Below are 56691 nucleotides of genomic sequence, written 5' to 3' on the forward strand. Positions count from 1 at the left end.
CGAGGTCCTGCAGTTGGCGGCGTCCGCGGAACAGTATTCCTCGCATGTCCTGGCCGCCTCGGTGATGGAGGCCGCCCGGAACCGGGCCCTGCCCTTCGCGGCCGCCACCGAAGCCACCGAATTCGCCACCCACGGGGTCCGCGCCAGGTTCGACGGCCAGGACGTGGTGGTGGGCAAGCCCGCGTTCGTCGCAGAGTGGGCGTCCGGCGTGGTGGAGGCGGGGCTGGCCAGCGGCGAGCTCGCCATCTACGTCGGTGCCGGCGGAAAATTCGTGGGCGCCCTGGTGATGAGCGATCCCATTCGCAAAGAGACCCGCCGCACCCTCGCCGACCTCAAGGCCCTGGGCGTACGCCGAACAGTCATGCTGACCGGTGACGCGCTCGCCACGGCCCGGCACATCGCGGACGAGGCAGGGCTCACCGACGTCCGCGCCGAGTGCCTGCCGCGGGACAAGGTCGAGGCCATCAGGTCGCTGCCGGACCGTCCGGTCATGATGGTCGGCGACGGCGTCAACGATGCCCCCGTCCTGGCGGTCGCCGACGTCGGAATCGCCATGGGCGCCCGCGGCTCGACGGCGGCCGGCGAGTCGGCCGACGTCGTGATCATCCTCGATGATCTCTCCAAGGTGGGGACCGCTGTCCGGATCGGGCAACGCACCGTGCAGGTGGCCTTGCAGAGCATCTGGATCGGCATCGGCCTGAGCGTGGCCCTCATGCTGGCCGCGGCCGCGGGCTACGTGCCGGCCATCGCCGGCGCCCTGTCCCAGGAACTGGTGGACCTCGCCACGATCCTCAATGCCCTGCGTTCACTCGGCCCCGGCCGCCACGGCGCCGCCAGCCCGGTGCGGTCCCGGGAAAGCGCGCGGCAGGCCCCGCTACCGGGATGACTATTTCCTGGCTGACTCTGTCTCCGCTGCCGCGACGGCTGACTCAGTCTCCGCTTCCGCGATCCGCGGCACGGTCTTGAGGTAGCTGTCCGGGTTCAGGGAGATCGAGTCGATCCCTTCGCGCACCAGGAACGCGGCGAACTCCGGGTGGTTGCTCGGTCCCTGCCCGCAAATGCCGATCTTGATCCCGGCGGCGTGGGCCTTGCGGATGGCCTCGCTGATCATCGCCATCACGGCCTCGTCCCGCTCATCGAAGAGCGCCGCGAGCTGGCCGGAGTCACGGTCCACGCCCAGGACCAGCTGGGTGAGGTCGTTGGAGCCGATCGAGAACCCGTCGAACCGCGTCGCGAACTTCTCGGCCAGGACCACGTTGGATGGGATTTCGCACATCATGTAGACCTGCAGCCCGTTGCTGCCGCGGACCAAACCGTGCTCGGCCATCACGGCCAGGACTTTGTCCGCCTCCTGCGGCGTGCGGCAAAACGGCACCATGACAATCACGTTGGTGAACCCGAGCTTCTCGCGGACCCGTTTGAGCGCGGCGCATTCGAGCGCGAACCCCTCACGGTAACGGGGGTCGTAGTAGCGCGAGGCGCCGCGGAACCCGAGCATGGGATTCTCTTCCGGTTCCTCGAAGGCGGCCCCGCCGAGCAGGTGGGCGTATTCGTTGGTCTTGAAGTCGCTGAGCCGGACAATCACGGGGCGCGGATAATACGGCGCGGCGATCTTGGCGATCCCCAGCGACAAGGCGTCCACGAAGTACTCGGCCGGGTCCGCATAGGCCTGCGCCAGCTCCCGGATCTGGTGCGCCTCGGCGGGATCCGTGACCCGTTCCGGGTGGACAAGCGCCATGGGATGGACGCGGATCAGGCTGCTGATGATGAATTCCATCCGGGCAAGCCCGACGCCGTCCGCCGGCAGCCGCCACCACTGGAAGGCCGCGGCCGGGCTGGCGATGTTGACCATGACGGCCGTGCGCGTCGCAGGCAGCGCACCGAGGTCCACATCTTCGGTTTCGAACGCCAGGGTGCCGTCGTAGACCCGGCCCAGATCACCTTCGGCGCAGGAGATCGTCACGGACCGGCCCTCGGCCAGGACTGCCGTGGCGTTGCCGGTTCCGACGACGGCGGGGACACCCAGCTCTCGGCTGACAATCGCCGCGTGGCTCGTGGGGCCGCCGTGGTCCGTGACGATCCCGGCTGCCCGTTTCATGATGGGCACCCAGTCCGGGTCGGTCATTTCGGTCACGAGGATGGCGCCGTCGCGGAACGCCGCGATGTCCGCCGCGGTCCGGATGACGCAGGCCGTGCCGTGCGCAATCGAGTCGCCGATGGCCGATCCGGTGGCGAGCACGGGCCCCTGTTCCCGCAGGTGGTGGATGGTGAACTGCGGCCCGGTCCGGCGTGACTGGACCGTCTCGGGCCGGGCCTGGACCATGAAGAGTTCCCCGGTCTCGCCGTCCCGGGCCCATTCCATGTCCATGGGCCGGCCGTAGTGGTTTTCGACCGTGACGGCCCAGCGGGCGAGGGCGAGGATCTCGGCGTCGCCCAGCACGAAGGCCCGGCGCTCGGCCTCCGAGGTGTCCACCATCCGGGTGCGGGCGCTACCGCCGCGGCTGTAGACCATCTTCCGGGCCTTGGAGCCGAGGGATTTCTCGATGATCGGGGTGATGCCCTCCGCGGCCGCGGACTCTGTCAGGAGCGGCTTGAAGACCAGGTACTTGTCCGGATTGATGGTGCCCTGGACGACGGTTTCGCCGAGGCCCCAGGCCGCGCTGATGACGGCGGCGCGGGGAAAGCCCGAGTCGGTATCGATGGAGAACATCACCCCGGACGCCCCGACGTCGGAGCGCACCATCCGCTGGACGCCGATCGAGAGGGCGACGTCCATGTGGTCGAAGCCCTTGACCTCGCGGTAGCTGATGGCCCGGTCCGTGAAGAGTGAGGCGTAACAGCGGCGGCAGGCGTCCAGCAGTTCCCGCTCACCCGCAATGTTCAGGAAGGTCTCCTGCTGCCCGGCGAAGCTCGCGTCCGGGAGATCCTCCGCCGTCGCGCTGCTGCGCACCGCCACGGCGAGCCCGTCCAGGCCGGCCCGGTCCCCCAGCGTCCGGTAGTGGGCGCGGATGGCTTCGGCGATGTCGCCGGGGAACTCGCTGGCCAGGAACAGGTCCCGGATGGCCTCGCCGGTGGCGCGCAGCGTGGCGTCCCCGGCCCGGTAGGCGGCAATACGCGATCGCATGGCGGCGTCGATCCCGTTAGCCACGACGAACGAGCGGTACGCGGCGGCTGTGGTGGCGAACCCGTCAGGAACCCGTATCCCCTCGCTCTGGAGGGTCCGGATGAGCTCGCCGAGCGAGGCGTTCTTCCCGCCGACCCGCGGGACGTCGGCCATGCCGATCTCGTCAAACCACATCACGGGCGATTCAGCCATGTCAGTACTCCTGCGGATTGTCGGTGGACCCATACTGCGCGGGACCGGTGTCCCGGGGTCAGGGGCTTTGGACCCGCGCGCCGCCGCCGGCTACTGTGCCGCCTGGGGGAAAGCCTCCTGTTCCCGCGCCGGGCCGGGCGCCGCCGGCGGAACCAGCCCGGCGGCGGCGGACGATCTTGTACAACCAGTCGGCGAGCAGGACGGCAGGGACGGCGGCCAGCGCCACCGCCAGGCCTCCCGGCGTCGGCGGAGCGTGGCCCAGCAGCGCCGCCAACGGCCCGAGGAACAGGAACACGCACAGCAGCCCCAGCTCGGCCAGCACGGCCCACAGCAGCAGCCTGTTGGTGAACCAGCCCAGCCGCCAGGGCGGGACGGTGGCGCTGCGGCAGGCGAAGGCGTTCGCCAGCTGGGCCAGGACAACCGTGGTGAAGGCCGCGCCCGACGCCGCCAGGAGCACGTCGCTAGCCGGCAGCTCGGCGCCGGGCCGCCACCCCGCACCGAGCAGAACCACCGTATACGCCGTCATCTCCATCAGCGCCTCGACCGGTCCCAGCAGCCCAAACACCCGAAACATGAGGGCGCGGTCCATCAGGTGCCGGCGCTCGGGCGGCCGCTTCAGCGTCCCCTTGCTTGGCGCCTCGCTGCCCAGGGCCAGGGCGGGCAGCAGGTCGGTGCCGATGTCCAGGGCGAGGATCTGCAGCACGCCCAGCGCCAGTGGAAAGTGGCCGCCGGACAAGGCCCAGATGACGAAGGGCGTGAGCTCGGCGACGTTGTCCGTCAGGTGGTACGTCAGGAAGCGCCGGATGTTCGCGTAGGTGGCACGGCCCTGCTCCACCGCGGCCATGATCGTGGCGAAGTCGTCGTCCAGCAGCACGAGGTCGGCGGCCTCACGGGCGACGTCGGTGCCGCTGCGTCCCATCGCGACCCCGATGTCGGCCTGCTGCAGCGCCGGGCCGTCGTTGACGCCGTCGCCGGTCATGGCCAGGACATGCCCGCGGCCCTGCAGGAGCCGGGCCACGCGGAGCTTCTGTTCCGGCGTCACCCGGCTGACCACCACTCCGTCGCAGTCCAGCAGTGCGGCCAGGCCGGCGTCATCGCCGGGCAGGTCCCCTCCCTGCAGCACGGTTTCCGTGGGGCCGAGCAGCCCCGTCTCCCGGGCGATGGCGGCGGCGGTGAAGGCGTGGTCGCCTGTCACCATCGCCACTTTGATTCCTGCGTCGCGGGCCGCTTGGAGTGCCACTTTCACCTCGGTCCGGGGAGGATCGTGCAGGCCCATCAGGCCCATCAGCGTCAGCCCGGCCTCGACGTCCTCCAGCTTGAACGCGGCGCCGGGCGGCCCGGGCAGGCTGCGCTGGGCGACGGCGAGTACCCGCAGGCCACGGGCGGCCATCTCGTCAACCATGTCCATTGCGCGGTTCGGGCCGGGATCAGAAGCCCCGCCTCCGGCGGCCAGACACAGCGGAATCACGGACTCCGGGGCCCCCTTCACGAAGAGGGCGGTGCCGACGATTGCCGACTCCCGCAGCCGGCGGGAGTCGAACGCGAACCGGTGCGACGGCGTCGGCCATTCCGGCTGCTCACCCGGAAGGGCGAGGCGGACGGCGAGCGCGTCGATGGCCGCCTCCATCGGGTCCCCCTCGGCTATCCAGCGGTCTTCGTGGAGGACGGCGCGCCCCACCGAGGCGGCGCGGGCAGCGACACTGAGCCGCCGGGCTTCTTGAAGGCCGCCGCCCGTCATCTCGGCTTCGGGGCCGTAGCCCTGGCCATTGATGGTCAGCAGCCCGGCCGGGGTCCAGACCTCGACGACGTTCATCCGGTTCTGCGTCAGGGTTCCGGTCTTGTCGGTGCAGATGAAGGTCGTGGAGCCGAGGGTCTCCACGGCTTGGAGGTTGCGCACGAGGGCGTTGCGCCTGGACATGCGCTGCGCGCCGACGGCCAGGGAGAGCGTGACGGTCGGCAGCAGGCCCTCGGGGACCAGCGCGACGGCCACCCCGATGGCGAACAGGAAGGCGTCGCGCCAGGAAATGCCAATCACGAGCGAGAGGACGAAGAACAGGGCGCCGATGCCCAGGGCCATGGTGGCGGTGATGCGGACGATTCTTTGCAGTTCCAGCGACAGCGGGCTGGTGGGGGCTTCGACTTTACCTGTCAGGGATGCGATCTCCGCGAGCCGGGTCTGGCCGCCCGTCACCGAGACCACGCCTTCGGCGTGCCCGTTGACCAGGAAGGTCCCGCCGAAGGCGGTGTCGCCGGGGGTTTTGGCGACTGCCTCGCTTTCGCCCGTGAGCATGGACTCGTCCACCTCGCAGCCGGTGGCCAGGGCCAGCCGGAGGTCCGCCGGAACGCGGTCGCCGGCCACCAGCACCACGACGTCGTCCGGCACCAGTTCGGTGGAGTGGACCTTGATGACGCGGCCGTCCCGGCGGACTGACACCATGGCCGGGAGCAGTTCGCGGAGCTTGGCGGCGGCATGCTGGGCCCGCTCCTGCTGGATGTAGGCGAACACCCCGTTGACCAGGATCACCGCCACGATGGCGATGCCCAGTTCCGGCATGCCGGCAATGATCGCGAAGATGGCCGCCACCCAGAGCATGATCGCGAAGAAATGGGTCAGCTCAGCCAAGAGCCTTCGCCAGCCGGGGACCGGACGGGGCTCGGGCAGTTTGTTGGCACCGAATTGCTTCAACCGCCGGGCAGCTTCGTCGGCGCTGAGTCCGGCGACGGCTGACAGCGAGTCCTGCCCCGGCCCGGGATTCACCCCCGCGCTCCGCCCCTCACGGGCACTGCAGACCGCCGGCCGCCGCCGTCGAAATCGCCGGACAGCTGCGGGATCGCCGGAACTTTCCGGCGGTGTGGCGCGGATCCGGCGAACTCGGGGGTAGGGGGCGGCGTCACGTGCGTTAGTCTTCGGCGGCGCTGATCCCGAACTCGCTCTTGAGCCGCACGCGGGCGCCGCGCTCAACCAGTGTGGGTATGTAGGTCCGGATCCGGCCTGCGTTCAGGGCATCGAATTCCTCGCCGACGATCCCGGCGATGTGCCTCCGCGGTACGTGCGGAAACCTGGCAGCCAGACGCTCGACAACCTGATCAATGCTGGGTTCTTTCGCATCGTCCGTCACTTCTTCAGTGTGGAGCGGCCTGGTCCCGGCGTCAATGAATCTTCAACTGGCAGGCGGCAGCAGGTGGCCCAGGCTCCGCAGGTAGGTGCCAAAGCCGTGGGGCGCCCGGGCATGGGTCCGGCCGGAGGTCATGACCCTGATGCTGTCCGTCGCGGTGACCGTAAAGGCGCGGCTGCGGAGGCTGTGCACCAGGGTCCGGTCTTCTTCGGACGTGACCCGGGCGAACCCTCCGGCGGCAAGATAGGCGGAAGCCCGGACCCCGAAATTCGCGCCATAGATATGGGGGTGGTCCTCGCGGAAGGGGTGGCGTTCGTGCCAGCGCCGGAGCAGCTCAGGGTCCATCCCGGCGGGGTCGGGTTCCACGGAACCCAGCACGGCGTCGGCCCCGGCCTCGGCGAACTCCAGCTGGCGCACCAGCCAGTTCTCCGGCACCCGGGAATCGGCGTCGGTGTTGGCCAGCCAGGTCCGGCCGGCCCAGGGCGGCGGCGTCCAGCGCTGGCCGGGCGGCCGCCGCCGGGTCACGCCGATGCCGGAGGCCCGGACGCCAGCGGCCCGGCTGGCGCCGGCGCTGCGGTAGCTGACCTCCAATGCGCTGAAACGCGGGTCCGAGGCTGCGAAGCCGGCCATGACGGCGGCGGAACCGTCCGTGCAGCTGTCCAGCACCACCGTCACCCGGGTCTCGACGTCGGACCGGACCCTGCGCAGTGCGTCCGCGGACCGCTGAACGGCCTCCAACGCCAGTTCCAGGTGGTCTTCTTCGTTGTTTGCGGGCATGACGACGGCGACCCGGTCGATGCGGTGCCCGCGCGGCAACGGCAGCGCCGTCATCGGGGTCACCGCATCCGTTCCGGGCCGCCCAGGCCCGGCGCGGCACCCGGTACAGCGTCCGGGGCAAGGAACACCTCGAGCACAAAGTCGCGCTCCTGGTAGGTCCCGCCGCCGGCCCAGCCCAGGTGCCGCCGGGCCGCGGCATGGACCGCGTCGCCGTCGAGTTCCCAGCCGGAAATGGGGTGCCGCCAGTGGCACAGCGCGAGGGTCCCGCCAGGCATGAGCGAGCCTTGAACCCGGTCGAACAGTCCGGCGAGCTCTGCCGGCGAGAGGTAGTAGCCCACCTCTGAAACCACGATCAGGTCGAACGATCCGTCCGGCCACTCGTTCGGGACGGTCAGGTGGCGCGTCGTCGCCGCGGGCAGGTGCGCGAGCCGCCTGGCGGCACGGTCCAGGGCGGTGCCGCTGGCATCGACGGCGAGGAAGCTTCCGCACCGCGGCGCGAGTTCCACGCTCAGGGTCCCGATGGAGCAGCCGATCTCCAACCCGGACGTGTAGCTGCTGCCGGGCAGCGCGGCGAGCGTGAGGGTGCGTTTGCGCTGCTCGTACCAGCTCGAGGTGTACTGCCAGGGGTCCTCCTCCCGGGCGTGGACGGCATCGAACACGCGCTCCGCGTCGCCCGCGGCGAAGGGCCGCCGGGACCCGCCATCCGCCCCGCCATCGCCCGGGCCATCCGCCGGGCCGTCGGCCGGGCCGTCGGCCGGGGCGGCCGCGGGGTGCCAGGCAAACGTCTCCCAGGTCCGCTCAAAGTGTGTCAGGAAGGCCGGAGGCAGGAGCACCTCGTCGCCCGGCAGCCCGGAGAGCGGGCGCACCTGGGACACATGTGCCGCCATCGCGGCGGCCTTGGCCTCAAGCTCTGCCGGGCGCAGCGGCAGCCGGAACCAGCCGCGCCATGCCCCGCCGTCCGGGTCGCCGGGTCCGGTCAGGCCGGCCGCCCCGGCCGGGCCGCCGCCGGCGTCCGGCGCGCCTGGTGCCGCCCATAACCAGTACCAGATGGGGTATTCGAGGAGGGCGTGGCCCGCCGCGGCGCTGAGCCCGGCGGCAACGGATCCGAGGACGTCGTGGTCGGTGTGTCCATCGGAGCGGTAGGGCGCCACGAGAACCACCTCGTCGGCGGCGCGACCGCACACGGCCGCTGCCTCCCGGACCGCGTCCCGGACGGCGGCCCGGATCTCTTCCCGGTGCCCGGCGAGGTGACCGTCGGGCAGGCCCAGGCACTGCCACGCCACGTTCCCGGCCCCGTTCCCGGCTCCGGAAAGGCGTTTCAGGGCGTCGCCGAACTCCTGCAGCCGGACCGCGGCGAGCTGTTCCGGCGTCGTCGTTGGCGAGCCGGGGTGGGATCCTTCCCCCGCCGTGCACAGCAGCACGCGGACCGTGGCGCCGACGGCGTGCAGCCGGGCCAGCAGCCCGCCAGCCCCGAGCGATTCGTCGTCCGGGTGCGCGGCCAGGACAATGAAGGCCCGGCCGGCGAGCGCCGCGTCATCCAGCGGCAGGTCCGGCAGCCTGGCGGCGGGGCTGCCGGCCCAGGCGGCCTCGGACGTCCCGGCGTCGTTGTGTGTGAAAGTCACCATGGGTTGCTTTCGGCCAGTGCCAGGGCGCCCAACTGCGCGTCGTCGCGCATCGCGTGGTGCTGGCGGATGTACAGGGCGAGATCGGCCATCCGTTTTCCGTAGCGCTCGTCAAAGGCGAGGGGGGCCGGACCGAGATTTTGGCTCACGAGCGTCTGGACGCGTTCGACGGCGGCGGCCACGCTGCCGCGCACACGCAGGGCTTCCTGCCACGCACCGCGGTCCGAGAGTTCGCCGGCGTCGATCCTTGCGGCCGTGCCGGCCAGGTAGGCGGTGAGGGCGGCCAGCGTGCGGTCAATCTCGCCGAGGTGGGCCAGCGCAATCTGGTCCGGTTCCCGTCCGCCGTCAGCGGCGTGCCGCAGGGAGTCGGCGAAGCTGCGTGCCACGGCGACGGCGCCGCCGAGCCAGCAGGCGGCCACGCCCATGCCGCCCCACGCGAAACCCGGGCGCTGGTAATACCAGCCGGCGCCGCCGAGGGGCACGGCGGGAACGGCCTCGAAGTGGACTGTGCCGCTGGGAATCTCGCGCAGTCCCCGGCTGGTCCACTCCGGATTCGCGAAGCCCACGCCGTTCGCGTGGAGGTCGACGGCGAAGGCGGCCCGGCCTCCGGCCTCCAGATGGGCCGTCAGTACGGCATGGTCCAGTTGGGCGGCGAGCGAGCACCAGGGCTTGGATCCCTGCAGGATCCAGCCGTCTGCGGATTCCTTGGCTTCAAGCCGCAGGCCGGGCGCCTCGGCGGCGAACACACCCCAGGCCCCCTCGAAGTTGGCATCGTCGGGGTCCGGGCAGTCCCGGCCGTGCCGTGCCGCCTCGTCGCCGGCCTGGGCCAGGATCGCCACGGCATCCAGGTGTGGTTCCAGCACCCGTCCGGCGGCGACATCGACGGCGGTTACGGAGGCCAGAATCTCCCACAGGAACGCGGTCCGGCCGTCCCCGGGTTTGGGCGCCGCCGCCGCGGCCGCCTTGGCCAGCTCCAGCAGCCCCGGCACATCGCGGACGGCGTCCTGCGCCTCGGACAGCAGGGGGCTGATCGTCTCCAGGTCTGCGGCCGCGGAGCTGATCCGGACGGGTAGGGGGTGGTCGGAGATGGGGATCCCGTTCATTTCGGCTGCCTGTGTTCCTTCGGGCTGGGCGGATTCGGGCTGGGCGGATTCGGGCTGGGCCCGGCCACGTGGCTGAAGTCCTGCGCGTCCGCGGCCGCGCCGCCATCACTGGCGCCGTCGACAAGTAATCTAAGCATACTTAGCACTTGGGGGTGGCCGGGGCTTCACGGGGTCGGCTGCCACCGGCGCGTTCGCCCCGGCGGACAGTCTCTTGCGCCTAGCGGACGATCGCGAGGGCGAAGCCGTCCCAGCCTTTCGAACCCACGGTCTGGATCACGGTGCCGTCCAGCCGCGGGTCATCGCCCATCATCTGGAGGGTGCTGATGATTCCGGGGGCGTTGACCGGGTCCATCGACGCGTCCAGCACCGCACCCTCCCACACGACGTTGTCCACCACGATGGTGGTGCCGGGCCGGCCAAGCCGGATGGCCCAGTCCAGGTAGTGCGGGTTGTTTTCCTTGTCGGCATCGATAAACACGAAATCGAAGGGCGGCCCGGCCTCGTTTTCCAGCTCGGGCAGGGTGTCCAGCGCCGCGCCGACCCGGATGTCCACCTTGTGGCCCAGCCCGGCATCGTCAACGTTGGTCCGCGCGACGCGGGCGTGCAGGGGGAGGTATTCACAGGTGACCAGCCGGCCGTCGTCGGGCAGTCCCTGGGCCATCCAGATGGTGCTGAAGCCGGCCAGCGTGCCGATCTCCAGGACGTGGCGGGCACCGGAGAGCTGGACCAGCAGTTTCAGGAGTTTGCCGGCGTTGGGGGCCACTTCGATGGCCGGCATGCCTGCCTCAAGCGCGCTGGTCACGGCGCGCTTGAGTGAACGGTCCGGGCGGACCACCGCGTCGGAGAGGAAGTTCTCGACGGCGACCCAGCCGGGGGCGGACTGATGCTCGATCATGCCCCCAGTGTTCCAGCCGCCCGCGCCCGGCGGTACCCCTGCGGGCGCGCCTTTCCCGCCCGGGTTTCGGCGTGCGGCCCGACTCAGTACACCTAGTTTCCCGGCCGGGCAGGAATCTGCGGGCCGGTCCCGCCGGCGCCCTGCCCGTCGATGGCGTTTTCCAGCCGTTCCACCTTGCCGGTCAGCTCGCCGCTGTAGCCCGGCCGGATGTCCGCCTTGAGGACCAGCGAGACGCGCGAACCGTAGGCGCCCACCGCGTCCGTGGCCCGCTTGACGACGTCCATGACCTGGTCCCACTCGCCCTCGATCTCGGTGAACATGGAACTCGTCCGGTTGGGCAGGCCCGACTCCCGGACGATCCGCACCGCGGCCGCGACGGCGTCGTGGACCGACGCGTCGCCGGGCGCTTGCCCGTTGGCGGGGTCACCGGAGGGTGCTACGGAGAATGCGACCAGCATGTGGTGGTTCCCTTCACTCAGTCAGGACACCGGGGGCGAAAACTTCCGGGCTGTCCGGCACCAGTCTTTCACGCGATTCAAGCCCGGCAGCGGCCGGGCACACCTCCGCCACCGTCACATAAGTCACTACCCGCCGGTAACAGGTTCGCGCACCCTTCGCGTTGCTACCCTAGGCAAATGAACCGGGCAGTAGACCGCAGGCCGCTCCGCGCAGATGCCGCGCGCAACGTGGACAAAATCATCGCCGCGGCCCGCCAGTGCTTCCGCGAGCACGGCCCCGAGGTGCCGCTGCAGACCATTGCCGTCACCGCCGGCGTGGGTCCCGCCACCCTTTTCCGGAATTTCGCCGACAAGGAAGAGCTGGTGCTCGCTGCCCTGAACCAGCAGCTCCGGCTGCAGGTGGATCCGGCCATCGATGAGGCCCTGGCCGATCCTGACGCCGCCGCAGGGCTCTTTCGGGTCATCGATGCCACGATGCATGTCGCCAGCGAAGAGGCCAACCTGCTGGGAGCCGTCGCGGGCCGGCGCGGGCTGCTGACCGGGATTACGGGTGGCCTGATTGAATCCATCGCCGTGCTGCTGGGCCGGGGCCAGGGGCAGGGCACCCTGCGCAGCGATATTTCCATGACGGACATGATCCGCCTGCTGGCCATGCTGATCGGCGTCGTGGACACCATGGAGCCGGGCTCCGACGCGTGGCGCCGGCCCGTGGCGCTGGTTGAGGACGCCATCCGGACGGAGCGGCCGGACCGGGCGTTGCCGCCGCAGGCCCCGCTGACGGGCACCGCGTTCGACGCCGTTCTCGGCTAGCACCCATAAGCGCCGGATCCTGCAGGTGCCCCGACAGTCCGGTGCCCGGCGCTAGTCTTCGGCCGGCTTTTCCTTGGCTTCGAGAAGGTGTTGCTGAAGCTTCTCTTCGGCTTCCCGACGGCGGCGGGACATTTCGCGCATTTCCCGGGTGGACTCAGCCCCGCCGGAAACATACGGCTCGTGCTGCTTGGTGCGCTGATCCTTGCGCGGCTCCGCGGCCTGCTGCTCCACGGCCTGCTCGTCGGCAGCCTCCCGGCCGGCAGCCGGCAGCTCGCCGTCGTGTTCAGTCATGTTCGAATGCTCCCATGCGATCCCGGCACCAAGTAGGGACTAAAGACCGTTCCGGCGGCACCCACAGCCCATCCGCGCTCCAGCGCGGTCAGGCGTTCCACTGGCGGGTCAGTCCCAGCCGAGCAGCCGGAGCCCGGCGGCCGCGGCCGCGCCGGCGATCACCACCACCAGGAACGGCGCACGCAACCACAAGGCGATGCCCGCCGCCGCCAATGCGCCCAGCCGGGCGTCCAGGACGAGCGACTGGCCGGAGGCGACAGCATTGACCACCGTCAGGGACGCCAGCAGCCCGATTGTCATGGTCCCGGCAATCCTGGACATCCGCGGGTTGCGGAGCAGGCTGGCCGGCACCAGGTAACCGAGCAGCTTCCAGGCGTAGGCGAGCAGGCAGGAGAGCAGCAGCCACATCCAAAGAGTCATGCGTCGTCTCCGGAGCGGTCACCGCGGGATTCGCGGGCCGGGTCGTGGCGGTGGTGCACGTGGTCCTCCGCGTACGGATCGACGTCCGGTTCCAGGCCCTCATCGCTGCGGCCGTGGCTGAACCAGCCGATCCCTGCCGCGACCACGGCGGCGACGAGGATCGGCACTCCCGGGGGCACGAACGGCACGGCCAGCACGGTGGCCAGCGCGCAGACCACCGCGATGGCCACAGGTTCCCTGCCTTTCAGCCGCGGCCAGAGCAGGCCCAGGAAGGCCGCCACGGCGGCGCCGTCCAGTCCCCACTGTTTGGGATCCCCGAGCGCCCCGCCGGCCAGTGCGCCGAGGGCGGTGAACAGGTTCCAGAGGACAAAGACGCCGATTCCGGCGGTCCAGAAGCCGCGTTTCTGCTCGTCGGGGTCCGTCTGCCCTGTGCTGGTGGCGGTGGACTCGTCGATGGTCAGCTGGGCCGCGGCAAACTTCCGCCACCCGCGCGGCTGCAGGAGGGCATTGATCTGCATGCCGTAGATGCCGTTGCGCATGCCCAGCAGCGTCGCGGCGCCCATCGCTGCGACGCCGGACCCGCCTCCGGCCACCACACCGATGAAGGCGAACTGCGAGCCGCCGCTGAACAGCAGCAGGCTCAGTGCCATGGTCTGCCAGAAATCCAGGCCCGAGGTTACGGACAGCGCGCCGAAGGAGACGCCGTAGAGACCGGTGGCGATGCTGATCGACAAACCGATCCGCACCGCCGGTGACTGCAGGATTTTCACGGGCGCCGGTTCCGCCGCGTCAAAGTCCAGGCCCATGCGATGAGGGGCGCCTGGAGCGGGAGCCGCAGGGTGTGCATGCGTCGCCGGCGCGGCGAGCCCTCCGGCCCGTAGGCTTTGCGCAGGGCATCCACGTGGCCGGCGAGGAAGGCGGCGAACATCGCCGTGACGCAGCCCGCGGCGGCCCTCCGGGTGGCCGGGACCAGGAGCCCGACGGCGGCGGCGGCTTCCAGCAGCCCGCTCACTGCCACCCATTCCTCACGGGACAGGACGGCCAGGGGCCCGTTCGGCTGCTCGCCGGAGTCGTCCCGGCACAGGAAGTCGGGTACCACCGGGTGGAAAAATTCAGGCTCGCGGAAGTGCTTGGCGGCACTGGTGAGCAGCAGCGCGCTCATCGCTGCCGCGGACGGCGTCTGGAGGTCCGGGACGGGCCGGCGAAATGGCATGCAACAACTCAACCACAGCGGCCACGCCGGCCGTAATCCGCCCGGGACGCGGGGATGTAAAGATGTCAGCCCGGGATCCGTGGTGCGGCCAGGCGGCTACCGTGGGGGCCGGCTGTCCGCCATGAGCTGGGAGAGGACCTGGGCGGGCCAGTTGGTGGTGATCTCCTGGATCCCGAGTTTCCGGCACCGTTCGACGTCGTCCTCGGTGTCGACCGTCCACACCCGGCACCGCAGCCCCGAGGCGAGCCAGCGCTGAACGGCCGGGGCGTGCGTGCGGACGTACCCGATGCCGGGGCCGGCAATGCCGGCCTCGGCCGCCGCCAGGATCCGTTCCCCCTCAGCCTGGGCGGCCTTCATCACGTTGGCCAGCGCCCCGCCGGTCAGGGCACCGAGGCCCAGTTCCTCCCGGATGTCCGCCACATTGACGTCATCCACGAGCTGGCAGACAGCCGCGGCCGGTACGGACTCCAGGAGGTGTTTTACGGAGTCGGGGCTAAAGCTCATGAAGGAAACCGTGATGTTCTCCAGCATCGACGTCCGCGGATCCCAGCCCTGGGCCCTCAGGACCTCGAGGGCCCGGTCCTCGAGTCTGAGCTGGTACGGGCTCGGGTGTTTGAACTCGATCGCCAGCCCGATCCCGCGGCCGGCCGCACGCAGGATGTCGAGCAGGTCCGGCAGGGTCAGGAACTGCCCGGACTTGGCGCCGTAGGCCTCCGGGATCCGGGCTCCCTTCCAGGAGGAGAAGTCCAGTTCCTGGAGTTCTTGCAGGGTCCGGTCGGCCACCTGGCCGGTGCCGTCCGAGGTGCGGTCCAGGGTGGCATCGTGCAGGAGCACCACGTGCTGGTCCCGGGTCAGGTGGACATCGCATTCGACGCCGTCGGCGCCGTCGGCGATTGCCTGCAGGTACGCGGCCCGGGTGTGCTCGGCGAATGTTCCGCTGGCGCCGCGGTGGGCATAGACCAAAGGCCGGGCGGCGGCAGGCTCATCAGTGGTCATGGTGCCACGTTAGCGGACCGTCCGTTTCCGTGGCGGGCTAGGCTGGGCTCATGCAGGTGAATACTGAGTCAACCTCCCTGACCGGCGCCGCGGGACGTCCGGGCGGCGCCCGGCCGGACGGTCCCCCCGGGCAGCGTTCCGCTGCCTCCAGCGACGTCGAGAAGGCCGCGGCGCTGCGCCGGATGAAGCTCCTCGCCCTCTCGCTGCTGGCCGTCATGGCGGTGATCTTCATCGTCGCGTTCGCCCTGCAGAAGCAGTATCCGGGGCTCGAATACGTCCGCGCCGCGGCCGAGGGCGGCATGGTCGGGGCCCTCGCGGACTGGTTCGCCGTCACGGCCCTGTTCAAGTACCCCATGGGCATCAAGATCCCGCACACCGCGATCATCCCCCGCCGCAAGGACCAGATCGGCGCCTCGCTGGGCGAATTCGTGGAAACCAATTTCCTCTCCGAACAGGTGGTCCAGGAGAAGCTGGCGTCCGCAGACATTGCGCGCAAGGCCGGCGCCTGGCTGTCCAGCCCCGGCGGCCCGGACCGGGTCGCCAAGGAGGGTGCCGCCGTCATCCGCGGCGCGTTCAAGGTCCTCAACGACGACGACGTCCAGGCCGTGATCGAGTCCATGGTCCGCAAGCACCTGCTCACCCCGCCGTGGGGGCCGCCGGTGGGCCGCCTCGCCGAGCGGATTTTCGACGACGGGCACCACCATGCGCTGGTGGACCTAATGGTGGACCGCACCGTGGACTGGGTGCGGGACAACCAGGAGACGGTCAACAGGCTGGTCACCGACCGGTCCCCGACGTGGGTGCCCTCGTTCGTGGACGGGCTGGTGGGCGACAAGGTGTACGTGGAGATCCTCAAGTTCACCCGCGCCGTGCAGTCCGACCCGCAGCACCAGGTCCGCCTCTCGATCGACAAGTACCTCAAGGAACTCGCGCAGGACCTGCAGCATGATCCTGTCATGATCGCCCGCGCCGAGGGCATCAAGGCCCAAGTGCTCGGCGACCCGGAGGTCCGCGAGCTCGCCTCCCGCACCTGGGACACCATCAAGACGGCCCTGCTCACCGCCGTCGATGACCCGCACAGCGAACTGACCGTCAAGTTCAAGGCGGCCGTGCATGACTTCGGCACCCGGCTGCTGGTCGATCCCGAGCTCGCCGGCAAGGTGAACGCCTGGATCGGCGACGCGGCCGGCTACCTCGTGAAGACCTACCGCTCGGACATCGCGGGGGTCATCACGGACACCGTGGCCCGCTGGGATGCCGAAGAGACGTCGCAGAAGATCGAACTGCAGGTCGGCAGGGACCTGCAGTTCATCCGGATCAACGGCACGGTGGTGGGCGCACTGGCCGGGCTGGCCATCTTTACGCTGGCCACCCTGCTGTTCGGCTAGCTGGGCCCCGCTCCGCGGCACCGGCTAGGCGGCCGCGACCTTGGCCTTGGTCCTGCCGTGCATGGCGAAGATGGTGAAGACAAGCGCCGCGAACGCTGTGGCGACGAGCAGCAGCAGCCCGATCGCGTAGCTGTGCGCCGCGGCGTCATAGGTGGCGCCCATGATCAGCGGCGGGAAGTAGCCGCCCAGGCCGCCGGCCGCGCTGACCACCCCGCTGATGCTGCCGACCTTGCCCTCCGGCGCGAGGACCCCCACCCAGGCGAACACCCCGCCCGTGCCCAGGCCCAGCGCCGCCGCCATGGCGACGAACGTCAGGCCGGCGGGGACGTCGCCGTCGGGTTGCAGGTTCACCACCCAGGCAAGGACGGCGACGCCGGCGAGGGCAGCGATCACCACTGGCTTGGGACCGATCTTGTCGGCGAGTACGCCGCCCACCGGCCGCGCCAGCACGGCTGCGAGCGCAAACCCCGCGGTACGGGCGCCGGCCGCGCTGGGATCGAAGCTGTAGACATCCCGGAGGTACGTGGGCAGATACGTGGCGAAGGAAACGAAGCCACCGAAGAGGACTGCGTAGAGGAAGCACAGCTTCCACGTGACCGGGGTCTTCGCGGCGTCGATCAGCTTGGGCATCACGGGCGCGTTGCTGCGGGTCCAGCCCGGCGCCTCCTTCAATCGGAACCAGATGATGGCGGCCATGACCGCCAGAATCGCGGCGATCAGCAGGTGGGTGGGAACGTAGCCGATGGCGGCGACAAGCCGGGGGTTCAGGAAAGCGGCCAGGGCCGTTCCGCCCATGCCCGCGCCGAAGACGCCGGTGGCGAAACCCCGCCGGGCGGGCTCGTACCAAGCGCTGACAAAGGGGATCCCGACGGCGAAGACGGTTCCGGCGACCCCCAGCAGCACGCCGGCAGCCAGCACCAGGGCGAAGGAGTCGAGGCTGCCGCCGACGGCCACCAGCAGGATCGGGACGATGGAGGCCAGCAGGACAAAAGTGAACATGGCGCGGCCGCCGTACTTGTCCGTCAAGGCGCCGACGACGATCCGCCCCAGCGAGCCGACGAAGACGGGCATGGCCACGAGCACACCGGTGGTGGCCGGATTGAGGTGCAGATGCTGGGTGTAGAACGCGCTCAGCGTGGCGATGGAGTTCCAGGCCCAGAAGCACACCACGGAGGTCGAGGTGGCGAGCGTCAGATTGAGCGCCCGGCCCGCAGGTGCGGCGACGGGCGGGGACACTGCTCCGGCCACGGCGGTCTCCTTCCTGGTTCATCAAAGCAGTTCAGCAAAGCGGTTCAGCAAAGCGGTTCAGCAAAGCAGCTTCAGCGATGGCACCGGGTCACCGGTTCCTGGTGTCCCGGTCCCGGGTTCCGACGGCGGACCAGCCCCGCCGGGTGCCGGCCGTGGAGCTCCGGGCGCCGGCGGCGCCGGCTGTGCCTTTGGCCCCGGCGCCGCCGGTGTCCCGGTCCCGGGAGCGGTAGACGATGTAGGGGCGGAAGAGGTAGTGGAACGGGGCCGTGAAGGCGTGGACCAGGCGCGTGAACGGCCAGATCACGAACAGCGCCATGCCTACCAGGGTGTGCAGGTGGAAGGAGAACGGCGCCGCGGCCATTGCCGCGATGTCGGGCTGGAAGATGAACAGCGAGCGGAACCACGGGGCCACGGTCTCGCGGTAATTGTGCCCGTGCTCGCCCTCGAAGACACTCGCCAAGGTGGTCCACAGCCCGAACACAATGGCCGCGGTGAGCACCACATACATGGTCTTGTCATTGCCGGTGGTGGCCATGAAGACCGGCCCGGTGGTCCGGCGGCGGTAGATCAGCAGGAGGATCCCGCCCAGGGTTCCCACCCCGGCGATCCCGCCGACCAGCAGGGCGTTGAAATGGTAGAACTCCTGGCTCATCCCGGCCGCCTGGGTCCACGCCATAGGAATGACCAGGCCGAAGAAGTGACCGGCGATCACGGCGAGCAGGCCAAAGTGGAACAACGGGGACGCAATCCGCAGCAGCCTGGACTCATAGAGCTGGGAAGACCTCGTGGTCCAGCCGAACTGGTCGTACTTGTAGCGCCAGAGCAGTCCGCCGACCAAAACCACCACCATGACGTACGGCAGTACGCCCCACAGCACGATGTCCAGTGCGGAGAGTCCGACGGCGGATCCGGGTTCCGCTTCGAATGCCAGCATGCTCAGGCCCCCTTCACGGGCAGCGGGCGCGGATCGTACGGGTCCAGGCCCACGGCCTCGGTGGGCGGGCCGTAGCCGGCCATCCGCATGACGGCCTGCTCGTCCGCCGGGGATTTCCCGGGCAGCGTGGCGCAGACGGCCTGCAGGATCCGGGCGTGCGGCAGCTGGTCCCGGAGCAGCCCGAAACGGAGCATCTCCAGGCTCGCCCGGAAGCGCGTCAGCAGCCCGCGGCCGGCCGCGAGGTCCACCAGCGCGGCGTATTCGAGGACCATCGGGAGGTAGTCGGGCAGTTCGCCGTGGGTGTCCACCAGGGTGTCGCTTTGCCGGTAGGTCTTCTTGAAGTTGCCCAGAACCTCGCCGCGGCGCCGGGTGTCCCCGTCAGTCCAGTAGGACAGGTGCAGGGCGTGGCGCTTTCCGAGGTCGAACTCGCGCACGTACTGGGACTGGAGCTGGATCGGCGGCGTGGACTCCAGCTGGTCCAGGACCGCAACGAAGTCCGCCGTGGCGCCGGGGAACTCGGCCAGCGCGGCCCGCATCAGCGGGACCCGGCCGGTCAGTTCCTCGTCAGGGTAGGACAGGCACCAGGCCGCGGCGAGGTAGAGGACCTGCTGGCGGCGGGTCATGGCTGCTCCCCCGCCGGAGGGGATTCCGCGGGGCCCGCCGGTTTCGGCGGCGGCGGTTCCGCCGGAGGCGGTTTTTCCGGAAGCAACGCCTTTTCCGGAAAAAGCCCGGAGGGCGCTCCGGTGCCGTCCCAGTTCAGCAGGTTCACCCTGCCGCGCAGGGTGGTTTCGCCGGGCGCGGAGCCGGAGGTCTGCCGGTCCCGGAGGGCGTTGAAGGTTTCCACCGCCACGGGGACGGGCCGGCCGCTGGCTTCGCCGAAGTGGGCGGTATCCTGCATGCCCGGGCCGCCCTCGAAGTCGAGCGAACAGCCCATTTCCTCGAGGTCGTGGGCCTGCTCCACGTGGGCCTTCGGGATGACGTAGCGCTCCTCGTATTTCGCGATCGCCATCAGCCGGTACATCTCGTACATGCTCTGGCTGTCCATCCCCACGGCCTCCGGGATGGCGTCGTCCGGGTCGTCGCCGAGGCTGATGCCGCGCATGAAGGAGCGCATGGCGGCGAGCTTCTTCAGCACCGCGGTCACCCGGTCCGCGTCGCCGGCGGTGAAGAGTTCAGCGAGGTATTCCACCGGGATGCGCAGCGCGTCGATGGCGCCGAAAAGGTTGCCGGTGTCCTCGCCGTCGTGGCCCTGGTCGCGCAGCAGGTCCACCACGGGTGAGAGCGGCGGCACGTACCAGACCATCGGCATGGTCCGGTATTCCGGGTGCAGCGGCAGCGCCACCTTGTAGACCTTGGCCAGGGCGTAGACCGGCGAGCGCCCGGCGGCGTCGATCCAGTCTTCGGGGATGCCCTGGGCCCGGGCCTCGGCCTGGACGGCGGGGTCGTTCGGGTCCAGCAGCACGTCCATCTGGGCGTCGTAGAGTTCCCGGGGGTCCGTGACGGAGGCCGCCATGGTGACGGCGTCGGCGTCGTACAGGAACAGCCCCAGGTACCGCAACCGGCCCACGCAGGTCTCGGAGCAGACTGTCGGGAGCCCCACCTCCACCCGCGGGTAGCAGAAGGTGCACTTCTCGGCCTTGCCGGTCTTGTGGTTGAAGTAGATCTTCTTGTAGGGGCAACCGGTGACGCACTGGCGCCAGCCGCGGCATTTGTCCTGGTCCACCAGCACAATCCCGTCCTCCACCCGCTTGTAGATCGCGCCGGAGGGGCAGGAGGCCATGCAGGAAGGGTTCAGGCAGTGCTCGCAGATCCGCGGCAGGTAGAACATGAAGGTTTGTTCGTACGCGAACTTGATCTTGTCCTCGGATTCCCGCCGGACCTTCTCCACGATCGGGTCCAGGTGGCCGTTCTCGGCGGAGCCGCCGAGGTCATCGTCCCAGTTCGCGGACCAGGTGATCTTGGTGTCCTCCCCGGTGATCAGGGACTTGGGCCGGGCCACCGGGAAGTCGTCGCCCAGGGGCGCGTCAACGAGGGTCTTGTAGTCGTAGGTCCATGGCTCGTAGTAGTCCTTGAGCTCGGGCTGGACCGGGCTGGCGAAGATCCCGAAGAGCTTCTTGACCCGGCCGCCCGCCTTGAGCACCAGCTTCCCGCGCTTGTTCAGCGCCCAGCCTCCGTGCCACTTCTCCTGGTCCTCGTAGCGGCGCGGATAGCCCTGCCCGGGCCGGGTTTCGACGTTGTTGAACCAGACGTATTCGGTGCCGGCACGGTTGGTCCACGCCTGCTTGCAGGTTACGGAACAGGTGTGGCAGCCGATGCATTTGTCCAGGTTCATGACCATGCCCATTTGGGCCATGACACGCATCAGTACTGCACCTCCTGGGAACGACGCCGGACGGTGGCCACCATGTCGCGCTGGTTTCCGGTGGGGCCAAGGTAGTTGAACGCGTAGGCGAGCTGGGCGTAGCCGCCGATCAGGTGCGAAGGCTTGACCAGCAGCCGGGTCACGGAGTTGTGGATGCCGCCGCGCCTCCCGGTGGCCTCGGACTTCGGCACGTCGATGGTGCGTTCCTGCGCGTGGTGGACGTAGACCACACCGGCCGGCATCCGGTGGCTGACGATCGCCCGGGCCACCAGGACGCCGTTGATGTTCAGGCACTCCACCCAGTCGTTGTCCTTGACCTCGATGGCCGCCGCGTCGGCGGGGCTCATCCAGACCGTGGGCCCGCCGCGGGAGAGCGAGAGCATCAGCAGGTTGTCCTGGTATTCGGAGTGGATGGACCACTTGGAATGTGGCGTCAGGTAGCGGACCACCACCTCCATGGACCCGTCCTGGCCGAGCCTGGGTTCGCCGAAGAGCCGGTGCATGTCCAGCGGCGGCCGGTAGATCGGCAGCGCCTCGCCGATGTCCCGGATCCAGTCGTGGTCCAGGAAGAAGTGCATCCGGCCGGTCAGGGTGTGGAAGGGCTTGAGCCGCTCGACGTTGATGGTGAAGGGTGCGTAGCGCCGGCCGCCGGTCTCTGAGCCGGACCATTCCGGCGAGGTGATCACCGGAACCGGGCCGGCCTGGGTCTGGGCGAAAGTGATGTATTTTTCTTCGGAGCCCTCGGCCAGGTCCGCCAGTTTCCTCCCGGTGCGGATTTCCAGGTCCTTGAAGCCCTGCACGGCCAGCGCCCCGTTGGTGGTGCCGGAGAACGCCAGGATGGCCTCGGCCATCTTCGCGTCCGTATCGATCGCGGGACGGCCGTCCGCGGCGCCGCCAAGCATCACCCCGTTGGAACGGCTGAGCCGGTCCAACGGGCCGGCAAGTTTGTACGTGACGTTCTTGACCGTGAAGCCCAGTTTGTCCGCCAGCGGCCCGACGGCGGCGAGCTTGTCCGCGATGGCGGTGTAGTCCCGCTCGACGATGGAAAAAATGGGCATGTTCTGACCCGGGACCGCCGGGACGGACATGTCCCGCCAGTCCCGCACAATCCCGCCGGGCTGGGCCAACTGGCCGGGCGTGTCGTGCTGCAGCGGCACGCTCACCAGGTCCCGGCGGACGCCGAGGTGGGTTTTGGCCTGCCGGGAGAACTCCTGGGCCAGCAGGTGGAAGGTGTCGAAGTCCGTCCTGGTCTCCCACGGCGGGTCAATCGCGGGGGTGAAGGCGTGCACGAACGGATGCATGTCGGTGGAGGACAGGTCGTGTTTTTCGTACCAGGTGGCGGCCGGGAACACGACGTCGGACAGCAGGGTGGTGGAGGTCATCCGGAAGTCCGCGGAAACCAGCAGGTCGAGCTTTCCTTCGGGCGCCTGCTCATGCCATTTCACATCCTTGGGCTTGAGCCCCTCGGCATGGTCCTGGCCCAGGACATTGTTGTGCGTTCCCAGCAGGTTCCGCAGGAAGTACTCGTTGCCCTTGGCCGAGGAGCCGAACAGGTTGGAGCGCCACAGCACGAGGGTCCGCGGCCAGTTTTCCGGGGCGTCCACGTCCTCGATCGCCGGGTTCAGGGTGCGGCTCTTCAGGGCATCGGCGATGTAGCCGGCGGCGTCCGTCGCGGTGCCGGCGGCGACGGCGGCTTCCGCCTCGTCCGCGAGGTCCAGCGGGTTGCGGTCGAACTGCGGGTAGAACGGCATCCAGCCCAGCCGCGCGGACTGGGCCAGCGCGTCGGCAGTGTGCATGCCGTCCAGGCTTCCGGTGGAGAGCGGGGACTTCAGCGCGTCCGCGGAGTATCCGTCCTGACGCCACTGGTCCGTGTGCATGTACCAGTAGCCGGTGCCGATCATCGTCCGCGGCGGCCGGGACCAGTCAAGGGCGTTGGCCAGCGACAGCCAGCCAGTGACCGGCCGGGTCTTTTCCTGGCCGACGTAGTGCGCCCAGCCTCCGCCGTTGCGGCCCATGCAGCCGGTCAGCATCACCAGGGCCAGCACCGCCCGGTAGGTGGTGTCGCCGTGGAACCACTGGCAGATCCCGGCGCCCATGATGATCATGGACCGGCCCTTGGACTGTTCGGCGTTGCGGGCGAATTCGCGGGCCACCCGGATGCAGGCCTGCGCCGGGACGGAGGTGATCTCCTCCTGCCAGGCCGGCGTGTAGGGTGTCGCTGCGTCCTGGTAGCCGGCGGCCCAGTCCCCCGGAAGCCCGTCGCGGCCGACCCCGTACTGGGCCAGCATGAGGTCGAAGACGGTGGTGACCAGCTGGCCTTCCACCGCCAGGACGGGCACGCCGCGGCGGAGCACGCTGCCGTCCCCGCCGGCGTCCTCGAAGCACGGCAGCAGGATCTCGGCGCTTTCCGTTGACACTTCACGGAGGGACAGCGCCGGTTCGATCGCTCCGAGATCCAGATTCCACTTGCCCTCGCCGCTCTCTGAGTAGCGGAAGCCCATCGAGCCGTTGGGGACCGCCGGCAGCCCGGTCTTCTTGTCGAACAGGACGGTGCGGAACGCCGCGTCCTCGGTCAGCGACTCGGCGGGAAGGTCCTTGGCGGTGAGGAACTTGGCCGGGGTGAGGGAGCCGTCGTCGCGCCGTTCGAGACGGACCAGGAACGGCAGGTCGGTGTACCGGCGGACGTAGTCAGCGAAGAACGGCACCTCACGGTCGACGAAGAATTCCTTGAGCATGACGTGCCCCATCGCCATGGCCAGCGCGGCGTCGGTTCCGGCCTGTGCGGGGAGCCATTCGTCGGCGAACTTCGTGTTGTCCGCATAGTCCGGGCTGACCGTGACCACTTTGGTGCCGCGGTACCGCACCTCGGCCATCCAGTGTGCGTCCGGGGTGCGGGTGACGGGGACGTTGGAGCCCCACATCATCAGATACCGGGCGTCCCACCAGTCCCCCGATTCCGGGACGTCGGTCTGGTCCCCGAAAACCTGCGGGCTGGCCACGGGGAGGTCGGCGTACCAGTCGTAGAAGGACGTCATCACCCCGCCGATCAGCTGGATGAAGCGGGTCCCCACGGCGTGCGAGACCATGGACATCGCCGGGATGGGCGAGAAGCCGGCGCAGCGGTCCGGGCCGTAGGCCTTGATGGTGTTCACCTGCGCGGCGGCGGCGATTTCGATCGCCTCCTGCCAGGAGACCCGCACCAGGCCTCCCTTGCCGCGGGCGCGCTGGTAGCGGCGGCGCCGCTCGGGGTCGCCCACGACGTCGGCAAAGGCCAGCACCGGGTCACCCAGCCGGGCCTTGGCCTCGCGGTACATCTCGACGAGGACGCCCCGCGCATACGGAAAACGCACCCGGGTGGGTGAATAGGTGTACCAGGAGAAGGCCGCGCCGCGCGGGCAGCCCCGCGGCTCGTATTCCGGGCTGTCCGGGCCCACGGAGGGGTAGTCGGTCTGCTGGGATTCCCAGGTGATGATGCCGTCCTTGACGTACACCTTCCAGGAGCAGGAGCCGGTGCAGTTCACCCCGTGCGTGGACCGGACCACCTTGTCGTGGCTCCAGCGGTCCCGGTAAAAGATGTCGCCCTTGCGGCCACCCTCGCGGAACACCGCCCTGCCGTCGTCGGTCTGGTCCCATTTCGTAAAGAATCGGCCCAGCTTCAACATTGCATCCGAGGCGGGCCCGTCCAGCCCCGCCGCGTCTCCGGCAGTCATTCCTTCAAGCTAGGGTGCCCCTTCTGGCCGGAACAGGGCCTTAGGACACTGTGGCGGGCCCGGGTCCGGGCGGCCCGGGAGCTGCCCGGCCGGCCCCGCAGTTCAGGGCCAGCCGGCCGGCCCCGCGGGTCGGGGCTCGCGGTTCAGGCGAAGCTCTCCAGCTCGACGCCGGCAGCCTCCAGCGCCGCACGGATCGCGGTCGCCGCGGCAACGGAGCCGGCGGTGTCGCCGTGGAGGCACAGCGACTGCGGCTCGATCCGGAGCACGGTGCCGTCGACGGCCTCGATTTCGCCCTTTGTGGCGAGCCTGACCGCCCGCTCGGCAACCTGTCCGGCGTCGAGCATCACCGCCCCCACCTCGGTGCGCGGCACGAGGGTGCCGTCGGGGAAGTAGGCGCGGTCGGCGAAGGCCTCGGAGAAGACGGGGTGCCCGGCTTCCTTGGCGATTTCCAGCAGGGCTGAGCCGGGGAAGCCGAGGACGGGCAGTCCGGGATCGTAGGCCTGGATGGCGGCGATCACGGCGGAGGCCTGCTCGCCGTCGTGCACGGTGCGGTCGTAGAGCGCCCCGTGCAGCTTGACGTAGTCCACCGAGGCGCCCACGGCATGGGCGACGCCGTCGAGCGCCCCGAGCTGGTAAAGGACCGCGCCGAAGAGATCGTCAAAGGTCATGTCCAGCGAGCGCAGGCCAAAGCCGGCCAGGTCCGGGTAGCCGATGTGGGCACCGACGTTGACGTCGAGCTCGTACGCCGCCCGGCAGGTGTCCAGCATGGTCACAGGGTCCCCGGCGTGCATCCCGCAGGCCACGCTGGCGCTCGTGACCAGCGGAAACATCGCGGCGTCGGCGCCCTTGGCCCAGGTCCCGAAGGACTCCCCCAGGTCAGTGTTCAGATCCAAAACGTGCCGCCGTCCTTCGTTGAAGTCTTCGGGGTGCCGCCGCCCGGGGCGCCGCCGTCCGGCTGCGCGTCCAGGGAAGTTTCGTAGAGCGCTGCCGGGCCGGTGGTTTCCGCAAGGGCTTGCAGTTCTCCCGGAATCGTGTCCGGGATGGGCCCGAATGCTTCCCTGGCGTTCGCCACGACCGCATGGCCCATCACCCGGTTGCCCACTCCGCCTACGACGGCGCCGATACCGAAGGGCAGGGCACGGCCCAGCCAGGCTGTGCCCTGGGTCTTGAGCAGGGAGCGCAGGAACATCGTCTGGATCTTGGCCCGCACTGTACCGAAGCCGGCGAGGGGGACGCGGCGGGTGAAGGCCGCGGTCCAGGCCTGGGTGGGCCCCTTGCCCCGGCCCGCCGCTTGTCCGCTCAGCGAGCTCAGTAGCTGGGTGCCTTCCTCGCCCAGCATGACCGCCATGACCAGGGTGCTGGCTCTGTCCGGGTCCACCATCCGGATGCCGTGCAGTTCAGCAAGGGCCGTGGAATACAGTGCGGTGGCTTCGAGGAACCCGACTGCTGCGGCGGCCGAGAGACCCAGTGCGGCCGCAGTTCCGACGCCCGGAATCACGGCAGCCCCGCCGACCAGCGCACCGCCGCCGGTGACGGCCAGCAGGTAGTCGCGCTCCAGGATGGCGGCGAGCTGCGCCGCGGTGGCCTGCGGGTGCCTGCGCTGAAGCCTGCGGATATTGGCCAGCACCAGCGGCCGCTGGACTTCAACCGCCCGCAGGAGCACCTTGTGCAGGCCGGGCCGGGGCTGGCCTGCCGCGTCGAACATCGCGCTGTGGGCTGTTTCCTGGGCAATCTTCATTGCCGGGTTGCTGCGCTTGGCCATGATCGCCTCTCGTCGGAACCATAAAACTAAGTGCACTTAACACTACACACGGGCAGGCAGGCGGGGTCGCCGCTGCGCCCCGGAGGGGTCCAGCCCGGCCGCGCGGCTGGCTACTAGACTGGGCCCATGCCCGCCCTGCGAGCCCTCCGCCCCTTCGCGCACCGGGAGTACCGCGTGCTGATCACGGCGCTGGCCATCTCCATCTTCGGTTCCGGGATGTGGGCCGTCGCGATGGTCTACGAGGTGATCCATCTGGGCGGCGGACCGCTGGAGCTTTCGGTCGTGGCCGCGGCGGGCAGCGTCGGGCTGGTGACGTTTCTGCTCGCCGGCGGCATCGCCGCGGACCGCGTGCCCCAGCGGCTCCTGATCATCGCGGTCGAGGGCGCCAACCTCGCCGTCGTTGCCACTGTCAGCGGGCTGGCCCTGGCCGGCTTGCTCGAGCTGTGGCATCTCGCGCTGGGGGCCTTCGTGCTCGGCGTCGGGGCTGCGTTCTTCTTCCCCGCCTACTCCGCCATCCTGCCGCGGATCCTGCCGCCCGAGGACCTGCTGGCGGCCAACGGCCTGGAAGGCACCATGCGGCCGCTGTTGCAGCAGGCCGCCGGACCGGCCGTTGCGGGCATCCTGGTGGCGGCCCTGTCCCCCGCCTACGCCGTCACCGGAGTGGCGGCCTGCCATCTGGTGGCCTTCTGCATCCTGAACCTCCTCCACCGCCAGCCCGCGGCGGGAGTCCCGGACAGCGGTGGGGCTACCGAATCTGGCCAGCCGCGGGCCAAGACGTCCCTGCGCCACGACCTCCGCGAGGGCGTCAGCTACACCGTCCGGACGCCCTGGCTGCTGTGGACCCTGCTCTGGGCCTGCATTTCGGTGCTGTTCCTGATCGGCCCCATCGAGGTCCTGATCCCCTTCGTGGTCCGGGACCAGCTCGGCGGGGACGCGCGCATGTTCGGCTTCCTGCTCGCCATCATGGGCTTGGGCGGCGCCGCAGCCTCGCTGGCCACGGCTTCTTTTCCCCTCCCGCGCCGCTACCTCACCGTGATGATGGTGTCCTGGGGAGCGGGAAGCCTGCCAATCGCCGCCGTCGGAATCATGGACAGTTTCTGGGCCGTGGCCGCCGCCCTCTTCATCTTCGGCGCCACCGGCGGCGTGGGCATGGTGATCTGGGGAACCTTGCTCCAGCGCCGGGTGCCGCCGCATCTGCTGGGCCGCGTCTCGAGCCTGGACTTCTTTGTATCCCTGGCCCTCATGCCGGTCTCCATGGCACTCGCCGGGCCGGCCGCCGAGGTGCTGCCGGTGTGGCTGATCTTCCTCGTCGCCGGGACCGTGTGCCCGGCGATGGCCGTCGTCGCGATGGTCGTGGCGCGGATGCCGGCCGATGAACTGGCCCACCCCCTCGCCGGCGGTGAGGAACCCGCCGGCGGTGAGGAGCCCGCCGGCGGTGAGGAACCCGCCGGCGCCCCGGCCTCTGCCGAATCCTCCGGACCAGGGCAGCCCGGCCCAGACCAACGCGGGGTCACCTAGCGCCCATGTCCGGGGGAATCATGGGCGCTAAGTGACCCCGCGTTGCTTCGGCGGCGGTTTAGACTGCGGCGCGCACCACCGGGATCGACGACGTCGGAAGGCCGCTGGGGAAGATGGTCGGTTCCGGGGCGGTGACGGGCGCCAGCGGGACCCGGACCGGGCCGCCGTCGACCGTGAGCAGTTCCCCGCGCACGTCGACCTCCAGCGGCGCGCCGTCGCGGACGGTCAGGCTGATCGAATCCTGCTCGAGCCCGACATGCAGGAGCCTGCCCTGGATCTTCAGGTGGAACTCGAGGCCGTCCCATTCGGCAGGCAGCCGGGGATCGAAGTACGGCACAGCGCCCTGGTCCCGCAGCCCGGCGAAGCCGCTGACCAGCGAGCTCCACACGCCGCCGGTGGAGGCGATGTGGACGCCGTCGATCGTGTTGCCGTGGGTGTCGTCGAGGTCGATGAACAGGGCGTGGGTGAAGTGGTCCAGCGCTGCCTTGCTGTAGCCGACCTCGGCCGCCATGATGCCCTGGACGCAGGCGGACAGCGTGGAGTCGCCCGTGGTGATGGGGTCGTAGAAATCGAAGGCGCGGCGCTTTTCCTCGGCGGTGAAGTCCTGCCACTGCAGGAACATGGCCAGCACGGTGTCGGCCTGCTTAAGGACCTGGTGCCGGTAGATCACCAAGGGGTGGAAGTGCAGCAGGAGCGGGTACTTGGACCGGGGCGTGGTCCAGTCCCACGGTTCCAGGGTCATGAAGTCGTTGTCCTGGGAATGGACCTGGAGGTCCTCGTCGTAGGGCAGCTGCATGCGGTTGGCTGCCTGCTCCCAGAGCTGGCGTTCGGCGTCGTCGATCTCCGGGTGGTCCAGTGCCGCCGCGGCGCGCAGGTTGAAGCGGGCCATGACGTTCGTGTACAGGTTGTCGTTGACGACGGCGGTGTACTCGTCGGGGCCCGTGACGCCGTGGATGTGGAACAGTCCGTCCTTGCCGAAGAAGCCGAGTGAGACCCACATCCGTGCAGTCTCGATCAGCAGATCGGAGCCCAGGGTGGCCTGGAACCCGGTGTCCCCGCTGGCCCAGATGTACCGGTTGGTCGCGAAGGCGATCGCGGCGGCGATGTGGAACTGTGCGGTGCCGGCCGCGTAGTAGGCGCTGGCCTCGAGTCCGTTGATGGTGCGCCAGGGGAAGAGGGCGCCGTCGACGCTGAGTTCCTTGGCGCGGATCTTCGCCTCGGGCAGGAGGTCGTGGCGGAATTCCAGGACCTGGCGGGCGTTGCCCGGGTTCGTGTAGGTCAAGTAGGGCAGCAGGTACACCTCCTGGTCCCAGAAGTAGTGGCCGTCGTAGCCGGAGCCGGACACGCCCTTGGCCGGGATGCCGGCCACATCGGCGCAGGCCGTGGCCTGCGCGAGCTGGAAGAGGTTCCAGCGCACGCCCTGCTGGAGCTCGGTCTGGCCCGCAAGGACGATGTCGCTTGTGCTCCAGTAGGCGCGGTAGTGGTCCTCGCTCTCGGTGAAGATCTCGCTGACCGGCTTGAGGCTGGCTTCGGCGTTGTCGGCGAGGTCCTCGGCGGCCTGACCCACGGCGTAGCTGACGCTTTTCTCCAGCACGAACGGTGCGTCCGCGCTGACGGCGAGCACGTAGCGCACGCTGCTGTCGTCCTGGTCCACCTGGGTGTCGAACGGCTGCACGCCGGCCGAGGTCCAGTGATCCACGGCCATCCCGAGCCGCTGCTTGGATTCCGAGGCTTCCCAGGACAGGCGCAGGGAGCCGTCCCCGCCGTCGAGCCGCAGGGGCAGCAGCACACGGCCGGCGTGGCGGCCGGCGCGGCGCGGATCATGGGCGGAGTGGTCCTCCACCGGCTGGTCCTGGCGGTTGATGACCGAGGACGTGACGTCCGCGGAGATATCCCGGTCGGCCGCCACTTCGAGGCTGATGCCCAGCGCCCCGCGGGTTGCGTAACCGACGGCGCGCCGTTCGGTGGTGGTCACGGTCGCGCCGGAACGGCACTGCCAGGTGATCCGGCACTCGTAGATACCCGTGGCGAAATCCACCGAGCGGCGGTAGTCCAGCACGGTGGACTCCTCCAGGCTCAGCGGCTCGCCGTCGATGATGACGGTGAAGTTGTTGGCGTCCGGGACGTAGAGGATCCGCTGGCCGGTGCGGGCGAAGCCGTACGCGTTTTCCGCGTGCTTGATGTCCCAGGTCTCGTGGAAGCCGTTGATGAAGCTGCCCGGAAGTTCGGCGTCCGCGGCACCCCAGTGCGCGCCGCGGATGCCCAGGTGCCCGTTGCCGAGGCTGAACAGCGTCTCCAGGGTGCCGGCATTGCCGGGGAGGTGAACGGTCTCGACCAGCTGCCAGGGATCGTTGGGGAACCGGGCGCGGTCCGAGGTGATGAGAGCCATGGTTTAGGGGGTTCCTTCGGCGGGAGTGGGCAGTGGGCTGGGCGGTGGGGTGGGCGGTGGGGTGAGCGGGCCGGGCTAGAGCAGTTCGGCGAGGTCGTTGACCACGACCGTGGCGCCGGCGTCGAGCAGGGTCTGCCGGCCGGCGCCGCGGTCGACGCCGATCACCGAGCGGAAGTCTCCCGCGCTGCCGGCCTGGACGCCGGAGACGGCGTCCTCCACCACGACGCACTCCTGGCTTGGCAGGCCCAGAAGCCGCGCGGCGTATTCGTAGGTGGCCGGGCTGGGCTTGCCGGGCAGTCCCTCGGCGACGGCGACGACGCCGTCGACCACCACCGGGAAGTAGTCGGACAGGCCGGCAGCCTTCAGCACGGCAGGGGCGTTGCGGGAAGAGGAGACGACGGCGAGCTTGAGTCCGCGGGCCAGCGCGGCCTCAACCAGCCGGACGGAGCCCTCGTACGGCTGGACTCCGCCGGCCTCGACGATGTCGTTGAAGACCTTGTTCTTGCGGTTTCCGAGTCCGTGGACGGTGTCATGCGCGGGCTCGTCGTTCAGCGGGCCCTCGGGCAGCACAATCCCGCGGGAGGCCAGGAAGTCCCGGACGCCGTCAAACCGCGGCTTGCCGTCGATGTGGTCGAAATAGTCGCTCTCACGGTAGGGCTCAGCACCGGGGACCGAGGCCAGGAAGCCGTCAAAGAGCTGCTTCCAGGCGTGCTCGTGCACCACGGCGGTGGGGGTCAGGACGCCGTCGAGGTCAAAAAGGATGGCGGTTGCACCGGAGAGCGCACCGGCGAGGCCGGAGGTGTCGGGAACTACAGTCATGAGTCGAGGTCCTTTCAGACGACGGGCAGGCAAGACGGTTTGGTCAAAGCGATGGTCTAAGGCAGGCAGTTCAGGGCTGCTCTGTTGGGGGCCGTTCCGGCGTCGGACGCCGTCCGGATCAGCGTCGGCGCGTGCTGGTGCGCTCTACCAATTTGGTGTCCAGCAGATGGTTCGACGGCGGACTGGCAGGCGGCGTGGCAAGTCCTGAGCGATGAAGTCTTTCAATCAGCAGGTTGGCCGCGAACGCGCCCTGGCCGGCCAGTGGCTGGGCAATTATGGTCAGGCCCAGGAACCAACTCATCTGATGATCGTCTATTCCTATGATGGACACGTTTTCCGGCGCTGACAAACCGAGCTCCCGCATGGCCATGAGCGCACCGCAGGCTGTCTCGTCGCAACCGGCGAAGACCGCGGACGGCATCCCGGGGTTTTCCACAGGCTGCACCATGGCCAGCCGGCCGCCTTCGATGCTGGAGCCGGCGTCGAGCACGAGGTCCGGAGGAGACGGTGCAGATGGGGAGTCCGGGGAGCGCGGGGACGTGCTGGATACTCACGCGCGGGGTATTGGCCTGCGGCACGGGCTCAGCCCTTTCTTCCCCCCGAAGTAGTGGGCCCGGTGTTCATGGCCGAGGTCGATTGTAAGCGCTTACATATTTGGCATGCAAGTGGATGATCCGGAGTTTGGCAGCGGAGCGGGAACGGGCTGGCAGGCCTGCTTGGCCGTGGGTTGGCGGGGCCGGGCGGGCGTCCTGGTCAGCGCCCGGTCAGCGCAGGACGTAGTGCCCTGGTCAGCGCAGGACGTAGTGCCGCAGGAACGCGCTGACGTCCACAAGTTCGGCCTTCGAGATCGTGTGGCCCATGCCCGGATAGGTCCTGGCCGTGAGCTGGGTATTCCGGTTCAGCCAAGCCTCGGTGTGCTCGGTAGCGGCGTCGTTGATGACGACGTCGCCCTTGTCCCGGCCCCAAAAGAACGGCGGCCGGGCGGTGAACGATTCACTCATCGCCAGCAGTTCGTTGTCCAGGACAAAACCCGAGAGCCCCACAGCTGCGCGGAATTGTTCCGGCCGGAGCCGCAGGAGCGTGCTGGCCATCGCCATCCCCTGCGAAAATCCGAACAGGCTGATGCTGCTGTGCCGGGCTTTGACCGACTCGATCCAGGCGAAGACCGCGTTCGTGGATGCGATGACGTCGGCAAAGTCATGGGTGAGGAAATAGTCCAGCAGGAACCAGCCGTAATGGTCTCCAATGTCCTTGGGTCCACGCAGGGCGGCGCAGCTGAACTCGGGCGGCAGGGAAGCGAACAGCTTGGACATGCGGAATTCGTCCGTGCCGTAGCCGTGCAGCATCACCAGCAGCGGGGTGCCGCCGCGTTCGTGTTCGGGTTTTGACCAGATCACCGTCTCCATTGGCTCAGCCTATCCAGCACCGCCACGGGCTCCGCCCCGCACGGGGCCGCACTCCGCGGCTTCCGCGGCGGAAACGGACCTCCGCCCCTCGGATCCGTGGCGCATCCGTCCGGAAAAGGCGAGGCTGGCCGAAACCGGCGCCGAAATTTTCCCCGCGGGGCGGAGGGCGCTTCATTGAAACAGTAGGAGCGGGGTTGTAGCGTGACGCTGGACAGCATGCTTACCATCATCAGTCCGCCCCCGGGCATCAAGGAGCACGTTATGAGAATCGGTTCCGCAATCTTCCTCATCGCCATCGGCGCCATCCTCGCTTGGGCCGTCGCCCCGGGGCTGATCCCCAATGTGAACCAGGCCATGATCGGCTACATCCTGATGGCGGTCGGCGTGATTGGACTCATCGCTTCTCTCGTCCTCGCCGGCCCCGGACGCGGCCGCACGCGCCGGGTCAGCGAGAGCCGCACGGTAGTGGACCCCAACACCGGCGAGACCATCACCCGCAATGAGAGCCGCGACGCAGGCATCTGAGATTTCCCCGCACCCACTGAGCGGCGCGGAAGCTAACGACCCGGAAGCCGGGCCGGACCTCGAGGTCGGGCCCGGCTTCCGCCATCCGGGCCCACTCCGCGGCCCGAACACTGGACATGCCCCCCGGCGCCCGGCCCACAACCACCACAAGCGCAGCCCCCGCGGCGGCCCATGGACACATTCCCCAAATGCCCACTCCCCGGCCCCAACACTGGACATGTCCCCTGGCACCCGGCCCGCAACCACCCCAAGCGCAGCACATGCCCAGTCCCCGCGGCGGCCCATGGACATATCCCCCAAATGCCCACTCCCTGGTCCGACCACTGGACATGTCCCCCCGGAACCCGGCCCGCAACCACCCCAAGCGCAGCACATGCCCAACCCCCGCGGCAGCCCATGGACATATCCCCCAAATGCCCACTCCCCGGTCCCACCACTGGACATGTCCCCCGGCGCCCGGCCCACTACCACCACAACCGCAGCACATGCCCAGTCCCCGCGGCGGCCCATGGACATATTCCCCAAGTGCCCACTCCGCGGCCCGAACACCGGACATGTCCCCAGACGCCCGGCCCGACCACTGGACATGTCCCGCGGCGAAGCCCACCCTTCTGCGTTCATGTGGTTTTTCATTGACAAACCAACAAGAACAAAGATAAAGTCAAATAATTCCACTTCATGTGACGGGAGTCACCGAAGCGGCCAGGGCGCAATTCCAGCTCAACGCACGGCAAGAACAAGAACCAAGTCAGACGCAGTACGCAATGGAGGGTAAGTGTTCGCCGAAGAACGCCAGCAGCTGATCGTGGGGCTTATCTACGCCAGCGGCCGGGCCAGTGTCACGGACCTGGCCGAGCGCTTCAGCATCACCACCGAAACCATCCGCCGGGACCTCGCCGCCCTGGAAGCCTCCGGCAGCGTGCGCCGGGTGCACGGCGGCGCGGTCTCCCCGGACCGCTTCAGCACCACGGAAGAAAGCATCCTGGAACGGACCGTCCAGCGGCAGCCCGAGAAGACCCGGATCGCCGAGGCCGCCCTGGCCCTCATTCCCCAGGGCCTCACCGGCAGCATCCTGATCGACGCCGGCTCCACCACGGAGGCCCTCGCCGAACTCCTGTCCGCCCGGGCCGCCGGAGCCGCCGCGCAGGGCACCGTTGCGGCGTCCGGGTCCGACGCCGAACTCGTCGTCATCACCCACTCCCTGCCCATCGCGTCCCGGCTGTCCGGCGGACCCGGGATCGCCCTGCACCTGCTCGGCGGCAAGGTCCGCGGCCTGACCCAGGCCGCGGTCGGCCAGTCCACGGTGGAAGCCGCCCGCCGGATCCGCCCGGACATCGCCTTCATCGGCACCAACGGCATCCATGCAGCCTTCGGGCTGAGCACACCCGATCCTGAAGAAGCCGCTGTCAAGGCTGCCTTCGTCCAATCAGCGCGCCGCATTGTGGTGCTGGCTGACTCCTCCAAGCTGGACGCGGAAACGCTGGTCCAGTTCGCCTCGTTGAAAGATCTGGACACCGTGATCACAGACTCGCAACCCAGCCGGGAACTCGCCGACGCCCTTGCGGAAGCCGGAGTGGAGGTGGTGGTCGCGTGATTGTCACCCTCACCGCCAACCCCAGCCTGGACCGCACCGTGGCGCTGCCCGGCCCCCTCCTCCGCGGGGAAGTTCAGCGGGCCATCTCCGTCCGCCAGGAATCCGGCGGCAAGGGAGTCAACGTCTCCCGCGCCCTCGTCGCGTCGGGGCTGAAGACAGTCGCCGTTCTCCCCGGCGCCGAGGCCGACCCCGTCCTCACCGGCCTGCGGGAGACCGACGTTCCGTTCGCGGCCCTGCCGATTGGCGAGCCGCTGCGCAGCAACGTGGCCCTCACCGAGCCCGGCGGCGTCACCACCAAGATCAATGAACCCGGACCGGCCCTCAGCGAGGAGCAGCAGGAGGCCCTGATCAGCCTGTTGCTGGACCACGCCCGCGGTGCCGCCTGGGTAGTCCTGGCCGGCTCGCTCCCACCCGGGGTCCCGGCCGACTTCTACGCGACCGTCACCCGGCGGCTGCGGTCCATGTTCGACGGCGAGGCCGCACCACGGGTCGCCGTCGATTCATCCGGCGAACCCCTCGCCGCAGCGGTCTCCGGCGACACCTCGGGAAAGCCGGACCTCTTGAAACCCAACGCCGAGGAACTGGTGGAACTGGCTGCCGCAGCCGGTTTCGCCACGAACAAGTCCGCCGAGGAGCTCGAAGCGGACCCTGAGGCTGCAGCAGCTGCCGCCTCCGCCGTCGTGCGCTCCGGAGTGGGTGCCGTACTGGCCACCCTCGGCTCCAAGGGTGCCGTTCTTGTGACGGCCGACGGCGCGTGGCTGGCCACGCACCCGCCGGTCACCGCGGTCAGCACTGTCGGCGCCGGCGATTCCTCGCTGGCCGGATACCTGCTCGCATCCAGCCAGGGCGCCGCCCCGGTCGATTGCCTCCGTCAGGCGGTGGCCCATGGTGCCGCCGCCGCTTCCCTGCCTGGCTCCACTGTCCCGGCAGTCAACCAAACCACCCCTGATGCCGTAACCATCACGGCCCTCCGGAAGGATTGACAGTGACACAGCTCATTACCACCGAACTGGTCGAGCTCGACCAGAATCTGGGCAGCTCGCCCGAGGACGTGATCCGGCATCTGGCAGGCAGGGTTGCAGCCACCGGACGCGCCACCGAGGCCGAAGGGCTTTTCGCCGATGCCTTCGCCCGGGAATCCAAGACCGCCACGGGCGTCCCGGGCGGCATCGCGATCCCGCACTGCCGCTCGACGGCGGTCACCGAACCCACGCTGGCGATGGCGCGGCTGTCCCAGCCGGTCGACTTCGGCGCCAAGGACGGGCCCGCTGACATCATCTTCTTCATCGCCGCTCCCGAGGGCGCGGACCAGGACCACTTGAAGCTGCTTTCGAAGCTGGCGCGGTCGCTGATCAAGAAGGACTTCACGGCCAGCCTGCGCGCCGCGACCTCCGAGGCGGAAATTGTCGACCTCGTCGACGCCGCCCTGGCGGACAAGCCGGCCGCCCACACCGCTGCAGAAGCGACCGGCGCCGCATCCGCGGCCGGCACCTCAACTGCGGCGGCCGCAACCGGTGAAGGTGCCGGCGCGGCGAAGGCCAAGGGGCCCAAGCGCCTCGTCGCCGTCACCGCGTGCCCCACCGGCATCGCCCACACCTACATGGCCGCCGACTCGCTCGTCGCCGCGGCCAAAGAGGTCGGCGTGGACCTGCAGGTCGAAACCCAGGGATCCTCCGGCGCCAAAGCCCTCGACCCCGCCGTGATCGCCGCCGCCGATGCCGTGATCTTCGCAGTGGACGTGGACGTGCGCGGCAAGGAGCGCTTCGCCGGCATGCCGGTGATCAACGCGCCGGTCAAGCGAGGCATCGACGAACCGGACAAGATGGTCGCCGAGGCACTCGCCGCAGCGGACAACCCGCACGCCCACCGCGTGCCCCACTTCGGCGCCGAGGAGCAGGCTGAGATGGCCGCCGAGGAAAAGAGTGAGCACATTGGCACGAAGCTGAAGAAGGCCCTCCTGACCGGTGTCAGCTACATGATCCCGTTCGTGGCTGGCGGCGGTCTGCTGATCGCCCTCGGCTTCCTGCTGGGTGGCTACAACATCACCGCCTTCGCGGACAAGATCCTGGCGGAGAACAGCCTCACGAACTTGCCTACCGTGTACCCGGAGCTGGCCTGGGGCCCGCTGGGCGCCTACCTGGGGGCCGTGCTCTTCAAGATCGGCGCCCTGTCCCTGGGCTTCCTCGTACCCGCGCTGGCCGGCTACATCGCCTACGCCATTGCTGACCGGCCCGGCATCGCCCCGGGCTTCGTTTCCGGCGCCGTTGCCGTCTTCATGGGTGCCGGGTTCCTCGGCGGCATCGTGGGCGGCCTGATCGCCGGCTACGTGGCCCATTCGATCGGCAAGCTTAAAGTGGCCCGCTGGCTGCGCGGCCTGATGCCGGTGGTCGTTATCCCGCTCGTGGCGTCGCTCGCGGCGTCGGGCCTGTTGTTCGTGTTCCTGGGCGCTTACATCGCCCGGGTCACTGTCGGGCTCAACGAGTTCCTGTCCGGCCTCACCGGTGCCAGCGCCATCGCCCTGGGCGTCATCCTGGGCCTGATGATGTGCTTCGACCTCGGCGGTCCCGTCAACAAGGTTGCCTATTCCTTCGCAGTCGCCGGCCTGGGCGCAGCCTCCATCACCAACCAGGCCCCGTGGCAGATCATGGCGGCCGTCATGGCCGCCGGCATGGTCCCGCCGCTGGCCATGGCGTTGGCCGCGACCGTGCTGAACAAGAGGCTCTTCAGCCTTGCGGAACAGGAAAACGGCAAGGCTGCCTGGCTGCTGGGGGCCTCCTTCATCACCGAAGGCGCCATCCCGTTCGCCGCCGCGGACCCGCTCCGCGTCATCCCCGCCAGCATGCTCGGCGGCGCCGTGACCGGTGCCATCTCGATGGCGGCCGGCGTGGGCTCGAAGGCCCCGCACGGCGGAATCTTCGTCTTCTTCGCGATCGATTCGTTCCTGTGGTTCTGCATCGCCATTGCGGCCGGTACCGTTGTCGGCGCCTTCGCCGTGATCGGGCTCAAGCGCTGGGCAGTCAAGAAGCCGGTTGATACGGTGGAAACGGTTCCCGTAGCCGCCTGAACCGGGACGATTTTCCAAGCAGATACTCACAGCTGACAAACACCCAAGCTGACTTCAAGGAGCAGAAATGACCGAACGTAACGCCACCATTGCCAGCCGGGTCGGGCTGCACGCCCGTCCGGCCGCCATCTTCGCCGAGGCTGCAGGCGAGTTCGACAACCTCGAGATCACGATTGCCCGGCTGGGCGAGCCCGAGGACGAGGCGATGGACGCCGCCAGCATCCTGTCGCTGATGAGCCTCGGCGCATCGCACGGCGAAGTTGTGGTGTTGCGTGCCGAAGGTGAGGGCGCCGACGCCGCACTTGACCGCCTCGTGCAGATCCTTGAGACGGATCACGACGCCGAATAGCCTCACCTTCCGGCCCCGCGCCGGAACACCGGCAGCTTCAGTTGGCCCGGCCGCCCCCGATCAGGGGCCGGCCGGGCCTTCGCGTTGCCTGCCGCTTCGTTCAGAAGCAACGCGGGGTCATTTACGGCCCATTCCGGTGGGGTACTTGGGCGCTAAGTGACCCCGCGTTGCTCTGGCGACGGACCGTCAGGGCAACTTTCATAAGCGGCCTTAGCAAATGCTTGTCATGGCCCCGCGGCGCGGATAGTTTGGAATCCCCCGCGGCACCGACCGCGGGACGCCGCTCAGGTGGTTCCCGGCCGAAGGAGATGATCGCGCAGCCATGCCAACGACGAAAGGCAAGCCACAAGGCTCAGAGAGCCCCAGCATCAAGGACCCCGAGCTCTATGAGAAGTTGCTCGAGGACGGCGCCTCCAAGCAAAAAGCCGCCAGGATCTCCAACGCCGCCGCCAAGCGGGGCCGTTCCTCGGTCGGCCGCAAGGGCGGCAAGGCCGGAGACTACGAGGACTGGACAGTGCCGCAGCTGAAGGCACGCGCCAAGGAGATCGGCCTCAAAGGCTACTCGGCCAAGAAGAAGAACGAGCTCATCTCCGCCCTGCGGAACTCCTGATTAACGTGCACGACGGCGCCAGCCGGCATCCGGGCTCAGGCACGCTTTCGCGCCGTCTTCGACGCCGTCACTTTAGGCGCCGCTTCAGTCTTGGAAGCCGCCGCAGTCTTGGAGCCGTTCCTGGCTGCCGCCGTCTTGGTGGCCGTGGATTTAGTGCCTGTGGAATTGGCTGCCGCCGTCTTGGCGGAGGTCCTCGGGGCGGCCTTCGCAGCAGAACCGGAGCCCCCGGCAGGAGTCTCCGCCGGCCCGCCGCCGCGCTTTTTCTCGATGCTGCGCTTGAGGGCTTCCATCAGGTCGATAACTTCGCCCTCGCCGGCCTCGGCGGGGGCGCCGAAGGTCTCCTCCGTGTCCAGCGACTCCCCCTTGTCCAGCTTGGCCTCAATCAGCTGGCGCAACTGCTCCTGGTAATCGTCCGTGAACTGGTCCGGCTCAAAGTCGGAGGCCATCGAGTCAACCAGGGCCGCGGACATCTCGCGTTCCTGCGCCGAGATCCGGATGGAGGTCTCGAGTGCGGGAAAGCTGGCCTCGCGGACCTCGTCGGCCCACAGCAGCGACTGCAGCACCAGGACCTCGTCGCGAATCCTCAGCGCGCCAAGCCGGGTCTTGTCCCGGAGCGCGAACTGCACAATTGCCACCCGGTCCGTGTCCTCGAGGGCGCGCCGCAGCAGCACATACGCCTTGGGCGACTTGGAGTCGGGTTCAAGGTAGTAGCTCTTTTCAAACATCATCGGGTCGAGCTGGTCGACCGGAACAAACTGGACCACTTCAATTTCGTGGCTGTTTTCCGCCGGGATGGACTTGAGCTCGTCGCGGGTCAGGACCACCGTGCGGCCGTCGTCCTCGTAGGCCTTGTCGATCTCCTCGTAGTCGATGATCTTGCTGCAGACCTCGCAACGGCGCTGGTAGCGGATCCGGCCGCCGTCGGCGTTGTGGACCTGGTGGAGGCTGATGTCGTGGTCCTCGGTGGCGCTGTAGACCTTGACCGGCACGTTGACCAGCCCGAACGCTATTGCGCCTTTCCAGATGGCTCTCATGGATCAAGTGAACATCACAGTTGCGCGGAGGTGAAGGGTTTTGCCCAACGGTAAGGAACGCGTCCGCGTGGACGGGCGCGAACTGGTGCTCACCAACCTGGAAAAAATCATGTACCCGGAGACGGGCACCACCAAGGCCGACGTCCTGGCCTACTATGCCGCCGTCGCGCCGGTGCTGATCCCCGCCGCCCGCAACCGGCCGGCCACGCGGAAGCGCTGGGTCCACGGCGTCGGGACCGCAGATGCCCCGGGAGAGATGTTCTTCCAGAAGAACCTGGACCATTCAACGCCCGGCTGGGTGCCCCGTGCCGCCATCACGCACAAGGACCGGACCATCCAATATCCCCTGGTCAATGATCCCGCCACCCTCACCTGGCTGGCCCAGATCGCGGCCCTGGAGATCCACGTGCCGCAGTGGCGGGTTGACTCCCACGGCAACGCCATGCCGCCCGACCGGCTGGTGCTGGACCTGGACCCGGGCGAAGGCGCGGGACTGGCGGAGTGCGTGGAGGTGGCCAGGCTGGCCCGCAACATCCTGCAGGACGTTGGCCTGGACCCCGTACCCGTGACGAGCGGCAGCAAGGGCATCCACCTCTACGCGGCCCTGGACGGGTCCCAGAGCTCGGACCGGATTTCCGACTTCGCCCGCGAACTGGCCCGCTCGCTCGAGGCAGACCACCCGGATCTCGCCGTCAGCGACATGAAAAAGACCCTGCGCACCGGCAAGGTGCTGGTGGACTGGAGCCAGAACAACGCCGCCAAGACCACGATCGTGCCGTACTCGCTGCGCGGCCGGCTCCGGCCGACGGTGGCCGCCCCGCGGACGTGGCGGGAACTCAGCTCCGCGTCGCTGCACCAGCTGGATTTCCAGGAGGTGATGAAGCGCGTCGCAGCCGGCACGGATCCGTTCGCCCCGGTTTCCGGCGGCCGGCACGGCGCCGGAGCCCCGGCGGCGCACGCGCCGGACCGCCGGGTGGACCACCGGGACGTCCACCTGCCCGGAGGGCGGGCCGAAATCTCTCCCGAGCCGGCCGGCGACGGCGGCGACACCGATCCGCGGCTGGAAAAGTACCGCACCAAACGGGACAGGGCGGCCACTCCCGAGCCCTTCACCGCGGACCGGCACCACGCCGGGGACGACGGCGGGACACGGCGGGAGAAGTTCGTCATCCAGGAGCACCACGCCAGCCGGCTCCACTACGACTTCCGGCTGGAACGCGACGGCGTGCTGGTGTCCTGGGCGCTGCCCAAGGGCGTCCCGACCAGCAAAACCAAGAACCACCTCGCGGTCCAGACCGAGGACCACCCGCTGGACTACGCCGACTTCGAGGGTGACATTCCCAAAGGCCAGTACGGCGCCGGGACGGTCAGCATCTGGGACCACGGACACTACGAATGCGAAAAATGGATCGCGGGCAAGGAGGTCATCGCCACCCTGACCGGCGCGGAGGGCGGCGGCCTCGGCGGAGCGCGCAGGTTCGCCCTGATCCACACCGGCCGGGCCGATGACCAGTGGCTGATCCACCTGATGGACCCTGCGGGCCCGCAGGGCCGTCCCGGCCCGCGGCCCCCGGCCGGCACGGCGGACAACCCGGCCGGCACGGCGGAGCATACAGAGAAAGACACTGACGAGGCAGCGGACGACGGCGGGGAGGACGGCTCAGCGGACGGCCGCGGCCACCGCGAGGGCGGAGCGGAAACCGCCGCCGGCACCGAACGTGCCCCCGACGCCTCCGGATTCAGCCCGATGCTGGCCACATCCGGGACCCTGGCGGACCTTCCGGACCTGGACTGGCAGATCGAGCTCAAGTGGGACGGGGTGCGGGCCCTGGTGATCGGCGACGCAACGACAGTCCGGCTCATCAGCCGCAATGGCATCGACATGTCAGTGAGCTACCCCGAGCTGACGGACCGGTCCTGCTGGCCGGAGCAGGGCTTCGTCGCCGACGCCGAGATCATCGCCGTCGGCCGCTCCGGCCGGCCCGACTTCGGGCTGCTGCAGGGCCGGATGAAACTGAGCAGGGCCGCCGACGTCGCCCGGGCGCAGCAGTCGACGCCCGTGCGGCTGATGCTGTTCGATCTGCTCTTCGACGCCGGCGAGGACCTGCGGCGCCAGCCGCTGAGTGAGCGGCGCCGCCGGCTGGAGCAGTTTTTCCGCCCTTCCGCCGCCCCGGTGGAGCTTTCGGGGGTGATCGATGGCGACGTCGCGCACATCCTGGAAAGCGCCGCCGAGCTCGGGCTCGAGGGGGTCATGGCCAAGCGCACGGACGGGCGCTACGTCGGCCAGCGCAGCCGGTCCTGGCTCAAGCTCAAGGTTGAACGGACCCAGGAGGTGGTGGTGGGCGGCTGGCGGCCCGGGAAAGGGGGGCGCCGGGAATCCGTGGGCTCGCTGCTGCTGGGGATTCCGGACGGCTCGAAACTACGGTATGTGGGCCGGGTGGGCAGCGGTTTCAGCACCCGTGAACTCAAGGAACTCAGGCAACAACTCGACGCCCTGCCACGGAAGACCTCCCCGTTCCGGGACGTGCCGGACGCTGACGCGGCAGACGCCAACTGGGTGAGCGCAAAACTCGTCGGCGAGGTCACCTTCGGGGAATGGACCGGCAGCGGGAAGCTCCGGCACCCGGTGTGGCGCGGCTGGCGCCTGGATAAGGCGCCAGCCGACGTCGTGGCTGACCCTGCCGCCGGCCCCTAGTCGTGTGGGGCCAGCGGTGATGGGGCTAGTCGTGGTGGGGCAGCTGCGGACGGCTTTGCCGGTGCATGGCGCCAGCGGCCACCTGCTGGCCCTGCCGCCCGCGGGCGGTGTCGCGGTCCTTGGGGTGCCGCTGCTTGCCGCTGCCGTCCGGCCATTGCTGTCCCTGGCCGGGCCCGGGGGGAGCGTGGTGCAGGGCCTCGGGTCCCGGGGCTTCAGCCATGGACTGCGCCAGATGGCTCGCGACCTCGGGCTCGATTTCTTCTCCGAACTGATGATCCGCCATTGATCTTCCTTCCCGCTGTAATTAACCGCTGTGAAATGAAGTGTCCATCAATCGTAGGACTGCCCCGGGGAGATGTCTGTAGCGCCCGCCGTCGGACTTTCCGTCGGCCCGAATCCCGTCGGAAACCCCCGCAATCGAGGGCTGGCGCGGAAAATTTTGGGCGCGGCGCCGCCCGGATGGCCGGTTCCCAGTATCCGCGCGGCGAAAGCGGGCAAAAGAAATTAGTGAATTGCCCCCAATTTGCACGCGAAATGGGCGATCATACGGCACGCAACTCGGAAACTCCAGAGAATTCCCGTAAAATTGAAAGCCTGCCCAGAGCGGGGCAGCTACAAGTCGCAAGCAAATGATCTCCCTAGGAGCTTCCCAAATGCCCACAGACCGAAGCACGACCGACTCTTCAGCAGGCGTCATCGACGCCAGCAGAACCAACCAAGGCGCACCCAAGGGTGTGAAGAAACCGAAGCTACGTCGCCGTCGACTCCGCGAGTCCGACGTCAACGTCGTCGACCAGCCGATGCTCAAAAAGGCACTCGGCGGCACCATCGTGGGTAACACCATGGAGTGGTACGACGTCGGCGTGTTCGGCTACCTGATCACCACCATGGGACCGGTATTCCTGCCGGAGGCGGACAAGTCCGTCCAGACCCTGTTCCTGCTCGGAACCTTCGCCGCCACCTTCATCGCGCGCCCCCTCGGCGGAGTCGTGTTCGGCTGGCTTGGCGACAAGATCGGCCGCCAGAAGGTCCTCGCCGCGACCCTGATGATCATGGCCGCCAGCACCTTCGCAGTCGGGCTCCTGCCCGGCTATGCACAGATCGGCATCTGGGCTGCGGTCCTGCTGGTCCTGTTCAAAGTTATCCAGGGCTTCTCTACCGGCGGTGAATACGCCGGCGCCACGACCTTTGTGAGCGAGTACGCCCCTGACAAGCGCCGCGGATTCTTCGCCAGCTTCCTGGACATGGGCAGCTACCTCGGTTTCGCCCTTGGCGCGGCCCTCGTTTCGGTGCTGCAGCTGACCCTCGGCCAGGACACCATGGAGCAGTGGGGCTGGCGCATCCCGTTCCTCCTTGCCGGCCCGCTCGGCCTGATCGCCGTGTACTTCCGGAGCAAGATCGAGGAATCCCCGCAGTTCCAGGCAACCCTGGATGCCCAGGAGAACCTCGCCAAGGACGCAACCGCCTCGGACACCACAGCCTCCAAGGGCCCGGTGGGCATCGTGAAGGCGTACTGGCGCTCCCTCATCGTCGCGATGATCCTGGTCGCGGCAGCAAACACCGCCGGCTACGCACTGACCTCCTACATGCCGACGTACCTGACGGAGTCCAAGGGCTACGACGAGCTGCACGGCACGCTGCTGACCATCCCGGTGCTGGTCATCATGAGCCTCTGCATCCCGCTGACCGGCAGGCTTTCTGACCGGATCGGCCGCCGCCCCGTGCTGTGGATCGGCGCCATCAGCACCGTCGTCCTCGCCACCCCCGCCTTCCTGCTGATCGGCATCGGTGAAATCTGGTCCACGCTGGCCGGCCTTTCCCTGATTGCCTTCCCGGTGACGTTCTACGTGGCCAACCTGGCGTCGGCCCTGCCGGCCCAGTTCCCGACGGCCAGCCGCTACGGCGCCATGGGCATCGCGTACAACTTCTCTGTGGCCATCTTCGGCGGCACCACGCCGTTCATCGTTGCCGCCCTGATCAGCGCAACCGGCAACGACATGATGCCGGCCTACTACCTGATGGCCACCTCGGCGATCGGCGCAGTAGCGATCTACTTCCTCAAGGAATCCGCCCAGATGCCGCTGCCCGGCTCCATGCCGAGCGTGGACACCCAGGCTGAGGCCCGCGAACTGGTCGCGACGCAGGACGAGAACCCGCTGATCGACCTCGAGCACATGGACATGCCCATGGTCGCACCGGCCGTCGATTCCACCGCAGGGCGCGGGGAAGCCGAGAAAGTCCCGGCCACAGCCTAAGCCTGCCGGTCCGCCCGGACCGGCAGCAGCAGTCCAGGCTACGTAGCTGACAGCCCCGCCCTTTGAGGCCTGTTCCGGATGCTTACCCGTTGGGGGACGCATCCGGGCAGGCCTTAGGCGTGTCCGAACCACTATCAGCACCCGGGCCCCGCGAACCCCGCAAACCCCGGGCCCCCGGGGAAACCACAGGAACCACAGGAACCGGAGAGGCAGTTGTGAAGTCCCTGCTGCACCACATCCGTTCGCTGCACAGCCTGGCCCCGGCCAACAAGGACCACGTGTCGGCTTGGCGGGTGGCGATCAGCGTGGCCGTTCCGTCCCTGGCGCTCCTGGCGGCCGGTCGCCCCGGGCTGGCCGGCTACGCTGTTTTCGGCGCGCTGACCGGCATGTACGGCCGCACCGAGCCTCACCAGCTCCGGCTCCGCCATCAAGGCCAGGCGGCTGTCCTTTTGGTTGCCGGCGTAGGAGTCGGCGTCTTCCTCTCGGCCCACCACATTCATTCGTGGGCCCTGGTGATCATTGAGGCCGCGTTCGCCGGCGTGGGCTCGCTGTTCACGGACAAGACGGCCCTGAAACCCGCCGGTCCCTTCTTCGGGATCCTGGCCCTGGGCGCGTGCGCCTCTGTTCCCGCCGCCGTCCCCTGGCACACGGGCGTTCTCATCGCCGCGGGATCGGCCGCGTTCTCCATCATGGTCGGCTTTGGCGGCTGGCTTGTCGGCCGCACCTGGCAGCGCGGGAGGCGGCGGGACGTCACAGTGCTGCGCGGGGCCGGGCGCCGGGCGGCGTGGCTGCATGCCGCCCGCTACGTCACCGCTGTCGGCGGCGCCGGGACCCTGGGGGTCCTCAGCGGCAGCGGCCACCCGCACTGGGCCATGGCCGCGGCGGCGGTGCCGCTTGCCGGTGCGGACCTGCCCAGCAGCGTGTACCGCGGCGTCCACCGGATCGTCGGGACACTGGGCGGTCTCGTGGTGGTCGCGGCGGTCCTGTTCCCGTGGCCGGGGTCACCGCTGCTGGCCTTCCCCGGGCAGGAGGCCGCCGTCCTGGTCTGCCTCGTGATCGTGTTGCAGTTCAGCACCGAGCTGTTCATGACCCGGCACTACGGTCTTGCCATGGTCTCCTTCACCCCGGTGATCCTGCTGGTCGGACAGCTTGCCGCGCCGGCCGATCCCGCCGTGCTGGTGACCGAACGGGCCGTCGAAACACTCGTGGGCGCCGCCGTCGGGATCGCCGTCGTCGTACTGATCCGCCGACGGCGCCTGGCCGCCCGCTGATGTACCCGGCGGCTACTTGGCGCGCCGCGCCGGCCCGGCGATGAGCTTTGAGGGCAGCACCCGCGAAACCGAGGTCAGGACTTTGTAGCGCTTGCTGGGGATCGAGACGGCCTTGCCCTTGGCGTTGTCCGCCAGTCCCTCGCTGACCACCTGCCGGGCCTCGAGCCACATCCAGCGCGGCGTCGCCGTCTTGTCCATCCCCATCCGGTCGTGGAACTCGGTGTGGGTGAAGCCGGGGCACACGGCGGTGACCTTCACCCCCCGCGCCGCATAGGCCATGTTGGCCGAGCGCGAGAAACTCAGCAGCCAGGCCTTCGCTGCGGAGTACGTGCCGCGGGGCAGGAAGGCCGCAACGCTGGCGACGTTGATGATCCTGCCGGACTGGCGCCCGAGCATGCCTTGCAGGGCGGCGTGGCTGAGCTCCATGGCGGTTTCGACATGGAGCTTCAGGTGTTTCTTCTCCTCGGCAATGTCGTTGTCCTCGAAGGGCCGCAGCAGGCCGATTCCCGCGTTGTTGACCAGGATCTCCACCGGCCGCGCGGGGTCGGTCAGGCGCGCGACGACGGCGGCAATCCCTGCGTCGTCGGTCAGGTCCGCGGCGATCGTCTCCGTCCCGGTCCCGTAGCTGTTCTCCAGCTCCGCAGCGGTGGCCGCGAGGCGGCCGGCGTCGCGGGCCACGAGCACCACGCGGTGGCCCTGCTCGGCGAGCTGGCGGGCGAACTCGGCGCCAAGGCCTGCCGTCGCGCCCGTGACCAGGGCTGTGCTGCCGGATGTAGAGGCTGTTTGAGGGTTCATAGCGACAGCCTAGTCTCGTCCCGGCTCAGGCCAGGGCCGTGTCTTGCGCCAGTTCGTCCCCTGCCGGGTCACCGTCATCGAGCAGGTGGCGGTTCTGAAGCTCTTCGGCCGCAAGCTCGTACCAGGTGTGCGCCCCGAAAGACGGGCTGCTGGTGTCGAGGTGGCGGTAGAGAGCGTCCGCGAGCCGGCACAGCGCCGTGTCGGACAGTGCCCGGACCGTGGCCACAGGATCCAGCGTTCCCTCGAAGTACTCCGAAAGCGCCAGCCCGTCGATGGAGCCAAGGTCGCTGGCGCCGACGGTTTCCGCGGCCAGCGGGCTGTTGGCCTCCCCCAGCCCGGAGCCGGATCCGGGCCCGACGTCAAGTAGCCCGGCAGCTTCGCTGTCTCCGTTCCCGGCGACGGCGACGGGGGCCGGGCGGTAGTCGGTGTCGAGTCCGGCGAGGACTTCGGCGTCGGCGCCGACGTGCACGAGGCAGATTGGCAGCACCGCCGGCTCGTCGAGGGCGAACCGAAGCGGTCCGGCCTCAGCGGAGCCCCCGGCATCGGGAGAGTGCAGGTGTCCGGCATCAGCGAGACGCCGGAGGTCCAGCAGCACCTCAGGGTCCAGGTGGGAGGCGCCGTGGAGATCGACGACCACGGCGGCGCCCGGTTCAAGGCGGCAGGCGCGGCGCACAATGTGCAGGAGGGTTGCTGAGTCAGACTGGGTAACGCAGCCGGTAATTTCGAGGGTGACCTGTGCGGGATCGACGTCCACCCGGACAAGCACACGCAGTTTATGGTTCATGGGGTACTCCAAAGTCACCTGTCCAAGAGCCAACTGCATAACTCTGGTCAAACTTTACGAGGTTGGTCCGCTGCCCACAAGCGGGCAGGCCGATGACTCCGTTCCGGCCCCCGCGCCAGGCGCTCAGGCTCCCTCTGGGACCCGCTCCGGCCAGTCCACATACTGGTGGTACGACTCATGTTTGCGCAGGTAGCGGTACATGAACGGGCAATTCGGGATGATCCGCTTGCCGGAGGCAACCACGTCATCGAGGGCGAAGTGCGCCAGCACTTTGGCGAGCCCTTGGCCCTGGAACTGCTCTGCGGTATCCGTGTGGATAAAGTCGATATGGCCCGGCCTGTCGATGAAGCGCACCTGGACGGCCAGCTTGTCGCCGACACGGAGTTCGTAACGGTGCAGCTCGTCGTTCCGGGTGGTGGAGACGTCCGGGGTGAAGGTGTCTTCCGTGGTTGCCGAGTTCTCCGTCATGGTTCGACATTGGCACTTAATGGCGGGCGTGGCAATGGCGGTTCCGATCCGCCCTGCCCGTCAGGTGGCGTCGTGAGCCGAACCGGAATCCGGCCCAGGAGCACGACGGCGAGCGCGAAGCAGGCGGCACCCCCGCCGAGGAGCCCGGGCGTGAGCCCGGTGAGCGCGGCGTTGACTGCCGGGACAAAAACGGCGACGGCGGCGAGCAGCACGGCGGCCGCCGGCCGGCTCGGCGACGGGCCGGACGCCGTCGGCCGCTCCTCCAGCCTGCCAAACAATGCCACCACCGGCAGCAGCAGGGCGATGACCCCCAACAGCACCAGGGGCCGCCCCCACCACCAGGCCGCACTCCCTCCGGCGGGCTGCGGGAAATCCGTCAGCAGCAGCAACCCGGACATCGCCGCCAGCAGGGGCAGATGCCACAGATAAACAGTCATGGACCGCCGGCCGGCCACGCCCATCATCCGGCGCACCCCGGCCACGGACGCGATCCGGGACAGCACCGGCCGGAAGAGCTGGAGGGCGGCGGCCTGCGAGATGCCCAGGAGCAGCAGCGTCACATTGGGCGGATTGAGGTTCACCAGCATGTTCCCGGAATACAGCCCCAGCAGGACTATCAACCCCAGCAGCATGTTGCTGGCAACCATGATGCCCAGGTGCGCCGGCCGGCCCGGCAGCAGCCGCGGGCCATCCGCCACGATGAATCCGAGCTGCTGCACGGCGCACCACAGGAACAGCATGTTCAGGTATGCCAGCAGCGGCAGCACTCCCCGCAGGCAATCGACCGTCACCACCAGGGCGGTGAGGCCGGCGAAGGTCAGCCATGGCGCGCGGGTGTGGAGGGCCGCCAGCCAGGGAAGGTTGAGTTGCGCGGCGAGGTACGCGGCCAGGAACCACAGCGGCATGCCGGCTCCGCTGGTGAGCAGCTCGATGACCTGAGGGTCAACCCCTGCGAGGCGGGCCGCCGACAGGCCAACGAACATGACCGCCAGCAGGACGGCGGCCGGCCGGATCAGGCGCAGCAGCCGGGCCTGCATGAAATCGAAGGCGTTGCCGCCCCTGGCGCGGAGCCGGCGCCAGGACTGCAGCCCGGTGATGCCTCCGGCCACAAAGAACAGCGGCATGATCTGGAAGACCCACACCACTGGTTCAAACCAGTGCTGATCGCCCAAGGTGTTCTCGGACGTCACGGTGCCGTCCGGGTGCAGTACGGGACTCACCATCATGGTGTGCGCGACCACCACCAATGCCAGGCAAAAGAACCGGACAAGGTCGATCACCGGGTCTCGGTCCGGCATCGGCGCCGGGTCGCCGGTTGGCCGCTGCTGCGCAAGCATGGCACCCCTCGGGAAGACAGGCTGTGTTGCCATCATTGTCGGGCCGCGGCGCCCTGGCTGCCAGAGCAGTATGGCCCGGATGCGCGCCGGCTGCGGGCCATACTGCTCTGGAGTCACAGTGTCAGCGCGAGAGTGTGGCCAGGGCGGTGGCCGCGAAGGTCCTGGCCGAGGCATTCCACAGGCCCAGCAGTGCCTGGAGGTTCTCGCCGTCGGCCCGGTGCGCTGTGGTCTGTTCCTCAAGGACCGCCAGGACGCCGGTGCGCAACTCCGTGTTGAAGTTGACCTTGCCCACGTTCATCGCGGCGGCCTTGACCAGTTCCTCGGCCGGAATGCCGGAGGCGCCGTGCAGGACCAGCGGGATCCGGGTCCGCACGGCGATGTCCTGCAGCACGTCCCAGCGCAGCCGGGGCTCCCCTTTGTACTTGCCATGGACATTGCCCACAGCCACGGCGAGAAGCTGCGCCCCGGTGCGGGCCACGAAGTCCTCCACCTGGGCGGAGTCGGTGAGCCCGGCGGGGGCGTCCGCCACTGTGCTGCCTGCGTTATCCGCGGCGTCGGTCCCGAAGGCCCGGTCCTCGTCGCCGGCGAGTCCGCCGAGTTCTGCTTCAATGACGACGTCGGCCCGGCCCTGCGCTGCCAAGGCCGCGCGGACGTTCCGGACCAGGGCGATGTTGTCCTCGTACGGCAGCGAGGACCCGTCGACCAGCACCGAGTCGGCCCCGGCACTGACGGCGTCGGCGATCACCTGCGGGTCGGTGGCATGATCCAGCTGCACCGCAATCGGCACGGAGGCTGCGTCGGCAAGTCCGCGAAGGGCGGCGATCAGCCGCAGCCCGTTGGGCGTTGCCGCGGTCTTCGGTGCGACCAGCAGGATGGCGCCCCGGCCGGATTCCTCGGCCGCCCCCACAACGGCGAGCGCGGTGGTGAAGTCGTAACAGGTGAACGCCGGAACGGCAGAGCCTTGCTGCAGGGCGCCGGTCACCAGGGTGTCCAGTTGGGTACGCATCAGGCGCTCAGTCCCCCCACCAGCATCCAGGCGACGAATGTCAGGGCGAAGCCTGCCAGTCCCAGCACGGTGGTGAGCACGGTCCAGGTCCTGAGGCCGTCGGCGACGGTCAGTCCGTAGTAGCGCACAACCACCCAGAAACCGGCGTCGGTCACGTGGGAGAGGCCGAGAGCGCCGAATCCGATGGCGATCACGATCACGGCGGTCTGCGCCGGCGTGTAGCCGCCGCCGGCGACGGCGGAGGAGAGCAGGCCGGCCGTGGTGACGATCGCGACGGTGGCCGAGCCCTGGGCTGCGCGGAGGGCGAGGGAGATGATGAAGCCAAGCAGCAGCAGCGGAACGCCGAGCGTGTCGAGGGATTCGGAGAGAGCCTTGCCGATTCCGCTCACCTGCAGGACGCTGCCGAACACGCCGCCTGCCGCAACAACCATCAGGATGGACGCGATCGGAGGCAGCGCGCCTTCGAAGATTTCGCCGGTTTCCGTCAGCGACCACTGCCGGCGGACGGCCAGAAGGAAGAAGCAGAGCGCAACGGCCACCAGCAGGGCGAAGACGGGGTTGCCCACGAACGCCGCGACGCCGTACCAGAAGTCGTTCTTGTCGATCACCAGGGTGCCGACGGTGCCGAGGAGGATCAGCACGATCGGGGTGGCGATGAGGAAGATGATCAGTCCCGGACGGGGCGGGGCGATGGCTTTGCTGCCCGGGCCCTCGTGGCCGACGCGGACCATGGTGGCGGAGCCGAACTCGTCCACCTGGGTTTTGACGGCCGGCAGCAGTTCGTAGGTCTTGCGGTTCATGATGGACGCGACCCAGTAGGACAGGAAGCCCAGCGGCACGCAGATCGTCAGCGAGATCAGGGCGATCAGTCCGATGTCGGCGCCGAGCACGCCGGCACCGGCAACAATCCCCGGGTGCGGGGGCACGGCCACGTGGATGGCCAGCATGATGCCGGCCATTGGCAGGCCGAACTTCACCGGGTGGACGTTGGCAATTTTAGCGAAGGCGTAGACGACCGGTACCAGGACAATGATGCCGACCTCGAAGAACACCGGAATCGCCACCAGGAAGCCGACTGCGGTGAGGGCGACGGCCACCCGGGTGGCCCCGAGCTTGGCGGTGAAGTGGTCGGCGAGGGACTGGACGCCGCCGGAGACCTCGATCATCCGCCCCAGGATCGCGCCGAGCGCAATCAGGAGGGCGACCTTGCCCATGGTGCCTCCCACCCCGGCGGCCACCACAGTGAACACGTCCTTGAGCGGGATCTGCGCGGCCACGGCCACCAGGATGCTGACGGTCAGCAGGGCCACGAAGGCCTGGATCTTGAAGCGGATGATCATCACCAGCAGCAGGGCGACGCCGGCCGCCGCGATTGTCAGCAGCAGCGGAGTTCCCAGCTCCACGGCCGGCTTGATGACGGGCGCGTCGGCTGCGCGCACCATCAGGGAATTGAGCAGGGGGGTCATGAAGAGGTGTCTCCTTTGACAGGAAGGTCGCCCAGCGAGTCAGTCGCCGGGAACAGTGGGGTGGGGACCCGGCGACGGCGGAGGGGGGGACCGCCGTCGTCGGGGATGGGGGTGGCTGGTTAGGCGGTGCGCCTCGTGGGCGCGACGACCTTGATGACGGCGGAGTCATCGGCGGCGGCGAGGCCCTGGGCCTGGCCAAGGAGGTAGAGCTGCTCGGCGGCGGCGGCCACCGGGGCGGCGAGGCCGGCGGCGCGGGTGGCCTTGCCGACGATCCCCATGTCCTTGACGAAGATGTCCAGCCGGCTGAGGACTTCGGCGCCGTCCTCGGTGTAGGCCTCCAGGATGCGCGGTCCGCGGTTGGAGAGCATGAAGGAGCCCGCCGCGCCGGCTTCGAGGGCGGCGAGGGTCTTGGCCTGGTCCAGGCCGAGGGCGTCGGCCAGGGCCATCGCCTCGGCGGCGGCGGCGATGTGGATGCCGCAGAGCAGCTGGTTGACGGTCTTGAGGGCCTGGCCGTCGCCGGGCTTGTCGCCGACCACGGTCAGGGTGGAGGCCAGCAGCTCAAGGGCCGGGCGGGCCTTTTCCTGGGCCTCGGGCGAGGCGCCCACCACGATCAGGAGGTCGCCCTCGCCGGCACGCTTGGGGCCGCCGGACAGCGGGGCATCAACCAGTTCGACGCCGTATTCGGCCAGGCGGTCGACGGCGGCCGGGATGGCCTCGGTGCCCACGGTGCTGCCCAGGATCACGACGGCGCCCGGCTTGAGCACGGAGGCCACGCCGTTCTCGCCGAACAGGACATCGTTTAGCTGTTCACCGTTGCGCACTGCCAGCAGCAGCGCGTCGGCGCCTTTCGAGGCTTCCCGTGCGGAGGCGAAGGTGCGGATGCCGGCCTCTTCAGCCAGCTTCAGGCGCGGTTCGGCGATGTCGAAGCCGTGGACGGTGAGCTCGCTTGCCAGGCGCGTGGCCATGGGCAGGCCCATGGCACCAAGGCCAAGGACGGTGATGGTGTAGTTGCTGGTCATGGTGTTCTCCATCGAATGACGTTTGGTGCTGGGGGGATTAGAAGGTGTTGCTGAGCTTGCGCGTGACATCGGCGAGGGACTGGTCGTCGCCCACGTTGCCGGCGAAGACGATGTACGGGATGCCCTTGGCCGGTCCGTCCACCGGTTCCCACAGGCTGACGATGCCCGGCAGCATGGGCCCGCGGACTATCGCGTGCCGGATTTCCAGGCCGTGTGCGGCCACGTCCGAGGATGTGATGCCGCCCTTGGCGATTACGAAGCGGGGCGGGAAGGTCTTTAGCGTGCGGTTCACCACGGCGACGACGGCGGCAGAGACGGTGCGGGCGATCCGCAGGCTTTCGGTGGCGTCGGAGGTCTTGATCAGGAGCCGGCTCGTGTGCACGATCACGTCGCCGCCGCGGAGGGCAGCGACGACCGTGTCCACGGTTTCGTCCAGGTACTCCCCCGCGTTGTCGCCGAGGAGCTTCTCGACGTCGATCTCCACGATCCGGGCCGCGCTGTGCTGCTCGGTGAGGGCGTTGAGCTGGCGGGTGGTGACACCGACGTGCGAGCCGACCACGATCAGGCCACCGGCTTCCGAGGGGATGTTGCCCGCATAGGCTTCCTCGCCGCTGAGTTCGGTGCGGATTTCCTGGCCGATCCGTGCCCGCACAAACGGCGGGCCCACGCGGTAGAGCAGCTTCTTGCCGCGGCTTTCCGCTTCTTCCAGGCCCAGGGCCAGCGCCCGCAGGTCGTTTTCGGTGACGATGTCCGCCACGATCGGAGTCGAATCCGTGGCGGCGTCGATGGCATCGGCAATGGCCTTGGCGGAGATCATCGGATCGGCGGACGCCCGGATGATGTCCAGATCCAGCACGATCACCGAATCCGCGGGGAACCGGCCGTTCGACTTCTCCTCGACATACTTGGCCATCTCCGAGTTGGCGAAGCCGAAGCTGGCGTCCCGGGCGAATTCGGTCTCGGCCACGGGGGTGAGCTGCCCGGCGTGCGTGCCTGTGCCGCGGGTGAAGTGCACGCCGCCGACCGTCACGCGGCCGGCGTCGGGGAACGCGGGAACAATCACGACGCCGTCCGTCTTCTCGCCGTTGACGGCGGTGACGGTAGCTGCGATGACGTCCGGTTCGAGCGGGTAGTGTCCGCGGAGGGTGGAGTCGCTGCGGCTGACAAAGCTGAGCCGAAGCGCGGGTTCAGCGGACGCTGCGGCCGCGAGTGCGTTGCGGACGATCTCCTCGTTGCGGGCAGCCGCCTCGGCAGGGTCAAGGCTGCGGGTGTTGGTGAGCACGTAGACCGCGCGCTGGCGCTGGCCGTCGACTTCGTAGGCGAACGCCCAGGCAAAGTCCGCCACTTCCCAGCGGGTGAGGACCGGCAGGTTCGCCACGGACTGGGTGCCGGTGGGGTCGTCGTCGAGTACGACCAGGACACGGGGGGATGCCTCGGAGGAGGCGGCCACGCTGTCTGCCACCAGCCGGGCGGGGATCTGTACTTCCGCGGGGAAAGCGGCCAGCACGTCTGCTTCGAGGGGCACTATGCACTCCATTGTGTGTGGATCTTTCAGTGGAAAACTGCGGTTCTCCGCGAGCCGCAGCAGGAACAAAATGTAAGATGTCAGACATCTTGCATATGAATGCTAGTGTGGCATATGGCACAACGACGCGCAAGTAGACTTGGCCATCACGGAGCACGCCATCAGGCAACAAGTCGCTGGACGGGGAGAATTGGCTAGGAAATCGCTGGTCGGCGTTGTGGCCGACGAACTGCTAGACCGGATTATTGGCGGCGAGTTCCCGCCCGGCGCGAGCGTCCCCGGCGAACTGGAGCTCAGCTCCCGGCACGAAGTCAGCCGCATGACCGTGCGCGAAGCCATGAAAACCCTTGAAGCCCAGCGGATCCTCAGCGTGGAACGGGGCCGGGGCACGTTCGTGAACCCGGTGAACCGCTGGGGCTCCCTGGACGCCGTGCTGCGGGCAGCCTCGGAGGGCACAAACGACGCCTCGGCTGCCATCCAGCTCATTGAGCTCCGGCGGATGCTGGAGACGGGCGCCTGCGAACTGGCTGCCGGGCGAATGTCGGACACGGACATCCAGGCCCTCCGCGCGCACGTCGACAGGATGCGGCTGGCCCACGAGAGGAATGATCTCGCGGCATTCGTGGAGGAAGACCTCGCTTTCCACGACCTCATCCTGCAGGCCTCGGAAAACGTCTTCGTCGCCGTGCTATTCGAACCCTTGCACCGCGTGCTGGAAAAACGGCGGACGGAAACTTCCAAGGTGCCGGAGATCCAGGAGCACGCCATCGGGCACCATCAGAACATCGCTGACGCCCTGGCCTCCCGCGACCCGCACCGCGCCCGCGACGCCATGGACGCCCACATGCAGCAGACCCTTGACGATCTGAAGACCTTCGTGCTGGCCGGGGGCCCCGCCTGACGCGGACCCGCACTTTGCCCTGATGATGAGCTCAGGCGAGCGAGAGGAAGAGCTTCTCGAGTTCGGCGCGGTCCAGGCTGGGGTCTTCCTGCTGCATGCACTGCTGCAGGCCCGTGGCAATGATGGAGAACCCAGCCTTGTCCAGGGCACTCGACACGGCCGCCAGCTGGGTCACGACACTCTTGCAGTCACGGCCCTCCTCGATCATCCTGGTGACGGCCGCGAGCTGGCCCTGGGCGCGGCGAAGCCGGTTAATGACAGGCTTCATGTCGGTGGGATCGAGTTCCATTGGTTCCTCCGGTTCGATGCGTCAGGCTCCACATTATACCCCCCTGAGTATTTCGCCTCCCGGGTGGCGGACGGCCAGGGGTGGGCGGGGGTGGCCGCCGCGGCCTCATGCCGCCCCGCTAGGGGCATAAGTACCTAGCGAGGCATGGAATATCGGCGTATTGCTGGTGATGTGAACGCCGCCAGGTTCCTAGAGCCGGACGCCGGCGGTACCGGCGTCAACCTCCCCGCCGCAGGGCCGTGGCATCCAGGGGATCAGAGCTCCGCACGCGGGCGTGCCGGTGACCTGCGTTCCCGGCCCTGGAGCCGGTATGTCGCTTTGGGCGACTCGTTCACGGCAGGCGTCGGCGACCCGGAACCGCTGAGCCCCGGGGGCATTCGGGGGTGGGCGGACCGCATCGCCGAGGAACTCGGCGAGGGCCGCCGCGAGTTCGGGTACGCAAACCTTGCCATCAGCGGCCTGGTCCTGCGCGAAATACTCGACCAGCAACTCGGACCGGCCCTGAACCTGAAGCCTGACCTCGTCTCGCTCTCCGCCGGCGGGAACGATCTCGTGTTTCATCGCGGCGATCCGGACCGGATGGCCGCGGCCCTGGACGACGCCGTGGCAGCCCTCTCTGCCACCGGGGCCACGGTGGTCCTGTTCACCGGGCCTGACTGGGGCGAAACCGCTGTGTTCGGACACATCCGGGGGAAGGTCGCGGTATTCAACGAGAACATCCGTGTCATCGCCGCCCGGCGTGATGTCGTCATCGCCGATTTGTGGGCCCTGCGGCAACTGAGCGATCCGCGGATGTGGGATCCGGACCGCCTGCACTTCTCGCCGCTGGGACACCACACCATTGCGGCCATGGTCCTGGACACGCTCAGCGTGCCACACCGTCTGCGGCCGCTGGAACCGAAGCCGATGCCGCCGGGCAACTGGCGGGAGACCCGGGCCGGTGACCTGGCATGGATGGCGCACTACATGCTGCCCTGGATGGTGAGCCGGATCAGGCCGCGCGCAGACACCCCGCCCCGGCAGGCCAAACGCCCGCTGCCCGGACCGCCCCCCGGGGTCCCGGACTCCGGGCACAAACCCCTAGTCCGGCCGGGTTCGGTCGGCTAGTCTGCAGGAACGGCCCACAGCCGGGCATCGATGGCGATCACGAG

The 56691-nt window shown here is 68.9% G+C and carries 50 protein-coding genes (1 of these 50 cut by a window edge); 15 read left to right on the plus strand and 35 right to left on the minus strand.

The features are described from left to right. Positions 1-886, plus strand: the end of a protein-coding gene (locus AC1DNG_RS04345) for a heavy metal translocating P-type ATPase (protein ID WP_476873278.1). It extends 1034 nt beyond the left edge of the window; only the last 886 of its 1920 coding nucleotides appear in the window; its start codon lies beyond the left edge, outside the window; it ends in the stop codon at positions 884-886. Here the strand turns inward: AC1DNG_RS04345 and ppsA are convergent, their stop codons facing one another. From ppsA to AC1DNG_RS04385, 8 genes are all read right to left on the minus strand, one after another. Continuing rightward, positions 887-3316, minus strand: coding sequence for a phosphoenolpyruvate synthase (gene ppsA / locus AC1DNG_RS04350; RefSeq protein WP_476886718.1), 2430 nt, complete (start codon positions 3314-3316; stop codon positions 887-889). It abuts the gene before it with no gap. Between the two features lie 58 nt (positions 3317-3374). Then, positions 3375-6074 (minus strand): cation-translocating P-type ATPase, encoded by a 2700-nt coding sequence (locus AC1DNG_RS04355; RefSeq protein WP_476886719.1) that lies wholly within the window; start codon positions 6072-6074, stop codon positions 3375-3377. Between the two features lie 142 nt (positions 6075-6216). Then, a complete protein-coding gene (locus AC1DNG_RS04360) occupies positions 6217-6435 on the minus strand; it encodes a three-helix bundle dimerization domain-containing protein (protein ID WP_079552243.1) in 219 nt (72 codons plus the stop codon). A gap of 42 nt (positions 6436-6477) precedes the next feature. Beyond that, positions 6478-7263: a glycosyltransferase family 2 protein gene (locus AC1DNG_RS04365; protein WP_476870337.1), complete on the minus strand. Its 786-nt coding sequence runs from the start codon at positions 7261-7263 to the stop codon at positions 6478-6480. Positions 7264-7268: 5 nt separating this feature from the next. Further along, positions 7269-8834 carry a PIG-L family deacetylase gene (locus tag AC1DNG_RS04370; RefSeq protein ID WP_476886720.1) on the minus strand — a complete coding sequence of 522 codons (1566 nt, stop codon included), beginning with the start codon at positions 8832-8834 and terminating at the stop codon, positions 7269-7271. After that, positions 8828-9934, minus strand: coding sequence for an acyl-CoA dehydrogenase family protein (locus tag AC1DNG_RS04375; RefSeq protein WP_476886721.1), 1107 nt, complete (start codon positions 9932-9934; stop codon positions 8828-8830). The genes AC1DNG_RS04370 and AC1DNG_RS04375 overlap by 7 nt, the downstream gene beginning before the upstream one ends. 217 nt (positions 9935-10151) lie before the next feature. Continuing rightward, positions 10152-10829, minus strand: coding sequence for an O-methyltransferase (locus tag AC1DNG_RS04380; protein WP_476849851.1), 678 nt, complete (start codon positions 10827-10829; stop codon positions 10152-10154). Between the two features lie 92 nt (positions 10830-10921). Next, on the minus strand, positions 10922-11287 hold the full coding sequence (locus AC1DNG_RS04385) for a thiamine-binding protein (RefSeq protein ID WP_230008484.1): 366 nt from the start codon (positions 11285-11287) through the stop codon (positions 10922-10924). Positions 11288-11464: 177 nt separating this feature from the next. Here AC1DNG_RS04385 and AC1DNG_RS04390 point away from each other — a divergent pair, with 177 nt between their 5' ends. Next, a complete protein-coding gene (locus AC1DNG_RS04390; RefSeq protein ID WP_028275272.1) occupies positions 11465-12097 on the plus strand; it encodes a TetR/AcrR family transcriptional regulator in 633 nt (210 codons plus the stop codon). A 51-nt stretch (positions 12098-12148) separates the two neighbouring features. On the opposite strand, the gene AC1DNG_RS04395 is transcribed toward AC1DNG_RS04390, so the two are convergent. The 5 genes from AC1DNG_RS04395 to AC1DNG_RS04415 form a co-directional block, all read right to left on the minus strand. Then, the gene (locus AC1DNG_RS04395) at positions 12149-12388 is read right to left on the minus strand and encodes a hypothetical protein (RefSeq protein ID WP_476886722.1); all 240 of its coding nucleotides are present in this window, start codon (positions 12386-12388) and stop codon (positions 12149-12151) included. A gap of 108 nt (positions 12389-12496) precedes the next feature. Further along, positions 12497-12808 (minus strand): AzlD domain-containing protein, encoded by a 312-nt coding sequence (locus tag AC1DNG_RS04400; RefSeq protein ID WP_476849852.1) that lies wholly within the window; start codon positions 12806-12808, stop codon positions 12497-12499. Continuing rightward, the gene (locus tag AC1DNG_RS04405; RefSeq protein WP_476886723.1) at positions 12805-13614 is read right to left on the minus strand and encodes an AzlC family ABC transporter permease; all 810 of its coding nucleotides are present in this window, start codon (positions 13612-13614) and stop codon (positions 12805-12807) included. Before AC1DNG_RS04405 ends, AC1DNG_RS04400 begins: the two co-directional genes overlap by 4 nt. Continuing rightward, positions 13575-14021: a DoxX family protein gene (locus AC1DNG_RS04410; protein ID WP_476886724.1), complete on the minus strand. Its 447-nt coding sequence runs from the start codon at positions 14019-14021 to the stop codon at positions 13575-13577. The genes AC1DNG_RS04405 and AC1DNG_RS04410 overlap by 40 nt, the downstream gene beginning before the upstream one ends. 96 nt (positions 14022-14117) lie before the next feature. Then, positions 14118-15017, minus strand: a complete 900-nt coding sequence (locus tag AC1DNG_RS04415; protein WP_223914636.1) for a glycerophosphodiester phosphodiesterase — start codon at positions 15015-15017, stop codon at positions 14118-14120. 50 nt (positions 15018-15067) lie between these two features. On the opposite strand from AC1DNG_RS04415, the gene AC1DNG_RS04420 reads away from it, so the two are divergent. Beyond that, positions 15068-16405 carry a DUF445 domain-containing protein gene (locus tag AC1DNG_RS04420; protein ID WP_476886725.1) on the plus strand — a complete coding sequence of 446 codons (1338 nt, stop codon included), beginning with the start codon at positions 15068-15070 and terminating at the stop codon, positions 16403-16405. A gap of 24 nt (positions 16406-16429) precedes the next feature. On the opposite strand, the gene AC1DNG_RS04425 is transcribed toward AC1DNG_RS04420, so the two are convergent. The 7 genes from AC1DNG_RS04425 to AC1DNG_RS04455 form a co-directional block, all read right to left on the minus strand. Next, the gene (locus AC1DNG_RS04425; protein WP_476886726.1) at positions 16430-17653 is read right to left on the minus strand and encodes an MFS transporter; all 1224 of its coding nucleotides are present in this window, start codon (positions 17651-17653) and stop codon (positions 16430-16432) included. 88 nt (positions 17654-17741) lie between these two features. Beyond that, positions 17742-18587 carry a respiratory nitrate reductase subunit gamma gene (narI, locus tag AC1DNG_RS04430; RefSeq protein ID WP_476886727.1) on the minus strand — a complete coding sequence of 282 codons (846 nt, stop codon included), beginning with the start codon at positions 18585-18587 and terminating at the stop codon, positions 17742-17744. Positions 18588-18589: 2 nt separating this feature from the next. After that, positions 18590-19210, minus strand: coding sequence for a nitrate reductase molybdenum cofactor assembly chaperone (narJ, locus tag AC1DNG_RS04435; RefSeq protein ID WP_476886728.1), 621 nt, complete (start codon positions 19208-19210; stop codon positions 18590-18592). Continuing rightward, the gene (narH, locus tag AC1DNG_RS04440) at positions 19207-20949 is read right to left on the minus strand and encodes a nitrate reductase subunit beta (protein ID WP_476886729.1); all 1743 of its coding nucleotides are present in this window, start codon (positions 20947-20949) and stop codon (positions 19207-19209) included. Before narH ends, narJ begins: the two co-directional genes overlap by 4 nt. Continuing rightward, a complete protein-coding gene (locus AC1DNG_RS04445) occupies positions 20949-24659 on the minus strand; it encodes a nitrate reductase subunit alpha (protein ID WP_476886730.1) in 3711 nt (1236 codons plus the stop codon). The genes narH and AC1DNG_RS04445 overlap by 1 nt, the downstream gene beginning before the upstream one ends. Before the next feature lie 143 nt (positions 24660-24802). Further along, on the minus strand, positions 24803-25552 hold the full coding sequence (locus AC1DNG_RS04450; RefSeq protein WP_476886731.1) for a LamB/YcsF family protein: 750 nt from the start codon (positions 25550-25552) through the stop codon (positions 24803-24805). Beyond that, a complete protein-coding gene (locus AC1DNG_RS04455; RefSeq protein ID WP_476886732.1) occupies positions 25543-26421 on the minus strand; it encodes a hypothetical protein in 879 nt (292 codons plus the stop codon). The genes AC1DNG_RS04450 and AC1DNG_RS04455 overlap by 10 nt, the downstream gene beginning before the upstream one ends. A 126-nt stretch (positions 26422-26547) precedes the next feature. Between AC1DNG_RS04455 and AC1DNG_RS04460 the strand changes: the two genes are divergently transcribed. Then, positions 26548-27939, plus strand: coding sequence for an MFS transporter (locus AC1DNG_RS04460; RefSeq protein WP_476886733.1), 1392 nt, complete (start codon positions 26548-26550; stop codon positions 27937-27939). Between the two features lie 58 nt (positions 27940-27997). Here AC1DNG_RS04460 and AC1DNG_RS04465 read toward each other — a convergent pair whose 3' ends face one another. From AC1DNG_RS04465 to AC1DNG_RS04480, 4 genes are all read right to left on the minus strand, one after another. Further along, complete coding sequence (locus AC1DNG_RS04465) at positions 27998-30328, minus strand: glycoside hydrolase family 65 protein (protein WP_476886734.1); 2331 nt, start codon at positions 30326-30328, stop codon at positions 27998-28000. Positions 30329-30403: 75 nt separating this feature from the next. Next, on the minus strand, positions 30404-31147 hold the full coding sequence (locus tag AC1DNG_RS04470; protein WP_476870180.1) for an HAD family hydrolase: 744 nt from the start codon (positions 31145-31147) through the stop codon (positions 30404-30406). A 118-nt stretch (positions 31148-31265) separates the two neighbouring features. Next, positions 31266-31637: a substrate-binding domain-containing protein gene (locus AC1DNG_RS04475; protein WP_476849867.1), complete on the minus strand. Its 372-nt coding sequence runs from the start codon at positions 31635-31637 to the stop codon at positions 31266-31268. Between the two features lie 298 nt (positions 31638-31935). Beyond that, entirely contained in the window at positions 31936-32553 is a 618-nt protein-coding gene (locus AC1DNG_RS04480; RefSeq protein WP_223914648.1) for an alpha/beta hydrolase, read from the minus strand. 261 nt (positions 32554-32814) lie between these two features. Here AC1DNG_RS04480 and AC1DNG_RS04485 point away from each other — a divergent pair, with 261 nt between their 5' ends. The 6 genes from AC1DNG_RS04485 (at position 32815) to AC1DNG_RS04510 (ending at position 38695) form a co-directional block, all read left to right on the plus strand. Further along, on the plus strand, positions 32815-33078 hold the full coding sequence (locus AC1DNG_RS04485; RefSeq protein ID WP_018774860.1) for a DUF6458 family protein: 264 nt from the start codon (positions 32815-32817) through the stop codon (positions 33076-33078). 775 nt (positions 33079-33853) lie between these two features. Continuing rightward, a complete protein-coding gene (locus AC1DNG_RS04490; RefSeq protein WP_223914650.1) occupies positions 33854-34672 on the plus strand; it encodes a DeoR/GlpR family DNA-binding transcription regulator in 819 nt (272 codons plus the stop codon). Further along, positions 34669-35655: a 1-phosphofructokinase family hexose kinase gene (locus tag AC1DNG_RS04495; RefSeq protein WP_230008209.1), complete on the plus strand. Its 987-nt coding sequence runs from the start codon at positions 34669-34671 to the stop codon at positions 35653-35655. Before AC1DNG_RS04490 ends, AC1DNG_RS04495 begins: the two co-directional genes overlap by 4 nt. A gap of 2 nt (positions 35656-35657) precedes the next feature. After that, complete coding sequence (locus AC1DNG_RS04500; RefSeq protein WP_476886735.1) at positions 35658-37736, plus strand: PTS fructose transporter subunit IIABC; 2079 nt, start codon at positions 35658-35660, stop codon at positions 37734-37736. 67 nt (positions 37737-37803) lie between these two features. Continuing rightward, positions 37804-38085, plus strand: a complete 282-nt coding sequence (locus AC1DNG_RS04505) for an HPr family phosphocarrier protein (RefSeq protein ID WP_018774864.1) — start codon at positions 37804-37806, stop codon at positions 38083-38085. Between the two features lie 322 nt (positions 38086-38407). Continuing rightward, positions 38408-38695: a DUF7218 family protein gene (locus AC1DNG_RS04510; protein ID WP_476873295.1), complete on the plus strand. Its 288-nt coding sequence runs from the start codon at positions 38408-38410 to the stop codon at positions 38693-38695. Between the two features lie 35 nt (positions 38696-38730). Here the strand turns inward: AC1DNG_RS04510 and ku are convergent, their stop codons facing one another. Next, positions 38731-39729 (minus strand): non-homologous end joining protein Ku, encoded by a 999-nt coding sequence (gene ku / locus AC1DNG_RS04515; RefSeq protein ID WP_476886736.1) that lies wholly within the window; start codon positions 39727-39729, stop codon positions 38731-38733. A gap of 109 nt (positions 39730-39838) precedes the next feature. Between ku and AC1DNG_RS04520 the strand changes: the two genes are divergently transcribed. Beyond that, positions 39839-42424 (plus strand): ATP-dependent DNA ligase, encoded by a 2586-nt coding sequence (locus tag AC1DNG_RS04520; protein WP_476886799.1) that lies wholly within the window; start codon positions 39839-39841, stop codon positions 42422-42424. A 25-nt stretch (positions 42425-42449) separates the two neighbouring features. Here AC1DNG_RS04520 and AC1DNG_RS04525 read toward each other — a convergent pair whose 3' ends face one another. Continuing rightward, positions 42450-42707, minus strand: a complete 258-nt coding sequence (locus AC1DNG_RS04525) for a hypothetical protein (protein ID WP_223914655.1) — start codon at positions 42705-42707, stop codon at positions 42450-42452. Between the two features lie 370 nt (positions 42708-43077). On the opposite strand from AC1DNG_RS04525, the gene AC1DNG_RS04530 reads away from it, so the two are divergent. Next, positions 43078-44679 carry an MFS transporter gene (locus tag AC1DNG_RS04530; protein WP_476856141.1) on the plus strand — a complete coding sequence of 534 codons (1602 nt, stop codon included), beginning with the start codon at positions 43078-43080 and terminating at the stop codon, positions 44677-44679. A gap of 215 nt (positions 44680-44894) precedes the next feature. After that, complete coding sequence (locus tag AC1DNG_RS04535) at positions 44895-45950, plus strand: FUSC family protein (RefSeq protein WP_476886737.1); 1056 nt, start codon at positions 44895-44897, stop codon at positions 45948-45950. Positions 45951-45962: 12 nt separating this feature from the next. Here the strand turns inward: AC1DNG_RS04535 and AC1DNG_RS04540 are convergent, their stop codons facing one another. From AC1DNG_RS04540 to AC1DNG_RS04575, 8 genes are all read right to left on the minus strand, one after another. Next, the gene (locus AC1DNG_RS04540; protein WP_476856139.1) at positions 45963-46745 is read right to left on the minus strand and encodes an SDR family NAD(P)-dependent oxidoreductase; all 783 of its coding nucleotides are present in this window, start codon (positions 46743-46745) and stop codon (positions 45963-45965) included. Between the two features lie 25 nt (positions 46746-46770). Beyond that, the gene (locus AC1DNG_RS04545; protein WP_476886738.1) at positions 46771-47529 is read right to left on the minus strand and encodes a hypothetical protein; all 759 of its coding nucleotides are present in this window, start codon (positions 47527-47529) and stop codon (positions 46771-46773) included. 123 nt (positions 47530-47652) lie between these two features. After that, the gene (locus AC1DNG_RS04550) at positions 47653-47997 is read right to left on the minus strand and encodes a GNAT family N-acetyltransferase (protein ID WP_028276599.1); all 345 of its coding nucleotides are present in this window, start codon (positions 47995-47997) and stop codon (positions 47653-47655) included. Next, positions 47994-49334, minus strand: a complete 1341-nt coding sequence (locus AC1DNG_RS04555) for an acyltransferase family protein (protein WP_476886739.1) — start codon at positions 49332-49334, stop codon at positions 47994-47996. The genes AC1DNG_RS04550 and AC1DNG_RS04555 overlap by 4 nt, the downstream gene beginning before the upstream one ends. A gap of 121 nt (positions 49335-49455) precedes the next feature. Next, complete coding sequence (locus AC1DNG_RS04560; protein WP_476849877.1) at positions 49456-50340, minus strand: class II fructose-bisphosphate aldolase; 885 nt, start codon at positions 50338-50340, stop codon at positions 49456-49458. Continuing rightward, complete coding sequence (locus tag AC1DNG_RS04565; protein WP_223914661.1) at positions 50340-51806, minus strand: GntP family transporter; 1467 nt, start codon at positions 51804-51806, stop codon at positions 50340-50342. The genes AC1DNG_RS04560 and AC1DNG_RS04565 overlap by 1 nt, the downstream gene beginning before the upstream one ends. 119 nt (positions 51807-51925) lie before the next feature. After that, entirely contained in the window at positions 51926-52825 is a 900-nt protein-coding gene (locus tag AC1DNG_RS04570; protein ID WP_476849879.1) for an NAD(P)-dependent oxidoreductase, read from the minus strand. A 37-nt stretch (positions 52826-52862) separates the two neighbouring features. Then, positions 52863-54350 carry a four-carbon acid sugar kinase family protein gene (locus tag AC1DNG_RS04575; RefSeq protein WP_476886740.1) on the minus strand — a complete coding sequence of 496 codons (1488 nt, stop codon included), beginning with the start codon at positions 54348-54350 and terminating at the stop codon, positions 52863-52865. Between the two features lie 190 nt (positions 54351-54540). On the opposite strand from AC1DNG_RS04575, the gene AC1DNG_RS04580 reads away from it, so the two are divergent. Then, complete coding sequence (locus tag AC1DNG_RS04580; protein ID WP_223914664.1) at positions 54541-55251, plus strand: FadR/GntR family transcriptional regulator; 711 nt, start codon at positions 54541-54543, stop codon at positions 55249-55251. Positions 55252-55282: 31 nt separating this feature from the next. Here the strand turns inward: AC1DNG_RS04580 and AC1DNG_RS04585 are convergent, their stop codons facing one another. After that, positions 55283-55540, minus strand: a complete 258-nt coding sequence (locus AC1DNG_RS04585; RefSeq protein ID WP_018774886.1) for a metal-sensitive transcriptional regulator — start codon at positions 55538-55540, stop codon at positions 55283-55285. 144 nt (positions 55541-55684) lie between these two features. Here AC1DNG_RS04585 and AC1DNG_RS04590 point away from each other — a divergent pair, with 144 nt between their 5' ends. After that, positions 55685-56647, plus strand: a complete 963-nt coding sequence (locus AC1DNG_RS04590) for an SGNH/GDSL hydrolase family protein (protein ID WP_476849881.1) — start codon at positions 55685-55687, stop codon at positions 56645-56647. Positions 56648-56691: the final 44 nt, after the last annotated feature.

It is taken from the genome of Arthrobacter sp. 01T425 (assembly GCF_056398725.1).

Coding starts and splice junctions, on each gene's coding strand:
- ppsA (WP_476886718.1), bottom strand. CDS start 3,316: ATGGCTGAATCGCCCGTGATGTGGTTTGACGAGATCGGCATGGCCGAC.
- AC1DNG_RS04365 (WP_476870337.1), bottom strand. CDS start 7,263: ATGACGGCGCTGCCGTTGCCGCGCGGGCACCGCATCGACCGGGTCGCC.
- AC1DNG_RS04370 (WP_476886720.1), bottom strand. CDS start 8,834: ATGGTGACTTTCACACACAACGACGCCGGGACGTCCGAGGCCGCCTGG.
- AC1DNG_RS04375 (WP_476886721.1), bottom strand. CDS start 9,934: ATGAACGGGATCCCCATCTCCGACCACCCCCTACCCGTCCGGATCAGC.
- AC1DNG_RS04380 (WP_476849851.1), bottom strand. CDS start 10,829: ATGATCGAGCATCAGTCCGCCCCCGGCTGGGTCGCCGTCGAGAACTTC.
- AC1DNG_RS04385 (WP_230008484.1), bottom strand. CDS start 11,287: ATGCTGGTCGCATTCTCCGTAGCACCCTCCGGTGACCCCGCCAACGGG.
- AC1DNG_RS04390 (WP_028275272.1), top strand. CDS start 11,465: ATGAACCGGGCAGTAGACCGCAGGCCGCTCCGCGCAGATGCCGCGCGC.
- AC1DNG_RS04395 (WP_476886722.1), bottom strand. CDS start 12,388: ATGACTGAACACGACGGCGAGCTGCCGGCTGCCGGCCGGGAGGCTGCC.
- AC1DNG_RS04400 (WP_476849852.1), bottom strand. CDS start 12,808: ATGACTCTTTGGATGTGGCTGCTGCTCTCCTGCCTGCTCGCCTACGCC.
- AC1DNG_RS04405 (WP_476886723.1), bottom strand. CDS start 13,614: ATGGGCCTGGACTTTGACGCGGCGGAACCGGCGCCCGTGAAAATCCTG.
- AC1DNG_RS04410 (WP_476886724.1), bottom strand. CDS start 14,021: ATGCCATTTCGCCGGCCCGTCCCGGACCTCCAGACGCCGTCCGCGGCA.
- AC1DNG_RS04415 (WP_223914636.1), bottom strand. CDS start 15,017: ATGACCACTGATGAGCCTGCCGCCGCCCGGCCTTTGGTCTATGCCCAC.
- AC1DNG_RS04420 (WP_476886725.1), top strand. CDS start 15,068: ATGCAGGTGAATACTGAGTCAACCTCCCTGACCGGCGCCGCGGGACGT.
- narI (WP_476886727.1), bottom strand. CDS start 18,587: ATGCTGGCATTCGAAGCGGAACCCGGATCCGCCGTCGGACTCTCCGCA.
- narJ (WP_476886728.1), bottom strand. CDS start 19,210: ATGACCCGCCGCCAGCAGGTCCTCTACCTCGCCGCGGCCTGGTGCCTG.
- narH (WP_476886729.1), bottom strand. CDS start 20,949: ATGCGTGTCATGGCCCAAATGGGCATGGTCATGAACCTGGACAAATGC.
- AC1DNG_RS04445 (WP_476886730.1), bottom strand. CDS start 24,659: ATGACTGCCGGAGACGCGGCGGGGCTGGACGGGCCCGCCTCGGATGCA.
- AC1DNG_RS04455 (WP_476886732.1), bottom strand. CDS start 26,421: ATGGCCAAGCGCAGCAACCCGGCAATGAAGATTGCCCAGGAAACAGCC.
- AC1DNG_RS04460 (WP_476886733.1), top strand. CDS start 26,548: ATGCCCGCCCTGCGAGCCCTCCGCCCCTTCGCGCACCGGGAGTACCGC.
- AC1DNG_RS04465 (WP_476886734.1), bottom strand. CDS start 30,328: ATGGCTCTCATCACCTCGGACCGCGCCCGGTTCCCCAACGATCCCTGG.
- AC1DNG_RS04470 (WP_476870180.1), bottom strand. CDS start 31,147: ATGACTGTAGTTCCCGACACCTCCGGCCTCGCCGGTGCGCTCTCCGGT.
- AC1DNG_RS04480 (WP_223914648.1), bottom strand. CDS start 32,553: ATGGAGACGGTGATCTGGTCAAAACCCGAACACGAACGCGGCGGCACC.
- AC1DNG_RS04485 (WP_018774860.1), top strand. CDS start 32,815: ATGAGAATCGGTTCCGCAATCTTCCTCATCGCCATCGGCGCCATCCTC.
- AC1DNG_RS04505 (WP_018774864.1), top strand. CDS start 37,804: ATGACCGAACGTAACGCCACCATTGCCAGCCGGGTCGGGCTGCACGCC.
- AC1DNG_RS04510 (WP_476873295.1), top strand. CDS start 38,408: ATGCCAACGACGAAAGGCAAGCCACAAGGCTCAGAGAGCCCCAGCATC.
- ku (WP_476886736.1), bottom strand. CDS start 39,729: ATGAGAGCCATCTGGAAAGGCGCAATAGCGTTCGGGCTGGTCAACGTG.
- AC1DNG_RS04520 (WP_476886799.1), top strand. CDS start 39,839: ATGTACCCGGAGACGGGCACCACCAAGGCCGACGTCCTGGCCTACTAT.
- AC1DNG_RS04525 (WP_223914655.1), bottom strand. CDS start 42,707: ATGGCGGATCATCAGTTCGGAGAAGAAATCGAGCCCGAGGTCGCGAGC.
- AC1DNG_RS04530 (WP_476856141.1), top strand. CDS start 43,078: ATGCCCACAGACCGAAGCACGACCGACTCTTCAGCAGGCGTCATCGAC.
- AC1DNG_RS04540 (WP_476856139.1), bottom strand. CDS start 46,745: ATGAACCCTCAAACAGCCTCTACATCCGGCAGCACAGCCCTGGTCACG.
- AC1DNG_RS04545 (WP_476886738.1), bottom strand. CDS start 47,529: ATGAACCATAAACTGCGTGTGCTTGTCCGGGTGGACGTCGATCCCGCA.
- AC1DNG_RS04550 (WP_028276599.1), bottom strand. CDS start 47,997: ATGACGGAGAACTCGGCAACCACGGAAGACACCTTCACCCCGGACGTC.
- AC1DNG_RS04555 (WP_476886739.1), bottom strand. CDS start 49,334: ATGCTTGCGCAGCAGCGGCCAACCGGCGACCCGGCGCCGATGCCGGAC.
- AC1DNG_RS04560 (WP_476849877.1), bottom strand. CDS start 50,340: ATGCGTACCCAACTGGACACCCTGGTGACCGGCGCCCTGCAGCAAGGC.
- AC1DNG_RS04565 (WP_223914661.1), bottom strand. CDS start 51,806: ATGACCCCCCTGCTCAATTCCCTGATGGTGCGCGCAGCCGACGCGCCC.
- AC1DNG_RS04570 (WP_476849879.1), bottom strand. CDS start 52,825: ATGACCAGCAACTACACCATCACCGTCCTTGGCCTTGGTGCCATGGGC.
- AC1DNG_RS04585 (WP_018774886.1), bottom strand. CDS start 55,540: ATGGAACTCGATCCCACCGACATGAAGCCTGTCATTAACCGGCTTCGC.
- AC1DNG_RS04590 (WP_476849881.1), top strand. CDS start 55,685: ATGGAATATCGGCGTATTGCTGGTGATGTGAACGCCGCCAGGTTCCTA.